Raw genomic sequence first — 43,968 nt, forward strand, 5'->3', positions numbered from 1 at the left:
CTTCACGTTGGCAAGCTCGACACCCGAGCCGTCAGCCTTCACCCGGATCTTGACGTTGTAGTCAACCACCCGCTTAACCGTCACAAGTATTTTCATGGCAATCTCTCCAGGCATCAGCAGACAGTGCAGAAGCGTTCGACCATGACGTCGAGCACCTCGCCGGGATCGCGCTTCCACCAATTGTTCGCCGAGAAAATCTCCACCTCACAAGGACCCGAATAGCCAGCCCCTTCCACCGCCTTGCGCAAAGCCTTGAGGTCCGCGACGCCGTCGCCCATCATCCCGCGGTCGAGAAGCACGTCGGTGGTGTCGGCAAGCCAATCACAGAGATGAAAGCCGAAGATGCGGTCGGCGCCGGCCCGCTGCAATTGTGCGGCAACGTCCGTGTCCCACCAAACATGATAGACGTCGACCGCGACGCCGACGTTCGGCGCGGCAATCGCGTCGCAGAGATCGATGGCGTCACGAAGCGTCGTCAGGCAGGAGCGGTTCCCGGCATAGACCGGATTGAGTGGCTCAAGCGCCAGCCTGATGCCGTGTGCTGCAGCGTAGGGGGCGGCCTCCGCGACACGGTCAGCGACGATCTTGAGACTTTCCTCGACACCCTTGGTGCCTGGCTCAACGCCGCCCACGACAATGGTCAAGACTTTGGCGCGCAGAGCTGCCGCCATGTCAATCGAGGCCTCGAAGTCATCCATGACCGCGCGCGCATCACTCGCCAGCGAGCCGACGAGAAAGGGCGTTCTGCAGAGACCTGCGACCGTCATGCCGGCAGCACGGACCCGCTCTCCGATCTGGAACGCTTGCGATCCTATTTCGCGGCGCCAGAAAACGACCGCGCCGAGACCGCGCTCGGCGCAGGCGTCAATGATCCGTTCCGCAGACCATCCCGCGCCGTAGCCTTCGAGATTGTGGCCGAGGCTTGCAGTGTTGAGAGCCAGCGCCCTGTGATCATTGGCAAAGTTCCTCATCTCAGGCTCCGTAAAATGCGAGCAGCCGCTTCATCCGGTTGACGGCCATTTCGGGCTCGCGCAGCAGGCCGCATGCATCTGCCAGCCGGAAAACTTCGGTAAAGTAAGGCAAGGGCCGCATCGCCTGCGCACCGTTCAGCATGACGAAGTGGTCCTGGAATCCGTTGAGCCAAGCGAGAAACACGACGCCTGTCTTGTAGTACTGCGTCGGCGCACGGAAGATCAGCCTCGCCAGTGGCACTGTCGGATCCAGGGTGGCTCGAAACGCGGACGTGTCGCCGTCGCCCAGGCTCTTCACCGCAAATGCCGCAGCGGGTGCGAGCGGATCGAATATGCCCAGCAGTGCATGCGAAAAGCCCTCGGCGTCACCTTCGATCAATTCGGGGTAATTGAAGTCATCGCCCGTATACATCTTCACACCGGCCGGCAGGAGCCGGCGCATGTCGATCTCCTTCTGCTTGTCGAGAAGCGAGATCTTTATGCCATCGACCTTTGAGGCGTTCTCGTTGATGACGGCAAGCGCAACCGGCATGGCCTTTGCGAAATCCTTCGATCCCCAGTAGCCAGCAAGCTGCGGGTCGAACATTTCGCCCAGCCAATGAAGGATGACGGGCTGGTCGCAGGCGCCTAGCACATCGGAATAGACTTTGACGTAGTCTTCGGGCGTCTTGGCCGCCTTCACCAATGCTCTCGATGCCATCAGGATGACGCGTCCACCGACCTTCTGGATGGCCTCGAGTTGGTCGAGATAGGCCCGCCTGACATCATCAAGCGTATAGGACGCTGCCTGATCCAGATGGTCTGTGCCGCAACCGTTTGCGACCAGGGCATCCGGTATTTCGACCTTCGTGCGGCGGATCAGTTCCAGTGCGCCGGGCCAGTCCAACCCCATCCCTCGCTGGGCGGTATCCATGGCTTCGGCGATCCCAAGGCCGAGCCCGGCGAGATATCGGCGAAACGCCATGGTCTTTTCCCAATCGATCGTCGCGCGTCCCGACGGGTCATTGGCGGTGAAGGGATCAGCGACCACGTGGGCGGCGGAATAGACCACCCGGGCAGGGTTATTGCCGAGCACGGCCTGAGCGATGGGACGACCTGTCAGCGAGTAATCGGTCAGCCTGCCATTCGTATCGGGAAGCGCTATCTTCATGATGAACCTCAGAAGCGGGGAACCAGCATCCCGGCGTCCGCCGAGATCACCTGTCCGGTTGTGTAGGGAAATTTGCCGGTCGCCAGTGACGCAATGATCGCCCCCATCTCTTCGGGTTTACCGAGGCGCGGAAACAGGGTCAGGCCCTGCTCGGCCCGCTCGCGATAGGTATCGATGACTGGTGCCGTCATGTCGGTGGCAATCAGTCCCGGCTGCACGTCGTAAACTGCGATGTTTTCGGGTCCTAGCCGCACGGCGAGCGTCTTGGAGATCATCGCTGCTGCTGATTTCGAGGCGCAGTACTCCGAGCGTTGAACGGCGACCGCGACCGCGTTCGACGATGTCACGTTGACGATCGAATGAAACATCCGAGACCGTTGACGAGACAACAGCCGGCGAGCAAAGGCCTGACTGAGGAAGAACATGGCCTTGGCATTGACGTCGATGCAGCGATCCCAGCTCTCCTGTGAAACATCAAGCAGGTCGCCGCGCTGCAATACCCCAACGCCCGCATTGTTGACGAGGGTCGTCAAAGGGCCGAGTTGCGCCTCGATATTTGCCAGGACATTCTCGTGGGCCGCAAAGTTTGTGACGTCGAGGGGAGTGGCCATCACTGGATTGCCATGCGCGGCAACGCGAGCAACCGCCGCGGCAAGTTCGCGATCATCGCCGCGACCGTTGACCGCCACTGCGAAACCTTCCTTCGCCAATGCCTCCGCAGCAGCCAGACCGATACCGCGCGACGAGCCGGTAACCAGCGCCACCGGGCGCATATCAGTCCCAGTCATGCGCGTGCTCCCTTTTTCAGAAGTTCGCGCGCAATGATCATGCGCTGGATCTGATTGGTACCCTCGTAGATCTGGGTGATCTTCGCATCGCGATAGAGGCGTTCGACTTCGAAGCCGCGAATATAGCCCGAACCGCCAAAGACCTGCACGGCGTCTGCCGTGCGCTGAACGGCCATGTCGCCGGCAAAGCATTTGGCAATCGAGCAAGCCTTGGTCGCGTCCGCGCCGGCATCAATCTTGGATGCGGCCGAATGAACCAAGAGCCGCGCCGCCTCGATGTCCTTTGCCATGTCTGCCAAAAGCCACTGTACGCCCTGGAAGTCGGCGATGGATTTGCCGAACTGTTTGCGGGTACCGGCGTAGTCGACGGCAGCCTCAAGGCCGGCTTGCCCAATGCCGACGGCTAAGGCTGCGATACCGACGCGCCCCTTGTCGAGAACGGACATCATCATGTGGAAACCACGACCTGCCTCGCCCAGAAGCGCATCCGCCGAAAGGCTCACATCCGTAAACGTCAGCGCGCCGACCTGGCTTGCCCGCTGACCCATCTTGTGCTCCTTCGGCCCTCTCTCGACACCCGCGGCGTGCAGATCGACGACAAATATCGACATGCCGCGATTGCCCGCTTCCTTGTCGGTTCTCGCGAGCACGAAGCCGACGTCTGCGACCGGAGCATTGTGTATCCAGATCTTGCCGCCGTTCAGACGCCAGCCGTTGCCGTCGCGCGTCGCCGTCGTGCGAATACCCGAAACATCAGTGCCGGCCTCCGGCTCGGTGATGCAGTAGGCAACCTTGGTCTGCATGCTCAAAACGGCTGGCAGCATCTTTTGCTGGGTCACTGTTCCGTGGCGCACCAATAGCGTGGAAATGAGCTCAATCAGGCCGCATTGATCGGCGACCGAGGCGTAGCCGCGGCTGAGTTCCTCCATCACCACGGCATAGGTCAAGGTGTCGAATCCCGGCCCGCCGAGCGCTTCGGGAACACCAATTCCGAACAGGCCGAGCTTGCCCATTTCATCATAGAGGTCGGCCGGGAATCGCTCCTCGCGATCGAGTTGCTCCGCCATCGGCCGGATCACTTCGTCGGCGAAGGCGCGGGCCATCTCGCGCACTTGGTCCTGCGTTTCGCTCAGATACATGTTCTCCATCCCGCTAGTAGTAACTATCTAGTTACATACTGCCGCGAACTCCTTTCCGTCAAGTCAGAAAATTTTTCGACGTTGCTTCAACCGGCTTGCGCCGGTCCTCCGGGCGTGGTTACAATTCACCATTCAGTTACTTAAGGAGGATCAGCATGCACCCCGGAAAAAAGCGCAAACTCGGTCGGATCGACATCAACGTGACCACCTTCGGTTTCGGAACGGCGCCACTTGGCAACATCTTTCGCCCCATCAACGAGCCGACCGCCGAGGCGATGTTCGACACGGCCTGGAACGCCGGCGTCCGGTTTTACGATACCGCGCCGATGTACGGTCATGGGCTTGCCGAACTGCGAACGGGTTACAGTTTGCGCTGGAAGAACAGGGACGACTTCGTCCTTTCCTCCAAGGTCGGCCGCCGGCTGAAGCCAGCTAAGCGGGAGACGATCGATTTCACGCCCTGGGTCGACGCCGCTCCCTTTGAGATGGATTTCGACTACAGTTACGACGGGACGATGCGGGCGTTCGAGGACAGCCTCCAGCGCATGGGCCTCGAAAGGATGGACGTCTGCTTCATCCATGACATCGACGTCTTCACACGAGGAAACGATCAGCCGGAGGTTTTCAAACAAGCCATGGACGGCGCATGGCGTGCCCTCGAGAAGTTGAGGGATGAGGGGACGATCAAGGCGATCGGCGTCGGCGTCAACGAATGGGAAGTCTGCCTTGAAGCCTTGAAACAGAGGGATTTCGACTGCTTCCTTCTGGCCGGCCGCTACACCCTTCTCGAGCAGGATTCGCTCGATGCCTTCCTGCCCCTGTGCGAGGAGCGAGGCGCCGCAGTGATTGTCGGCGGAGGGTTCAATTCAGGCATTCTGGCGACTGGGGCAAAAGAGGGAGCAAAGTATAACTATGCGCCCGCATCGACAGCGATCCTCGACAAGGTCAGCAGGATCGAAGCGGTCTGTAGGGACCACAACGTACCGCTGGCCGCAGCTGCGCTGCAGTTCGTGGCCGCGCATCCGGCCATTCCGTCGTTTATGGCTGGTACGCGGACGGTTGAGCAGTTGAACCAGAACCTGGCCTGGTTTGCGCACCCCATCCCCGCAGACTTCTGGGTCGATCTAAAGGTCAAGGGGCTTTTGCGCGAGGATGCACCGACGCCTGTAGCCGGCTAGTGCGATACGCCTGCCGAAGAGGCCGGCTCCGCCCAGCCTCTTCGGCAATTTGCGTCGGCCCCGTAGAGCCGCCAGGCTCACCTGATCAGGATGGCACGGAAATCGTTGACGTTCGTCCCGGTCGGGCCGGGTACGAACAGGTCCCCCAGACGGTCAAATGCCGTCCAGGCGTCATTGGCGGAAAGCGTGGCGACAGGATCGAGGCCGAGCGCGCGCAGCCGAGCCGCACTCTGTCCATCGGCGAATGCACCAGCATTGTCTTCGGAACCGTCAATACCATCGGTGTCGCCGGCGATGGCAGTGAAGGGGACGCCGTCAGCTGCGATCGCCAAGGCTAGAAGGAACTCGGTGTTGCGTCCGCCCTTCCCATTGCCGCGAAGGGTAACCGTGGTTTCGCCGCCGGACAGGATCAGCACCGGTCGGGTAAACGGCCTGTCGCGCAGGGCAACCTCGCGCGCGATTGCCGCGTGGACCCGGGCGACGTCCCGGGCCTCACCTTCGATCGCGTCCGACAGGATGACTGCTGGGATGCTTTCGGCCTGCGCATGGATTGCAGCGGCTTCGAGAGAGAGCCGTGCCGAGGCGATCACATGCACTTCATGTCCTGCGAAGACATGGTCGCGCCAAAACGGCGCGAGCCCCTGATCGTCTGCGAGCCAATCAGCCACCTTCGGTGGGATGCGGATGCGCCAGGCATCCACCATTACCCGCGCATGGGCGCGATCGGTGGCATCCGGTATCGTCGGCCCCGATGCAACCTGCGCCGGATCGTCCCCCGGCACGTCGGAGACCACGAGGCTGACGACTTTCGCAGGATGGCAGGCGGCTGCAAGACGGCCTCCCTTTATGCCCGACACCTGCTTGCGGATGGCATTCATCACCGAAATCGGTGCGCCGCTCGAAAGCAGGGCCCGGTTCAGCGCCACTTCGTCCTCAAGCGTCAAGCGACCTGGTGGGCACGGAAGAAGCGCCGACCCGCCACCGCACACAAGAGCTACGACAAGATCGTCTTGCGTCAATCCCTCGACCGCCTGAAAAAGCAGCCGCGACGCCTCGAGCCCGGCAAGATCGGGTACCGGATGCGCAGCCTCGACGACGCGGATCCGTTCGCACGGCACGCCATAGCCGTAGCGCGTGACCACCACCCCTTCGACGGGCGCATCCCACAAGCGCTCGAATGCGCGGGCGAGTTGAGCTACTCCCTTGCCGGCCCCGATAACGATCGTGCGTCCGCGCGGTCGTGAAGGAAGATGCGCGCGAAGGGCTGTTTCCGGATCGGCGGCACTAACGGCGACGCTGAATAGGTCGCGAAGCAGTATCCTGTCTTCGGGCGTCATAAAATCTCGTCCATCTCGTTTAAGTTTCCACGTCCGTTGTTTCGACACAACGCCCCGACATGCATCAAGGCGACACTGTGTCGGAGCGTTTTGGCGCTGCCGTCACGGGCGCGCCTTTTGCGCAAAGGACGCCGAACGCTTTTCTCGAAACGCCGCCAGGCCCTCCTGCAATTCCTCAGAGCCTGCGGCGATCTCACCGGCGAAGCTTTCAACGACCCGTTCGTTTTCCTCGCCTTCCGCGGCATTGATCAGCATCTTGGTCAGTTCAACCGCCCGACCCGAGCGACCGATCACCCGTGCCGCGGCCCTCTCGCCCGCAGCCAGCCCCTCGCCGGTCGCAACCACCTGATCGACCAAGCCCAGGTCAAGCGCCTGATCAGCTGTATAGACTTCGCCGAAGAGCGACATCCGTCGCACGATTTGGGCGCCGAAGCGGCGCGCCACACGCTGCGTGCCTGACCAGCCCGGGATGATGCCCAGACCCGGCTCCGGTTGACCGATGCGCACATGGGCTTCGGCAATCCTCAGATCAGCACAGGCCGCCAGCTCCAATCCGCCGCCCAGCGTGTGTCCATTCAGGACCGCGATCAAGGGCACGGAAAGGCGTGCGAGCGCGTCGAAGGCAGCATGGCCGTCGCGCACCCAATGACGCGCAAAAGCCTTCGGCGAGGCGCTGCTCCACGCATCGATATCGCCGCCTGCGCAGAATGATCGGGATCCCTCCCCCGTCAGGATCGCAACCCGCGCGGTGGAACGCTCTATCGCGCGACATATCGGCATCAGCGCATCGACCATATCGGCGTCGAGCGCGTTCAGCTTGTCAGGCCGCCGGATCGTCAGCCAGGCGATATCCCCGGAAATTGCGAGGTCGAGACGCGGGTCGGTCACAGCGCCATCCCCATCGTTGACGCGCGAAACAGTACGTCGTCCATGATCTTCAGCGTGTCGGAAACACGCAGTGGCGTTGTCGCCTGGGCGAGGACATCGCGCTGCAGGTCGATACCGGGCGCGATCTCGGTGATAACCAGCCCATCCGCCTCCAGCCGCATGACACAGCGTTCGGTGACATAAGTGATGTCCTGGCCCTGGGCACGGGCACGCCTGCCCGAAAAGCTGACCTGATCGACCTTGGGAACAATCTTGGCGACCCGTCCTTCCTTGTCGATGACCAGGCGCCCGTCTTCAAGCCGCATCTTGGCGCCGGCGTTGAAATTGCCGGAGAAGACGATCTTTTTCGCTCGTGCCGTGATGTCGACAAAGCCGCCTGCGCCGGCAGTCCGGTGCGGTGTCGCAGCCAGGCGGCTGACATTCACGGAACCCTCGGCGTCGATTTCGAGGAAGGAAAGCAGCGAGCAGTCAAAACCTCCGGCCTGGAAATAGCAGAACTGATGCGGTGATGCGACGAACGCCTCGGCATTGGCGGCACAGCCAAACTTGAAATCGAGCAGAGGAATGCCGCCGACGGCGCCTTGTTCGATGACCCATGTGATCTTGCCGTGATGTCCTTCCTCGATGAGAACACGCGGCACGTTGGCCGAGATACCGAACCCGATATTGACGGCCCAACCCGCTTGTAGTTCCTGCGCGACGCGCCGTGCGATCACCTTGCCCACGTCCAGAGCCGGGATACGGAATGTGTGCAGGGGCCGAAACAGTTCACCTGAAATGGCCGGGTCGTAAGGGGTCGCAGTCGTTTGCAATTGGTCGGGCGCTTCGACGATGACGTCGACGAGGATGCCGGGAACGCGAACGTCGTGTGGACGCAATGTCCCTGTCGCGGCAACCCTGCGGACCTGAGCAATCACCAGTCCGCCGGAATTTCGAGCCGCCAGCGCCATCTCCATCGCACCGAGCGTCGCGCCCTCCTGCTCGAATGTCAGATTTCCATTCTCATCGGCCGTCGTCGCGCGGATGATGGCGACATCGGGATGGATAGCCGGAAAATGCAGCCAGTCCTCGCCAGCAAATTCCACCCGGCTAACCATCGGAGCGCCACGGGCCGTCGCGTTCATCGCGCAGCCTTCCTGGTCCGGATCGACAAACGTATCCATTCCGACCTTGGTCAACACGCCCGGCCGCTTGGCAGCGCCCTCGCGCAGCATGTCGAACACAATGCCCGACGGCACGTTCCAGGCTGCAACTTCCTCCTTCAGGATCATCTGCCAGATCAGGGGTGGCTCGGCGTTGCTCGGTCCGGACGGGTAGGATCCTCCGATGATCCTGGAGAGCATGCCCGGTTTTGCGATGTGATCGACACCTTTTGTGCCAAAGAAGTCGCCGGCTGCGATCGGATGCACAGAGGTCAATCCGCGAGGATGGCCTTCCTGCTCAAAGCGCTCTCCCAGCGCCTTGAGGACCGCATCGGGGCAGCAAAGCCCCGAAGAGGAACTAACCGCAAGCACGGCACCGTCCCTAACCAACCCGGCGGCTTCCGCTGCAGTTTTCACCTTCGACATTGCTGCGCACTCCTTTTGTCGTTGCACTAAGTAACTAACCAGTTATACATTAAACACGACAATGAAGGGCAGGCAAGGGCAATTTGCGCCGTGGCCACAACGGCGCAAAGCCGCAAAACGCGAAGGAGGAGCAATGAACATCTATTTCGAAAAATGCCATCAACGGGGCTTTGGCACCTATCCGCTGAAGGCAGGCGAATTGAAAGCCGCAATCGAGACCGCGCTTGATGTCGGCTACAGGGCTTTCGACACCGCGCAAATGTACGGCAACGAGGCCGATACGGGGCAGGCGCTCCTCGAGGGAGGCGTTGCGCGCGACGAGCTGTGCATCACTTCCAAGGTCCATCCCGACAACTACACCGAGGCGCAGTTCCTCCCCTCGGTCGAAGCGAGCCTGAAGGCGCTCAAGATAGACCAGTTGGATGTTCTCCTCTTGCACTGGCCACCAATCGGCGGCGACGTCGCTCCGTCGTTGCGCCTCCTGCAAAAGGCTCATGTCGCCGGGATGGCGCGCAATATTGGCGTCTCCAACTATACCGCCCGGATGATGCGTGAAGCCAAAGCGATTTCGGAGGTCCCGCTCGTGACCAACCAGGTGGAGTTTCACCCGCTGCTTGATCAGAGGGCGCTTCTGGCTGCAGCGACCGAGACAGGGATCCCGCTTTCGTCCTACGCTTCGGTTGCCCGTGGCGAGGTGTTCAAGCATGCGATCTTTGGGGAGATTGGCGCGACCTATGGAAAATCCGCCGCGCAGATCGCGCTACGCTGGATCCTGCAGAAGGGCGTACCGCTCAACACGATGTCCACCAAGCCGGAGAATATCCGGGCGAACTTCGAGATCATGGACTTTACCTTGTCCTCGATCGATATGGATCGGATCGATTCCATGACGCATACCGGGTATCGCATCATCACCCCGGGCATGTTGCCCTGGGTTCCTGAATGGGACTAACGGAAAGGGCGGCCGCAAGGCCGCCCGTTCCGTTCGCATGAAGTTGCCTCAAGCGTTACCACGGATCAGGTCGGAGGCCTTTTCGCCGATCATGATCGATGCCGCGTTGGTGTTGGAACCGACCAAGCTCGGCATGACCGAACTGTCGCAAATGCGCAGACCATCGAGGCCGTGAACACGCAGCTTGGCATCCACCACTGACATCTCGTCTCGTCCCATCTTGCAGGTACAGGTCGGATGGTAGGATGTGCGCCCGTACTGACGTGCATAGGCCTCGAAATCAGCGGTGGTGCGCACGTTCTGGTCTGGAAAACGCACGGTCCTGATATATTTCTGCAGCGAGGGCTGTGCGAAGATTTCCCGACTGATCCGGATGCCTTCGACGGAGATCCGCAGGTCATCGGCATCACCCAGGAAATTGGGGTCTACGATCGGAAGCGCGCGCGGGTCGGCCGAACGCAAGGCGACTGAACCACGCGATTTCGGACGCACCGTGTAAGAGTTCAACGTGATGCCGGAGGCGCCCTTTCGAACACTCGGCACGCCGGCCTCCGCCCCCGCCCCAGCCAGAAAATGGAACTGAAGATCGGGACAGGGACTGGCCTTGTCGGCATACCAGAACGCACCGCCCTCAACGACATTCGAAGCAACCGGGCCGGACTTGAACAATGCATATTCCAGGCCGGCCCAAAGCATCCAATGCGGCCTGTTGTACTTGTCCAGACTGTCATGTCCCTTGAGTTCGGCAACGATATCGACGCCAAAGTGATCGTGCAGGTTCTCGCCGACACCAGGCATATCCTGGACCACGTCGATACCATGGCCGCGCAAGGCCGCTGCCGGGCCGACGCCGGAAAGCATCATCAATTTGGGTGTGCCGATGGCGCCGGAGGTCACGATGACCTCACTGTCGGCGCGAACGATCCTGGAGGCGCCACCCGTCGCGTATTCGACACCCACGGCGCGTCGCCCTTCAAAAACCACCCGAAGCACCAACGCGCCTGTGACCAGCGTCAGGTTCCGGCGCTTGAGTGCCGGGCGCAGATATCCCACAGCCGCCGAGCAGCGCCGACTGTTGCGGGTCGTAGTCTGGTAAACGCCCGTGCCCTCCTGAACGGGGCCGTTGAAATCCGGATTGTACGGAATTCCGAACTCCTGGCAGCTTTGAACGAAGGCACGCGTCAGAACTTGCGGATTGGCTATGTTCGAGACGCCGAGCGGCCCGTCGGTTCCATGCCATTGTCCCGAGAGGATCGTGTTGCCCTCGGACCGCAAGAAATACTTCTGGATGTCCTTGAAGCCCCAGCCCTCCGCCCCCTCTTCCACCCAGCGGTCGTAATCGCTCGGGTGACCGCGGGTGAATACCTCGGCGTTGATGGAGGATCCGCCGCCGAGTACCTTCGCCTGGGCGTAGGGGATCTCACGGTTGTTAGCATGTATCTGCGGCGCCGTGGTCAGACCCCAGGTCATCGGGCCTGCAGTCATCTTTGCAAAACCGACCGGCATGTGGATCAGCGGATGGCTGTCGCGCCCACCGGCCTCAATGAGGCAGACCCTTGTCGCTGGGTTTTCCGAAAGGCGCGCTGCAAGCACGCAGCCCGACGAGCCGCCTCCGACGATCACATAGTCAAATCCTTGCACCATCATGCGATCCAGTGTGAGCGTTTGCCGATCTCGACGTGAACGGATTTGACCTGGGTGTACTCCTCCACGCCATAGGTGCCCGCCTCGCGTCCCCATCCGGACTGCTTGAAGCCGCCCAGCGGCATCTCCGGCCCACCTGCCATGATCGTGTTGACCCAGAAACGACCGGCGCGAACGCGGCGGGTGACCGTCAATGCCTTGTCTATGTTCTTGGTCCACACGCTGGCAGCGAGGCCATAGACAGTGTCGTTGGCCAACTCGATCGCCTGTTCGATCGTGTCGAACGACATCGAGCAGAGGACGGGCCCGAAGATCTCGTCCCGGGCGATCGCCATGTCAGGGGAAACCCCGGTGAACAGCGTCGGTGCGATATATTGGCCCTTGCCGAGATCAATGGCCTGGCCGCCTGTAACGAGCTGTGCGCCTTCCGCCTTGCCCTTGGCGATATAATCCAGAATGGTCGTGTTCTGCTGGTCGGTGGTAATCGCTCCGACCTGGGTAGCCTCATCGAGAGGATCGCCGACGCGTATCCGCGCCATCTTTTCGGCGAGAAGCTTTTCGAATTCCGCGGCCACTGAGCGTTCGACGATGAGCCGCGAAGACGAGACGCAGCACTGCCCAGTGTTGAAGCTGATGCCGAATGCCGCCCCGTCCGCCGCATCTTCGAGATCCGAATCCGCAAAAACGATGATCGGGTTCTTGCCTCCCAGTTCCAGTCCGAGCTTCTTGAAGTTGCTGTCGGCGGCCGCGTGAACGCACGAGCGCCCGACTGCGGTGGAGCCGGTGAAGGACAGCATGTCCACATCAGGGTGTTCCGTCAGAGCCTGGCCGATGGTGCGGCCCGAACCGGTGATGACGTTGTAGACGCCATCAGGCAGTCCCGCCTCGGCGAGCACCTCGGCAAGGATGAGCGTGGTCGCGGACGTCACCTCCGAAGGCTTGACCACCATCGTGCAGCCTGAGGCAAGGATGAAGGGCACGCGTTCGCAAAGAATGAGGAATGGAAAGTTCCACGGGGTAATGAGACCCACGACACCGATCGGTTCGCGAAGAACCATGCCGAATAGTCCGTCGCCCAGCGAATTGTAGCTGTCGCCGTGCAAGAGCCGAGCGGCACCGGCGCCGACTTCAAAGCAGGCGATGCAATGATCAATCTCTCCGCGCGCCTGGGCGATCGGTTTGCCATTCTCCAATGTTTCAAAGTAGGCGATCTCATCCCGGCGTTGCCGCAGAATCTCGGCAACACGCAAAAGGACTGCCCCACGGGCGGCCCCCGAAAGGCCGGACCAACGGCGATCCTCGAAAGCCCGGCGAGCGGAGGCAACAGCTGCGTTCAAATCTTCCGGAGTGCATTTCGCGGTGCGCGTGGCTGGAACGCCATGGCCAGGCGACAGGCGCTCGAACTGGTCACGGCTCTCATGCCACCGTCCATCCACGAAGAAGCCAAATTCACGCGGGGCCTTTGGCGGGAGAAGGTAGTTTTTGACTTGGTCCATGGGATGCCTCCACTCTGAGATTCCGTATCCATCAGGCGATGGATTAGTAACTGAACAGTTATGCGCGATCTAGCAACGCCTGCGCGATCACGCCATCACAATTTGGGTCTTGAGGTGATGGGACCGATTGGCGAGCGTATCGAACGCCTCCTGGATTCGATCCAACGGATAGTCGGCGCCGGTGAAGTCCTTCGTCTCGAACCGACCGTGTGCAAGGAGCGTCAACGCGTCATGCATGTCCTCGCCCATGCCAGCGACCGATCCCTTCAAACCGCCCTCTTCAAGCACGGTCTTCAGGATATCGACCGGCACCGTCTCGCCAGGCGCTGTGATCCCGAAAAAGGCGACATGGCCACCACGACGAGACAGTTCAAACGCCTGGCCATAGAGCGCCTTGCTACCAACGCTTTCAATGACGATATCGGCGCCTCGTCCGTCGGTCATGGCCATCACCGTCGCCTTGAGAGTGGTGGGGTCCGACACGGCCGCGTCCGCTCCCGCCTCCAGTGCCATTCGGCAGCGGTCAGTCGACAGATCTGTAACAATGATTGGAGCGGCACCCACCAGGCGCATCATCTGAACGTGCAGATTGCCGATCGGGCCTGCTCCGAAAACGACGACCGATTGCCCAAATGTCACATTCGCCTTGCGCGCCGCACGCACAACGCATGCGACCGGCTCGGTCAAGGCGAGTACGGCATCAGGCACGGTGTCGGGAACCGGTATGACGAGGCGCGCCGGGATGGCCACATACTCGGCAAAGGCGCCATCGCGACCAATGCCGACCTGGACAACCTCGGCGCAGTTGAGGACCTCGTTGCGGCGGCACCAATAGCAGGTGCCGCAACCGATATTGATGTCCACGACCACGCGCATGTCACGCTGCAGATGGCGAACGCTCCCGCCGAAGTCGGCGACCGTGCCGCAGAACTCGTGGCCTGGAACAAGTGGTAGCCGGTCGGCGGCATAATGGCCGTTGAAGATATGGACGTCGGTCCCACATATGCCTGTCCGCGTCACACGGATAAGGGCATCATCGGGGCCGATCGACGGAACTTCGACCGCAATTATCTCGAAACGGCGCGGTTCGACCAGAACCGCGGCTTGCATCTTGCCCATCGCCGCCTCCTATTTCACCGTGCGCAACTTGGCGCGATCGATCGTGAGTGCGATCGCGACAATGAGAACGATGCCGAAAACCATCTGCTGCTGTGTTGCGTCTATCTCGAAATAGAGCATGGAGGCGCGGATGACGGCGACAATCAGCGTTCCGATGACCGTGTTGAGAACGCCTCCGACACCCCCGGTCAGGGGCGTACCACCGACCAAAACCGCAACGATTGCCGGCAGCAGGAACCCGTTCGCAATCGTCGGCGCGCCGCCTGAAAGCTTGACGGCAAAGAGCAGTCCGGCAATCGCCGCCAGTGCCCCTGATATTGCAAAGGCAAGGATCTTGTAGCGTGCCACGTTGAGCCCGGAGGCCGCAGCCGCCAGTTCGCCGGCGCCGACTGCTTTCAGCGCCCGGCCGAGCGTCGTGCGGCGTTCGATAAATAGGCAGATGCAAAGCAGCACGGCCGAGATCAAGAGTTCGTTCGGCACGCCCCATGTACGACCGATCATCCAGCCGAAGGTCTCGTTTCGCTGGGTCGCGTCCATGTTGAGCGCGCGCTGCCCGGAAAGCCATTGCGCGACCGAGAACGCCACGCCGCCGACTGCAAGAGTGGAGATGAACGACGGAACATAGAGCCGCGTCGTCACATACCCCGACAATGTGCCCAGCAGGAAGCCTGCGGCAACGCAGGCGACAGCGACCCAGGCGCCCATGGAGGCAAGGTAGACCGATGCAATGACGGTCACCATGTTCGCCATCGACTGGGCGGACAGATCTATCCCGCCGATATAAATGGCAAAGGTCAGTCCGAGTGCCATGATGAACAGCGGCACGATATCACCCGCCAGGCTCATGAGATTGGCTGGCTTCAGGAAGCCCGGGTGGGTAACGCCGACGAGGGCGACGAGCACCAGCAGCGTTATCCAGGGAAGATGCGGTTTGAGACGCTGAATGTCCATGTTTCCCTCAGATCATGTAATGCAGGAGATCGTATAGCGAGGGCTTTGCCCCCGGCACGCAATCGAAGTTCTTCTGAATGCGGCCATCCTTCACGACGACGATGGTGTGAGACAGCCCGATGGCCTCCTCCAGGGTATCGGCGACCAGGACGATGCCGACACCGGCACCGCTCATTTCGCGGATCATGTCGTAGACATCTTCCTTGGCTCCGATATCCAAGCCGCGGGTCGGGTGATCGAGCAGCATGATGTCCGATCCCGCCGATCGCCACTTGGCTAGAACGACCTTCTGCTGATTGCCGCCGGACAGGTTTCCGCAATCCGCGAATTCGGAATGTGCCTTGATCGAAAGCTTCTTGATCCAGTCGCGCGCAAGTGCGCGCTCTTCGGATATCCGCAGGACGCCGGCGCGAGAATGCTTGTTCATTTGCGAGAGTGTCATGTTCTCGTAGACGTTCATGCCGGCGACGATGCCCTCGACCTTGCGTTCGCGAGGGACGTAGCCGACACCTTGGTTCACTGCGTGGCGAGGCGAGAAAATCTTCACCTTGCCGCCCTTGATCTGGAGATTTCCCTGGGTTGGGGTGAGCATTCCGTAGATCATCCGCAAGATCGCCTCGCGCCCCGACCCTTCCGTTCCCACCAGGCACAAGACTTCCCCGGCATGCAGTTTTAGGGAGATGTCCTTCGTGCGTCCGGGCAGTCCGACCCCATCCATCTCGACCAGAACCTTGGATCGATCGAAGGGTTTCTGCAGCTGTTCGCGATAGTATTCCTTGTCGACGTTGCGGCCGACCATCTTGTGCTGGATCGCTTCGGTCTGGGCGGTACCGCGCTCCACGACATCGACGACATGACCGTCCTTCATCACGTAGATACGGTCTGAAAGCTCCATCACCTCGTCCATGCGATGGGAGACAAATATGAAGGACGCGCGCGTGACCAGTTCGCGTACCAGCTTGAAGAGCAGTTGCACTTCTTCCTTGGACAGAACCGAAGTCGGTTCATCGAGAAGAATGACCAGATCACCGTCAACGCGTTCTTCGAGGGTGAGAACCTTGGCAAGTTCCACAAGCTGTCGCTGCGCGAAGGAAAGCTTCGAGGTAATGGTCGCGGGATCGATATCGAGCTTGACCTTGGCGAGTTGCGCCTTGGCTGCCGTTGCCATTGCGTTCCAGTTGATGACGCCGAACCTTACAAACTGCTGTTCGTAACCAAGGAAAATGTTCTCCATCACCGTCAGGTTGGCAATCAGCGACTGCTCCTGAAAGACCATGCCAATACCCTTCTCCATGGCCTGGCGAGGATTGGCAAAGCGCACGGTCTGGCCATTGATCAGAATGTGCCCGCCATCGGGTTGGTAGGCCCCGTAGATCACCTTCATCAATGTGGATTTGCCCGCGCCGTTCTCGCCGACCAGCCCGACGATCTCGCCGCGCTTGATGTGAAAATCGATAGCCTTGAGTGCGTGAACACCGGGGAATTTCTTATCGACGGCTTTCAGTTCGTACATGGCCCTGCCTCACTTCACGAAGGAAACCATCTTGCGGTCGGTCGACAGCACGACAGCAAGAATGACGAGCAATCCGAGAACCCCGTCCTGGAGAAAATCGGGCAGACCGACGACGACCATTCCATTATTGATGACACCGACGATAAGGACGCCGACGAGCGCGTTCCACACACCCCCGATCCCGCCCCAGAGCGCAACGCCACCCACTACGACCGAGGTGATCGAGATGAACATGAAGTTCGAGCCGGTCACGGACTCGGCCTGACCGATGCGCGCCACGACCAGGATCGCTGCCAGTGCGTAAAAGACGCCGGCAAGCGCGAAACCGGTGACACGCACGCGGTTGACGTTGAGACCGGATGCATGTGCCAGTTCCTCGCCACCACCGACGGCATAAAAGTTGCGGCCGAGCGTGGTGTGCGCTTGTATGAACCAGGCAACGAGCAGGAAGAAGCCGGCGATGTAGACCATGATCGGGAAACCGAACCAGCGCACGGTCAAAAGTCCCCGAAACGTTGCGTCGCTCACCTTGACGATATCGCCGCCCGTCAGGAGGATTGCAGCCCCGGTCCCAACGAAGCCCATCGCAAGGCTGGCCATGAAGGAGGGTATTCGCAGCTTGACGTGAACCAGCCCATTGACGAGCCCGATCAGCCCGCCGACCATAAGGATAAGCGGAATGGCCAGCCAACCGGCGCTCATCAGCGTGCCGCCGAACTTCGCAAAGGCGAACGCGAATACGACCGCCGTGAGCGAGATCGCTCCTTCCATGGAAAGGTCGATCGATCCCATGATGATGATGAATGTCACGCCGACGGCGACCATCAGCGCCGGCGCCGCCGCGATGGCGATGCGGGCAAAATTGCGGACCGAGAAGAAGGTCGGATTGAGGGCGGTGAAAAAGATCACCAGCGCGATCAGCACCAGCAACGGCGCCCATTTGATCAAGGTTTCGCGCGATATGCGACGTGTCACGTTAGGCACCCCTTCGCCCGGACTGTGATGAATGAAATGGAGGCGAATGCGACGACGCCTCCATCAGACGGATAGCTCAGTACTGGATCTGGCCGTTGGACGGGCCCCAGAAATCCTTCCAGTCGTAAGCCGGCACGGAATCGAGATACTTTGCCTTGAATTCCTCTGCATCCTTGGCGGTAACGAGGATCGTCGGACCGTAGAATTCACGATGCTCTTTCGACTCTTCGGACGGTTTGAAGCTGCCGATTGCTGCGTGATAGGCGAGCGCCGCGGTGACGCCGCCGCCCCAATGCGGATTGGTAAAGACGGTCGCCAGGAGTTGACCCTCCAGCACCATCTGCACGGCCTCGAGATTGCCGTCGTAAGCGACGATCGGCATGCCTTCGATGCCTTCGGCCCGGAGGGCCTCGATCACTCCATAGGCGATGTTGTCATTGGCGCAATGTACGCCCTTGATCTTGTCACCGTGACGGGTCAGGAACGACGCCATGAGTTCCGCGCCCTTCTGCGTGTCCCAGTCGGCCGGCTGCGCGTCGAGCAGTTCGATCTTCGGATAATCCTTGAGTGCGTTCTTGAGGCCATTGAGGCGCTCAACCGCAGGGTTGTTGGCAGCAATGCCACCGAGATGAACAACTCCGCCCTCGCCACCCATGGCCTCAAACAGGATCCGCGCGGTTTCTTCCGCCGGTTTCTCGTCCGACCAGGTCATGTGGGAGACGTAGTTATCACCGAAGTCCCAGGGATGCAGATCGTCTGTCTTGTTCCAGATTGTCGAGATGTAACCTCCGGCGGCAGACACCGCCTCCACCACTGGCCTTGCATTCGGGCTGTCATTGGCATCGCAGGCAATCGCGCAGTTGCCGTTGTTCTTGGCGAGGAAGGCCTTGATGTCGGCGAGTGACTTTTCCGACGAGCCTTCATTGATCAGGCTGACAAGCGCACCTTTCGGCTTGCCGATCGTTTCGACAAAAGCCTCAGCGCCCGAGATCACCGAATTCCAGTAGGCGGAGGCGCGATCGCGATAGCTCCATGCGATGGCCGGATCGACCAGCGCCGCATGTGCGCCACTGCGCCCGAGAATGGCCGGAACCGTCATGGCCCCAACGCCGGCGGCGGCGGCCAGGATGAAGTGGCGACGGCTGAGCGTCTCGCGCTCGATAAAGTCCTTGATAAAGGTCGACATGGCGTTCCTCCCAAATCCACGTTTGAACGTTCCCCGCATTCGGCGGGTTTTTCAGAGGGCAACAAAGGCGATCCACACCTTCGGGGCCGAGCCTCCTCAGCTCTCCCACGCCCACTTAACGCACTAACTAGTTACTTCTTTGATGGAGCCGGAGTCAAGAGCCTTTCGCGATTGCGGCCTTGATGATTTTCGACTGACCGCTTTGACGGATACGCACGCTGGCGTGTATGACTGGCCAACATGAGCCGCGAGCGCGCTGGAGGAATGGCCTTGAGCATGATCAACGAACCGACCGAAAAGCCGGGCCGCAAACCGCGCATCCGCGATGCGGAGGCGACCAAGGCACGCATTCTGGATGCCGCCAAAAAAGAATTCGCAAAGAATGGCTTAGGCGGCGCGAGAGTCGATGTAATCGCCGAGAAGGCCAAGGCCAACAAGCGGATGATCTACCACTATTTCGAAAGCAAGGAGGGCCTGTTTCAGACTGTCCTGGAAGATGCCTATATCGACATACGCACGGCGGAACAGAAGCTTAACCTCGATGACTTGCAGCCAAAGGCAGCTCTCGAAAAGCTCGTTCGTTTCACCTGGGAATACTATCTGAAAAACCCCGAATTCATCACTCTGGTCAACAGCGAGAACCTGCATCGCGCCAAGCACCTGAAAAAATCCGTAGTGATCAAGACGGCCAGCCGCAAGTTCGTCAACATGGTGGAAGTGTTGCTGGAACGAGGCGCCTCTGAAGGTGTCTTTCGCCACGGCATCGATCCAGTGCAACTGAACATTACCATTGCGGCAATCGGCTACTATTACCTCACCAACCGCTTCACCGGCTCGATCGTGTTCGAACGTGACTTGATGGCGAGGGAGGCGGTCGACGAACGCCTCCGCTTCAATATCGAGACCATCATGCGGCTGGTTTGCGCCTAAGCTCGCTAGAGCTCGAAAGACAGCCCCTCGAGGTCGAGTGCATGGCGGGCGCATTCGATATCTTCGACGTCTCGCGCACCAGACACACCAATCCCGCCGACAACCCGGTCGCCGTGGATGATTGGCAGACCTCCGCCCCAGACCAAAAGCCGAGACCGATTGGCTAGGCCCAGCCGCAGCGAAGGACTATTGTCCATTCTCTCAAAGAACGCTTCCGTCGTACGTCTCATCGTCGCCGCGGTGAAGGCTTTGTCCATCGCGAAGTCTAAGATTGGCGGCGCCACCTCATCCATTCGCGCCGCCGCAAGTGTCGCGCCTTGCGGATCGACCACGCAAACTGCCACCCGCCAGGCGTTCCTGGATGCGTACGCAACCACATGACCGACAAGGCGCAGCCCAGCATTTGCAGCAAGCGCCGTGGCGGTGACGATCAGCCCACTTTCCTGGTGAGAGCGCTCCATTATTCTCCCCCCTCAAGACGGGTCCAATCGAGAACGATGAAGGGCTCTTCAATGCGCTTGGCCGCGATATCCGAATAGAGCGATGAAGGATTGTTTGGCACGACCTGCCGTATCAGGCCGTCGAGTGGAATGCGGCCCTCAGCGAGCCAGTCGAGCGCAAGCGAGAAACCGCTGAAAACTGAATGGGGTGCATTGTTGTACCCTGCGAGAAGCTCCTCCCATTGAAATCCTTGCGCGTGCATTGGGATTTCCCACTCCCAACCAGAGCGCAGGCTGGCAAGATTGAAGAAGACGGCGTTCATGAGATCGTGGGCAGATGCATCCGTCCATTTGCGCCAGGGAACGCCAACCATGACCACCTCCCCAAGCCTGCGCACAAGGCGGCATCCATCAAGGATCGCATTTTCATGCCCCGAGCAATCCACGACAAGCGCGACCCGACCGGCGAAGGCATCGTCCCCAAGAGGCATCCGCTCTCTGCAATCGGAAAGACCGCTTCGTGCCAACTGCGCTCGCCTCCGCTCGTCAGGGTCGACGACGGTCACACGGTAGCCGCTGATATTGAAAAGGTGTGCGGCGAGAAGGCCGACCGGGCCGGCTCCTGTGATGACGACGCGGTCGCCGGGGCGAGCCATGGTTGTCATCAACGTGGTCATCGACACGCCCATCAGACGTGCAAGCGTTGCAGTTCCGGGGTCTAGATCAGCCGGCAGCGGCAGGGTGTGTCTGGCGAGATGCGTTTGCGTGGCGCGATGAGCACCCATCGCAAACCTCAGTTCGCCGGGCCGAAGGCCGACGACATCCCCGGCGACCTCATCAACCCTGAAGACTGCGGCATAACCGGGACGAATGGGAAAAGCATCGCCACTGGCCCAGCCCAGTTCAGTGCCTTGGCTGACGAGGGTGTAGAGCGTGCGCCCGCGAACTTCGCCCGCCTTCAACGGCAAGTCCTCGTAGGACGCCAGCTCAAAGGCCTGCTTTGCGACAATCATGATTTCATCGGGCATGAAGGTCCTTTCCGGCCGAGGAAGATGACCGCATCCAAGACAACGGAAAATTGCCTGTGTGAATTAGTGCTTAGAAGGTGATCCGCTCGCCAAACCGAACGGAGCGGAGGGACCATGCGTCAGCGACCGGTTACCGGCGACCATTGCACCGGACCTCCCGCCTGTTCATAGCCAAGCGGACCCGGCATGCTGACAACCTCGAGGAACTGACCCCACGGGGCCTTCAGATAGAGCCAGGTCAGCCCTTCCATGGCGCCGCTGTCGACATATGTCGGCCCTTCGAGCACCTCGACACCTGCCTCACGCAAGCGCATTGCCGCAACCTCGCAATCATCAACCTCGAACGCCATGTGAAAACCGCCCGGCTGACTGTTGCGTTTAAGGGGCGCATCGCCGTCAACCTCTCCGGAATACTGAAACAGTTCAAGGTTGGTCCCGTTGCCGACCCGTAGCACCATGATGTTTTCGATCCGCCTGCCCGCAGGAACACCGAGGCGCCTTTGCATGAAGGTGTCGTCCACATCGATAGGCCCTGTTTGTAGGCATCTAGCGGCACCGAATACGGCTTCAAAAAAGCCCGCAGCCTCCTCAAGATCAGGCACAGTAAAGCCGATATGCTGCATCCCAAAAACCTTCATCGATTCCCCCTCCGAGCGGTCCATTCACACGCCGGCTAAAAGCCGACCGAATTTAGTATGTAACTATTTAGTTATTTAATTGCAACCAGTTTCCCTCCCGTCGGGACCCGCGCTTTACGCAAAATGGAAAACAGCTAAACCTGAACCCGGACCGCCGCAGTGGCCGAGCGGTACCGGCATTCCCACCAGACATTGCCGGGCGGGCCTGTCATGCATGGCGATCAAAGGCGACAGAACTGCTCGTTACCCACATCACAAAGGCGTGCGAGTCCCTCTTGAGCAATCTTCCGAAAGTGAGGGGCCGCAAATAACTGGTGGGCCACGGCTGATTGAGGTGGACCAGTTGGCTTCCATCACTCGCCTTGAGTGGGTTCGAACCGCCGGCAACTCGAGAAAATAATGAGCGTACCAGGCGCCGGCAGGAGCGCTGCCAGAGCCCGTTCGCGCGCGGCTTAACCGGTTAAAAGCCTCGTCTCGGAGGATCCGCAGCGCGACGGCGAACGGCCGGGATCCGGGAAGCCTAGGCCCGACAAGCCGCTCCGTTTTGATTGAGGACCGCAGACAACGAGGTTTTCGGGACCTCGCCATCACCTGCCCTGCCTGACGAGCGACCGGGCGATATCGATGATGTCGCGCGAAGCGAAAGCGGCTCCTTGGCACCTTCCGGCCCGGAGCGACAATGAGGTTTGGTGGACGATATCACTCCGGGAATGGTGCTCAATCTCAAAACGTGAGAGCATATCTGTAGTAGCGACAAAGTGCGCGGCGCAGCCAAAGTCTAGCTTTGCGAGCCGCGAAGGGGCGGTGGCGTGGAGCATTCTGGCTGGGGCGTAGTATGAAATCATTTATCCTGGCCGCAGGGCTTTCCTTGTTCCTCCTCGCCGCCTGTTCTCACACCGTGCAAACATTCAAGCAAGCACCGTCATATTCGCCCGCGCAGCCGACAAGCACGCGGCTGACACAAGCTGTCCAAAGGCTTGGTGATCCTAGGGACGGTCGCTCCGGGGTTAGGCTGATCGGCAACGGAGAAGAAGCGCTGGCGGCGCGCTTGGCGCTTGCAGCGGCCGCCGAACAGACGATCGATGCGCAGTATTACCTTCTGCACAATGATCCTACCGGAAAAATCTTTGCGTGGAGCTTGCTGCAAGCCGCGGATCGGGGTGTGCGGGTGCGGCTATTGCTCGATGACATGGACACTAAGGGCTATGACGCCGTGACAGCGGCTCTGGACTCGCATAAAAACATCGAAATCCGGCTCTTTAACCCGTTCTGGCGGGATCAGAGCCTTGTCGCGGCCGTCCTCACCGACTTCAAGCGGATCAACCGCCGGATGCACAACAAGTCGATGACCGCCGATAATGCCATGTCGATCGTCGGTGGCCGCAATATCGGCGATGAGTATTTCCTGGCCAAGAGGGAATTGAACTATTCGGATCTCGATGTGCTGGTGGCTGGACCCGTTGTCGATGAAGTCTCGACAAACTTTGATGAGTACTGGAACAGCAAGTTTGCAGTGCCGGCGCGCGCCGTCGTTGGCGAACCAGAGGGGTTCAGTCTCGACGAAGCGCGCGATCGCCTTGACGAGATCGTCGGGGATGCTCGAGAGACGGAATATGCCAGCGTGGTGCGTGCGGCTGCGAAGCAGCATCTAACGCCATCGACGCTGAAGCTCGCGTGGGTTCCCGCCAAAATGTACTCGGACCCCCCTTCAAAAACGGCCGGTGAAGACAACGAAGAAGAGATTCTTGCCTCTCAACTGTCAAAGTATTTCGCCGATGCGACATCAAAGATTGAGATCATCTCTGCGTATTTCGTGCCCGGCAAACGCGGCACAGAGTGGTTGCGGGAACTTGAGGCGCGGGGCGTCGAGGTGTTGGTTGTAACCAATTCGCTGGCATCAAACGACGTGAAACCAGTCTATGCGCATTATGCAAAGGACCGGCGGGCTCTTCTGGAAGGAGGAGTCCACCTCTACGAACTTCGGCCTGACGCAGATCAAGAAGCGCGGCGCGGCGTCAATTGGGGTGAATCGCGATCGGGTCTGCATGCCAAGGCGTTTACCATCGACGATCGTTACCTGTTCGTCGGCTCGTTCAACTGGGACCCGCGGTCGGTGAATATCAATACGGAGATGGGCATTCTGATCGACTCGCCTGAATTTACCAGGATGACGTCGAATGCCCTAAGAGGCGTTTTAAGAGAAGAAACCTTTGCCGTAAGGCTGAACAAGGACAAGCGGATCTCGTGGACGCAGACCGAGCCGGACGGGACGCAGCGGATCTATTATCATGAGCCTACGGGTTCGCCCTGGGATCAATTCGTGGCGGGATTTTATGCGATTCTCCCTATCGGCTCGCAGCTCTGAGGTTTTCGCGACGCGGGCGCGCCGGTATTAGGCCTAGCGTTGGCAGGGGGAAAACCGCCCTAAGAAAATCTGGGGCTCCTATTCCGCTTTGGCCGGAGAGCCGCCGACCATCGAGTCTCTGCTCTTGAGAGGAATCAATGATCAGTAGCGCATATGTTTTGTATGGACAGATGCCGGTATCGAAGACGTCGAAATAGTTGACGACCATTGATGGCCAATCGTGGCACACAGGAGCTTGAGATGACCCATATCCTTCCTCCGGTCCATCCGGGCGAAATCCTCCGCGAGGAGTACCTACTTCCGCTGAACATGAGCGCCGGTTCACTGGCGAAAAAGCTCAATGTCCCTCGCACTCGCATCGAGCGTATAGCGGCGGAGCAAACACCGATAACGACGGATACCGCTCTGCGCCTCGCCAAGTATTTCCGCACAACGCCGGAATTTTGGATGAACATGCAGACCAGCTTCAACCTCAAGACGGTGGAAACTGCGCTTCACGGCGAACTGGAGTTGATCCCGGAAATCGATAGAGCAGCATAGCCGGACCCTGCCCCTGGCACGGCACATTCCAGTCGATACATGGCCTTTATCAACCAAAGACAGCGACTGCTGATTTGATGATGATCCCACCATCTGGACTTCTGCGCATTTGCCGGCCGATAGCGGCGCGAAAGACTTGCAGCAATTGCAGCGCCCGCGGTACCCGCGACACAGGGTTTTCATGCGTTCCCTGCCACTTCGGCTTTTCCGCACTGCCTGGCCCGTAACAATGCGCTGTGACCAGCGGAAGCCGATCTCGTGGAAATACAGGTCGGCATGCTGCCAGCTGATATGATGAATGACGCCGGTAATTGTGCGACGGACACGCTTAGGTCTGCAAACGGCAGCATTGCGCCCCACGTCGGTTGTCCAGGCTATTGAAACGAGATCCTAAAGGCCGACGGTCTGCTTTTCCGCTCGTTCCTTCCGGAATCGCAGATCACCAGTCGCCTACTGGCCGCAAACCAGTCATTCACGGATTGCAAATCTGTGTCCGCTTGGAGCGTTGTAGAGACAAACAAGCTTCTCCACTGGCGGTTCAATTAGCTCACTGTCGCGAGCTCACGCGCAAGTTCCAAGAACGCCCTGACCCCGGCTGACAGATTTCGGCGCCCAGGGTAGTAAAGGCAAAGCCCCGGATATGGTGGCGTCCAGTCTTCCAGTACACGGACGACGCGCCCCGCCTCAATGTCCGGGAAAATGTCTTGCTCGAAGATGTAACCTATACCGGCGCTTTCCAGGACAGCGGTTCTTGTGAGGCTAGCCTCGTCCAGCGATATCGGGCCGCGTGCATCGATTTGCACCTGCTCCCCGTCCTTCTCGAAACGCCACCGAAACAGGGAGCCATCGGGCAGGCGAACGCGAATGCATCGATGGCTGAGAAGATCAGGAGGGACCACCGGCTTCCCATGCCTCTCGAAGTATTCAGGAGACCCAACCACAGCATGTCGCTGGGGCCGGCCGAGCGAAACGGCAATCATGTCGCTGGGAACGAGGCCCGCAACCCTGACTCCCAGATCAAACCCGTCCTTGACGATATCGACCATCTTTCCTTCAGTTACAATATCGACATTCATGTCGGGATAGCGGCGCAGGAACTCAAGCACGAGCGGTGAGATGATTGCGCGCGCCGCGAACGGCGCCGCGTTGATCCGTATTGTTCCGGAAGGTGTCTCACGTTGCGCACGCACTGAATCCAAAGCGGCATAGAGATCCTGGAGCGACGGCGCCACCTGCTGCACAAAGAGCCTGCCGGCATCCGTCAGCGACACGCTGCGTGTGGTGCGGTTGAACAATCGCACCCCAAGCTCCGCCTCAAGCCTGCCTATTGTGTGGCTCAACGCTGTCGTAGACATGCCGAGATCGATGGCCGCTGCGCGGAATGTGCCGCGCCGGGCAATAGCAATGACCGCTTCAAGTTCCTTCAGGTTGGCTTGTTCCATTGTCCCGATCTGTTCATTGCCGCATGCCGGCTTATCCCACTTATCTACGCAATGGTCGAGCGCTACTATCGGATCAGCCAATGAGGAGAAACACAATGGATATGCCTGATATCGTGAACATGTACTTTGACGCTGACAGCGGCAGCAATGCGGATGCGCTGTCGGACACGTTTGCGATCGAAGCCGTTGTGGAAGATGAGGGATCGCGCCATCAAGGCGTCGTCGCAATCCGTGAATGGTGGGTGGCTGCGAAGAAGGCGACGCAGTACGTTTCTGAACCTTTGGAATCCACCCTTGACGGCAACAAAGTGCTCGTCCGAGCCAAAGTTAGCGGCCAGTTTCCCGGCAGTCCGGTGACGCTCTCATATGCCTTCACCACCAAGGACGGCAAGATCGCTAGGCTGGAGATCCCGTGATGACAGACTTTCTCAACCTGAGAGGCAAACGAGCCCTCATTACTGCTGGAACCAAGGGGGCCGGGGCTGCGACCGTCAGCCTGTTTCGGGAACTCGGCGCGCAGGTGTTGACGACCGCGCGGGCGCGTCCTGAGAACCTGCCGGAAGAATTGTTTGTCGAGGCCGATCTCACGACTGAAGAGGGGTGCGCGGCCGTCGCGGACGTTGCGCGTCAACGTCTCGGCAACATCGATATCATCGTTCATATGCTGGGTGGCTCGTCAGCAGCCGGCGGTGGCTTTGGGGCGCTAACTGATGCCGAGTGGCACAAAGAAATGTCTCTCAATCTTTTTCCCGCTGTTCGACTCGATCGCGAACTGGTTCCGGACATGGTCGCACGGGGAACCGGTGTGGTTGTGCATGTCACGTCCATCCAAAGAGTGCTGCCTCTCCCGGAAGCGACCACGGCTTATGCCGCAGCCAAGGCGGCACTCTCGACTTATAGCAAGGCCATGTCCAAGGAGGTATCGCCCAAGGGCGTCCGCGTCGTGCGAGTGTCTCCGGGTTGGATCGAAACGGAAGCGTCCGTTCACTTGGCCCAGCGCTTGGCGGACAAGGCGGGTACGGATCTTGAGGGTGGCAAGAAGATCATCATGGATAGTTTGGGCGGCATACCTCTCGGGCGCCCTGCCAAGCCGACGGAAGTGGCAAACCTGATTGCTTTCCTGGCATCGGATCGCGCTGAATCGATCACAGGTACCGAATACACCATCGATGGAGGAACTGTGCCAACAGCTTAGGATCGAGACGCCTTCACAGATCAAGCGGGCGCGTCCCATCCGCCGATCTGTGAATAGATGGCGTCGCGGAGATGCCGGACATCGCGATTCAAGGATGCCAACTCCTGGGCGCCTGTGTAGAGGTTGCGAGCAATGTGTCGCTGAGGCTTGACCGGTTAAGAACCTCGTCTCGGAGGATCAGCATCGACGGCCAACGGCCGGGATCCTGCAAGCCTAGCCCGAAACTTCAGCCTTCTCGATCGCCGGTATGCGGGACGGAGCGGCACCCATGCGCATGGCGAGCTGGCGCGTAGTCATGCCGAGGGCCTCGCGGATGGCCTTCATCCAACCACGTGGCGGCGAAATGAGCTCTAGGTCTCGCACCGGCGCCAGACGTCGTTCCAACTGTTTTCGAGCGAGGGCCGCTTGTTTTTTGTTCATCTATTTATGTCCATTTTCGAACAAAATAGCATATAAAAATGAGCAAAGATATCCGTATTGAGCATTTAAAAGTATTCAGCTTGAGTTAGAGCGATCACAAATATATGCGCAATANGTAGTCATGCCGAGGGCCTCGCGGATGGCCTTCATCCAACCACGTGGCGGCGAAATGAGCTCTAGGTCTCGCACCGGCGCCAGACGTCGTTCCAACTGTTTTCGAGCGAGGGCCGCTTGTTTTTTGTTCATCTATTTATGTCCATTTTCGAAGAAAATAGCATATAAAAATGAGCAAAGATATCCGAATTGAGCATTTAAAAGTATTCAGCGCGAGTTAGAGCGATCACAAATATATGCGCAATAGCTCAGCAGCTAGGATAGCCGCGAGTTTCGAGCGATGGACAATCGGCCAAGCTGTCGTTGGAGAAGCACCGCCGCTAAAGAGGTGATCGATGAGACCTTGCGCCGAGCCCTGAAACCGGCATGCCACTTTTAAGTGTTCGCGACCTCGTCGCGAATTGAGGAGAGGCAGCATGGTAGTCGACAGCTTGCCGGGTTTTAACGGATGTCCGTATGCTTCCTTGGGCATGCCCCTCCATCGGGGCAGGCCCGCGCGACTAAGTGCATGCCCTATAGCGAAGCCGCCTAGGCAAGCTGGTAAACCAGCTGGGCTGCAGCAAGATCGGCAAGCCCGGAGCCCACACTCTTGAAACAGGTGATCTGGTCCGGGTTCGTGCGTGCGAACTCGTTGTTGCGACAAAGATCTGTCAATGTCCCCAGGAGGGCGTTATGTCCAATCACGCCGGCGGCAAGGGGCTTGATAAGTTCTCCTGCTTCCTCAACCGCGACCGTGGTATCGATGTAGATAGACGAGCGACGCATCACTTCATCATCTGCCTCTCGCATATCTGGGGTAAAGGCCCCGACGAGATCGACGTGAGTGCCAGGTTTTAGCCACTCGCCTCGAATGACGGGCGCAGTTGCAAGCGTTGCGGCGCTGACGATGTCAGCGGCTTCGATCGCGGTTTTAATGTCCGCCGTCGATTCAGTGGGAAGGCCACGGTCTCGCAGGGAGGAGTCGAGACGATCGGCTTGTTCGTGATGGATGTCCCAGATGACGATGCGCCGAACCGGTCGTACAGCTACATAGGCGTCCGCGATTAGGCTTCCCACGCGCCCAGCGCCTAGAATGACAAGCGATGAGGCGTCCTCTCGCGAGAGATATTTGGCCGCAAGCGCCGATGTTGCCACAGTGCGCCGGCTCGTCAGCGTGTTTCCGTCCATGAGGGCCAATTGCTCGCCCGTAACGGCGTCGTAGAGCATGTATGTCGATACGACAGCAGGCAGCCTACGCTTCATGTTACCCGGCATGATGGTCACCAGCTTCACGCCAAGAAAGTGATCTTCGACAAATTGGTCGCAGAGTGCGGGACCGATCTCTCGGCCTGGCCGAATGCCAAGCACTTCACCTCCTGGCTATGCCTCTCGCCAAGCAACAAAATCTCCGGCGGCAAGGTGTTGTCCTCACGAACCCGACGATCTGGCAGCCGGGCCGCGGCGCTACTGCGGCTTGCCGCGGTTGCGGTCGGGCGCACTGAGACCGCGCTGGGCGCATTCTATCGGCGTTGGTCCGCACGTGTTGGCAAGGCCAAGGCGGTCACCGCAACCGCCCGCAAAATCGCCGTCTTGTTCTACAACACGCTGCGGCACGGGATGGAATACAGTGATCCGGGAGCCTCCTATTACGAGGAGAGTTACCGTCGACGCGCCCTCAACAATCTCGAACGAAGGGCAAGGTCGCTTGGCTACACACTACAGCCCGCGTCAACGCCCGCCTGAGTGTTTCTTAGGAATGCCGGACAAGTCCACCGGCAGTTGCAAATCTTTTCACCCCGGAAAACGATAGCGAATCAGTTGTATTTGCGACGGGGACATATAATGCGATTCTTCCTTGGCTTTCTCGCGTTCGGTGCGCTCATTGCCGCCTCCATCCTCGTCTTGCCCAGCTTCGTTTCGAGCGAATGGATGCGCGCCGAACTCAGCCGAAAGCTCTCGACTGCAACAGGCAGCTCAATTGCCTTGAACGGCCCCGTCAGGCTGTCCGTATTCCCACATATGGCGGTGGTTGCCGAAACTGTCGTGCTCTCGAGCGAAGAAGCGGGCGTCACAGCCGAAATCGGAGCGGTTGCGGGCTCAGTGACACTCTCCTCCCTCTGGTCGGATCGCTTGCACATCAAGGAGATCAGGCTGGTTCAGCCGATCCTCACATTGCACGAGAAGACAGGCAAAGCATCGCCCACAGAAGGCGGCAAGCTGGGCCGAGCCAAACCAGGCGATCCGCTTGCCGCGCTTGTCACTTTCCTGGAGCGAAGTGCAATCGACTCGGTCTCGGTTGTCAGTGGCACTTTGAGACAGCAAAGCACTGCCGGTGCGAAGCAGGTCATAACCGATATCGACCTTTCACTCGCAGTACCCGACGTCGACGATCAACTTTCCCTTTCGGCGAGCGCCCGTATCGAGGAACGGCGCTACCAGATGACGCTCGCGATCTCCTCCGTGCGCCCGTTGCTTGAACGACAGCCAGCTGACCTGAGCCTTTCCTTCGAGGCGGATCCCGCCCCCGCCCCCGGGCTCTCCGCATTCGAGGCCACCGGACAAGTCGCCCTCAACACCAATGGCAGCTACCAGATCCGCGGCGGCAAATTGCTTGTTGGAGACGAGGCTCTTGGCCTCGACGCACTCTTCATACCCGGCAATCGCCCGCGGTTTCTCGCTGACATCGACGCTGACCGGTTGGACCTGAGCGCATTTCTTGAGGCTACTACCTCGGCTTCGTCGCAACCCAACGCGAAATCGGAGAAGTCGGGCGCTTCGACGGGTTTGCAGCTTCTGACCGGGTTCGATGCCGATATCGGCGTGAACATCAGGGATCTTGTCCTTGGTGACATCTCGGCATCAGACGTTGCCTTGGCGGCAACGCTTAAGGACGGGCTGGTTACGGCAAGGATAGAACATCTCGGCATCGATGCCGGCAGCGTTGCGGCAAATATCTCTGTCGATATTCGCGAGGTTGAGCCGACCTTCAAGGGCCGCATATCCAGCAGCGGGCTCGATGTCGCCAAAGTGGCAAATCTGATCGGGCAATCCGTTCCTTTGACCGGGTCTGTCACGATCGATACCCGGTTCGCGTTTCGCGGCCTCTCGGGGGATGCCCTGAGAAAAACAATCAACATGACCGGCAGCCTAGGCCTGCACAGCGCCACCTTCATCGCGCCGGGCGTCGCCGATCCCTCGTTGAGCGAAGTCAAGATTAAGAAGCTGGCGCTCAGGATCGATGACTTTGCAAAACCGGGGCGTCTGTCGGGCAGCCTGGCCTGGCGCGGGAAACCTGCCGAAGTCGACTTGCAGCTACCGTTAGGCAGTCTCTTGGCCGGGGACCTCAACTCGGGGGGTATACCCCTGAAGCTTGACATGCGTATGCCGGGAGCGGCTCTTTCGCTTGATGGCAAAGCGGCCATTCCGAACGGCTATGCCGGCAAGCTGATTTTTTCGACAGCGGACGTTCGCGGGTTCCTTGGCTGGCTTGGACAGAGCGGCCCGCACAACATCGACCTATTTGCGTTCAACGGTGATGTCAGCGCGAGCCCGGCGAGCGTTCAGTTCGAAAGTGCCACTTTGTCGGTCAATGGTGTCGAGGGGACCGGGAGTGGATCTGTCCAATTCACGACACCATTGAAGATATCCAGTGCCCTCAAGTTCGCACAGCTAGATTTTGCGCGTCTCGCCGGCGCGCGCTCGAGTGCACCTCAATCGAAGGCGCAGGGAGCTGACCCTGCGCCCGATGCTCCGTTGGATTTCTCCTCGCTTCGATTGATCGATGCATCCATTAATGTCAACGCCGATAAACTTGGATACGGCAACGTATTTGCAGGGCCGGTGGCAACCACTCTTACCGTTGCCGATGGAGTCGCAAGTCTCAGCCTTCCTGAAAGCCCGTTCTATGGCGGCCATATTACCGCAAGCCTGAGGGCCGACGGCTCCGGGTCAGAACCGTCGATTGCTTTAAACGCCTCAATCACGGGCGCTTCGGCGGCGCCGCTTCTGACCGACATGGCAGGCTTCAAACATCTTGAAGGCGCGCTGCAGGCCAAGCTCGACTTAACGGGAGCTGGCAGCACGACTGGCACACTCAAACAATCGCTTCAAGGCAGCGCGGATGTCCGGTTTTCCGATGGCGCCATCCGCGGCATCGATATCGCCGACGCCTATAACAACCTCGTTGGCCTGATGTCGTCGGGCTTCAAGCAGAATGAAAGCCAAGCGACAGGGTTCACTGAACTCAGTGCCTCGTTTGCCGTTGATAGCGGCGTTGCGCGAACCGAGGACATCAAGCTAATCGGCCCGCTCGTGCGCATGAACGGGACCGGGGAGGCAAATCTTGCGGACGGACAGATGAAGTTTCGGCTCGATCCGCGGGTGGTCGCATCGCTGGATGGACAGGGCGCCGAGATCTCAACTGACGGAATCGGAGTTCCGGTCCTGATCGAGGGGCCCTTTGCCCGTCCTCGCATATATCCCGATCTGTCGGGACTTTTGAAGAACCCCACCGCTGCCTTGGCGACACTGAAGAAGTTCGGATTGCCGACCGACACGCTGCGGATCGATGACCTGCTCTCCGACAAAGCGACTGGAGGATCCTTGCGCGACATCGTCGGCGGCGCCATCGACAATTCCCTCAAAGGCAAGCAAAACCAACCTTCCATCGAGGAGATCATTGACGGCAATGTGGCGCAGAGCGGCGAGGCGCCGCCGGACGTCCAAGCTGACGAAGACCCCGCTACTCTCGAACCCGCGGCCAGGCAACCGGTCCCCGGAGCGGAGCAGCCCGATCAGGACGCGGGGACGTTTGGAAATCTGTTCAACCGGCTTCTCCAATAGAGACAGGGGATTGTTGCAGTTCCCGGGCGTGGAGACGTAACCATCCTCCGCAGCCCCGTGCCTGGTCAAGCCGTTCCCGTGCGCCTGGTAATTTTAAAGCGCCCTTCGGCGCATGTCAGCACTGGGATGTGATCGACTTGTGGATGTCGATAGGGATCGGTGCAGCACGACGTTTCCGTGCCTGCAAACATCGTAACTTCGGACTATGCCTTCGCGGAGGTCGCACTCAATTCTTGCGCGAAAGATTGATGTTGAACGGATTGCGTGCTCGTCCGCGATCGCCCGTCATTGCTCTAGTAGGAGACATGAGTCAGTCCCTGCCGCTGCTTGTGCTGGCGGACGGCGAAACATCGAAGCATCAAACTGATGTTTTTCAAGGAAGAGCGTTCATTTCCGAAAAAGACAAAATCCTTGCCGCCCTGTCCGAAAGGCACGGCTTCCCAGATCCACATCCATAAGCTGGACTCCAGGGTTGATGTCCAAGGGTGAACCGCGATGTTCCCCTGCCGCGTCGAGCTCGATCGGGATACTTGCGGCCGATGCGGACCAGGAACGCCGGCGGCCGATTTCCGCAACCTGATGCGCGGAGCCAGGGACTTCGACGATCTCGTCTCCTAACGCGCCATTCGCGATATCATCGTCGGTCGTCGCAACGCGGCACAACAGTGGCGCAAGCAAATGCGTCCAAAAAATCACCCCCATACCAAATCTTGAGCTGATTGCGGCCAAAAGCTTGCAGCGTCCAGATGTTGCCTTTTTGGCAACCGTCACGGCGAATATCTATGCTTCTTCGCCGGAAGAAACTCTGAAACATTGGTGTTGCAAGCAACTCCTTAGAGGCAAGCAAGATGGCCTATGTCATTACAGAGCCCTGCATCGACGTGAAGGACGGCGACTGTACCGCGGCCTGCCCCGTGGACTGCATCTACGAAGGTGGCCGTACCTTCTACATTCACCCCGAAGAATGCATAAATTGTGGGCTCTGTCTGTCGATCTGTCCTGTCGACGCCATTGTCTGGGATCACGAGATCCCGGAGAGCCAGCGCCACTTCATCGCAGTCAACAAGGAGTTCTTCGACTCCGACGTGACCGGATTGGGATCGCCGGGCGGGTGGAGCAAGGAGTGCTCGACGGCGCTGGACCACCCGTTCGTTGCCGGCTTCGAGAGGGTAGCAACGTCACCATGACAACACTTCAGCAACAGGAACGAGACATGTCTGTGACAGAATTCCGTGGCGTCGTTGCCGCCGTGCCGACGCCGTTCGACGATGAAGGCCGGATCGATACCGAAGCCTTTGTCGAACATGCCAGCTGGTGCCTGAACAATGGCTGTGATGGCCTGAATGTGCTCGGCACGACAGGCGAAGCGAATTCGCTGTCTTTCGAACAGCGCAGCGCTGTCATGGTCGCTGTAGCCGAGGCGCTGGATACCAAAAGGCTGATGGTCGGAACCGGAACGCCTGATCTCGAGACGACGATCGCCCTGACGAGCCTTGCCGGCCGCCTCGGCTATGCGGCAGTGCTGGTCTTGCCGCCTTACTACTACAAGCCCGCCCCCGACGACGGGCTCTTCGCCTGGTTTGCCCGGCTCATTCGCGGCACCGCCAAAAACCCGATTCCGATGTATCTGTACAACTTTCCGCAGATGACCGGCATCACCTACAGTCCGGCCTTCGCCGCAAGGCTCGCCGAAGCATTTCCGGATCGCATCAAGGGGGCCAAGGACAGTTCGGGCGATCTCGACTATGCGCGCCAGTTGTCGAGGATCCCGAACTTCGCCGTCTTCCCGAGCAATGAGGCCACACTCGCCGATGCGGGCGCCGACAACTACGCCGGCACGATTTCTGCGACGATCAATATCGCCCCGGCCCTGTCGGCCAAGCTCTGGAAGAGCCAGGACGATACCCCCTTGCAGGATCGCGTGCTTCGGTTACGGCAGTTGATTGCCGCCAACCCGCTTATCCCGGCCGTCAAATACCTGGTCGCCAAGAGGTCAGGAAATCCAGTCTGGTACAATGCCGCCCCGCCGCAGCCTACCCTTAGCGACGCGCATCGGGAGACGCTTGACCTGATCGCCGCGCGTGCTTACCAGCCGGAATAATAGGCGCGCGTCGCCGCGGCGAGCTTGATCACCCGCGCGCGCTCGCCGGCCAACCGAGGTAGATCAGCGCGCGCCTGCTTCAGGAGTTCGGCCCGAACGCCTTCGTAGTCGACACGGGTCAGTCTTCCATCGCGCATGATCTCCCGTCCGCCGACGTAAAGGCCCTTTGCATGGGCCGCCGTCATCCGGACGAGCAGAATCTCAGCCTCATCCAGATCGCCCGTCAGGCTGTCGGCAATTAATGCGGCGTAATCCACGAGCACGAGGTCTTCGTTCACCGGCGCATTCAGGACTTTGGCGCCGACATGGATCGCTGCATCGAAGACCCGCCCGGCCGTGAAGGTCCGCGTCATGTCGCGGCCGCCATGCAACAGATGGGCCAGGCGCAGTTCCCGCCACAGATCCTGATCATCATCGAACCCTGTCCCATCCAGGCCGAAAGCGAAAGCGGGTCCATTCGCCGGCATGGCGGCGACGGGTGCCACGCCTGAACGCAGGCGTAAATTGGCCGACGGGTTGGAAACGAGCTGCACCCCACGCGCGGCCAGCAGCTCGAGTTCGTCCTGGCGCAACTGAACGCCATGGGCAACCGCGAGGCGCGGCGAGAGGAAACCGATATCGTCCAGATATCGCACGACACCCTGAGGGAAGCGCCGGTCCAGCCAGCACCGCTGCCGCGGACTTTCGAGGAGATGCATGTGAATGCGCCGGCCCGTTGCTGCAGATGCCTCGGCGATGCCTTCGAGCAGCGCATTGGAGCACCACTGCGGCCCGATCGGGCCGTACTGAACATCGATCAACGGGCTGGTGTTGCCGGCAGCGACAGCGTCGACTGCCGAAATCTGGACCATGGGCGGTGCGTATTTCGGGATCGAGGCGCTGATTTCCTTCCAGTCTGCCGGATCGAGGAACGGGCGCAATCGCCCCGGCCCGCCATCATAGGCCCACGGGTCGAAATCAAGCAGTGGGCAGGAGAGCGCGAGCCTGATGCCTAGCTCATCCGCGGCTCGCATCACGGCGCCAGCCTCGTCCACCAGCCGGTCGATGTTCAGAGAGTTGTGGCAATGCATCGTCGCACCGACGCCCGTTTGCGCCAGCCGAGAAAATGCTACGAGCGCTTCGAGGTAGGGGTCAGTCCGCGGCCTGAGCCGGAGGCCCGGGATCCACGTCTCCAGGGCATCGTCGATGTTGCCGAAATCGAGCGTGCGAATGCCATAGCCGTGGTCATGCGCGTTGACGGGCGGTGGCATGAGGAGAGCATTGGCCGGGATCGTTGCCGGGGAAATGCCGTCAGGCAAGTGACGCAGGAGGTCCGGCTCGCGTCGTGCGACTTCATGACCAGGGCGCAAGAGAAGTCGTCCCGGGATTGGTCCTGCGCTCACGTGCGGATAGCCTCCATGATCTGGTCGCTGAACCTCAACAGTTCCGCGCCGACGAACTCGATGACGGCCTCGGCCGCGTGTGTGCGCTGCCGGCGCCGCTGCACGAGAATTCCAACGTGCAGGTTCTGAAGGCGCGAGCCGGAAAGCGGTATGGCGACGACATCGCCCGAATTGATCTCCGCCAGGAAACCGATCGGCGTGAAGAAGGCCACGCCCTGACCGGAGATGATGAACGGCTTGAGCATCATCTGGCTGTTCGAGAGCACAAAGGGCCGTCCGGTCCGCTCAAAGACGGAGAGCTCGATTTCGATGAGCGAACGGATCGGTTGCGTGTCGAGTTGCAGGAGAAGGTCGTACTGGGCGCACTCGGCGAGCGAAACCTGCCGCTGCTTGGCCAGCGGATGCCCACGCCCGACGAAAGCCATCAGCGGCATCGGCACACGAAAGAGCATCTCGGTGTCGTCGGGCCGGGCCAGATCGAAGGTCAGGCCCATGTCGACGTCGCCTTCGGCGACCAGGCTGCTGATGTTGCCGTGACCGGCTGTGTGGATATGGAAGCTGACCCCGGGGTGAACGCTGTGGAACGCGTTGACCATATCCGGCAGGAACTGGATGGCCAGACTGTCGAGACAGGACATCTGGACGCGGCCGGTCTTTTTTCCCTGCAAGGCGCCGAGGTCACTGCGCAGAAGGTCGAAATTCTCCAGCGTAGCGCGGGCGTGGCGCAGCACGTTCTCCCCGGCGACAGTCAGCCTCAGCCCATTCGAGAGCCGCTCGAACAGCGCAATCCCAAGCTCGTCCTCCAGCTTCTTGATTTGCCGACTGACCGCCGAGGAAGCCACATGAAGCTCCTCGGAAGCCTTGCGAATGGATCCGGACCGCGCGACCGAGACGAAGTATTTCAGGATGCTGGCGTGCATTCAATTGGAACCTTCCCTCCCCTGGGGCCCGCCTTATAGCACGCTCACCGTCCCCTCCAAACGGGCGCGCGCTTCTCCTGGAAGGCGGTGACACCTTCCAGGGCGTCCTCACTCTTGAGCGCCTTTACGAGCGCGGGCGTCCGCAAGCCCTGGGCCTCGGCCGGCGAAAGATGACCGGTCCGATTGACGGTCTGTTTGATCGCGCGGAGCGAAAGCGGCGCACAGGCGACGATTTCATCGGTCCAGCGCGCAACAGCCGCATCGAGCTCCTGCGGTTCGGCCACCTCGTTGACGATGCCGAAACCTTGCATCTCTACGGCAGAGAACTGACGACCGGTCAAAAGCACGCCCATTGCGAGATTGTGCGGGATCCGGCGCTGCAGCAGGACCATGCCGCCATCGAGCGGCAGGCGCCCGACACGAGCCTCCGGCAGACCGAAGGCCGACGTCGTCGAGGCGATGACGATATCGCAGCCGAGAACCATTTCAAACCCGCCGCCGAGCGCATAGCCGTTGACCCTGGCGATGACGGGAACATCCAGCGAGCGGCGAAAAGCCAGCCCTCCAAAACCGTTCGGTCGGCTTTCGGTCCAGTATTCGAGGCCCGTCGTTTCGGCCCCCTTCAGGTCGGCCCCGGCGCAGAATGCCCGTTCGCCGGCACCCGTCAGCACGACACAGCTTATGTCGTCGCGAGATTCGACCTCTTGCCAGATCGCCTCCAGTTCGCGTTCGGTCGCCGCGTCCACCGCATTCATTCGCTCCGGACGGCAGAGCGTGACGGTGGCAACGCGGCCCTCTACGACAAACTCGACGCTCATGCCGCATCTCCCTGACGCACAGCAATCGCCGAGAGGATCTCGTCGTTGTGCTCACCGAGCTTCGGCGGGGCGATGCGCACCGTCACAGTCGCCGCCGACATGTCGATCGGCGAACCGATCAGCCGGACCGGACCGGCTTTGGTTTCGCCGGCATCCAGGATCATGCCATTGATCGTCGTCTGCTCGTCGTTAAGGGCTTCGGGAAGCGAGCGCACCGGCGCGCAGAGGATGTCCACCTGCTCCAGGCGGGCAAGCCAATGCGCGCTGCTGTTCCTCGCAAACGTCTCGCGAAACACCTGCTGCAATTGCGGGCGGCGCTTCATCTGCTCATCGAAGTCCGCAAATTGCGGCTGCAGGGACAGGTCCTCGATCTCCAGAGCGGTGCAGATATCCCGCAACGGATTTGGCTTGAACGCACCAACCATGACGATGGCGCCGTCCGTGGTTTCGAAAACGCCGGTCAGCGGGAAAGCGCCCCAGTTCAGGTCCTTCTCCCGCATCATATGCGTGGTGCCTTCCTGCATCTGCATGGCGAGCATGGAGCTGTAGAGGCTGACCGAGACCTGCTGGCCCTCACCGGTCTTGTCACGGTGCAGCAGCGCCAGCAGGATGGCTTGCACGAGGTGCATGCCGGCGGAATAATCGGCAAGCGGTGTCGCATAGATCGACAGCGGGTGGCTCGCATCCGACTTGCGCCGCATGACGCCCGAAAGCGCCTGCGCGAGAATATCCTGCCCGCCCTTGTGCCGATAGGGTCCCTCCAGGCCGAAGCCGGTGCCGACGGCATAGATGAGCCGCGGATTGGTCTTCTTGAGCTCCTCATAGCCAAAGCCCATGCGTTCCATGACATCCGGCCGAAAATTGTTGACGACCACGTCGGCCGTTTCGATCAGTGCGCGCACGGCGGCACGCGCCTCGTCCTGCTTGAGGTCGAGGGCCAGGCTCTTCTTATTGCGGTTGAGCGACGAGAAGACCGGATTGTTGAGGCCGTCCGGATCCGACCCCAGCGACCAGCGAGAGAGATCGCCGATCTTGGCCTTTTCGACCTTGATGACCTCTGCGCCATAGTCGGCCAGCATTTGCGTGCAGCAAGGACCAAGCATGACCTGGGTGAAATCGACGACGCGGATACCGTCGAGGGGAAGCGATGTCATTCTGCGGCCTCCAGATAGGTTGCATTTTCGGATGGAACGTCGCCTGGATCGGCGCCCTGGGCTCGGAGCTGCTTCTGGATCGCCCTGACATCGGCGTCTCGCACCTTCACGCCCGCGTTGAGAGCGACGGTTGCAGCAACACCTGCCGCCTCGCCCATCGCCATGCACGGCGGGATCTCGCGGCTCGACTTCTGCGCCTGGATCGTCGCGGAATAGTGCCTGCCTGCGACGATCAGCTGGTCGACTTCCTTGGGCAGCATCGCCCGGTAAGGCGTGTAGTAGTCACGACCGCGGCAGACCGTGTCAGAGAAGTGGCGGCGGGTCATCACATCGTCCTTGGTGACGACATACTCACCCTGAAGCAGGCGCGACTGGCGCACGCCCGTCTGCGGCGCAAAATCGAGGACATAGGCATTTTCGAAGCCCGGCAGGTTCGCCCGGGCGAAATCGAGCAGGCGGGCGATGCGGCTGCGGCCCTCAAGTTCGGCATAGGTCAGGTCTTCGACGCGCAGACCGGAAAGCTTCGGCATATGTGGGCAGTTCAGCCAGATGACGCCGGGCAGCGGCGTCTTCAGCCACCAGAACGACCAGCAACCGCCGATCAGGCGCTTGGCTTCGTGATCGAGCAGCTTGAACCGTTCCGGTTCCTCGGACTCGAAACGCTCGGCTGCCTCGGTGTCGATACCGCCCCAGCGGGAAACCGTCGTCAGGATGAAGTTGCCGTCGGTATGCTGGGCGCCGGCGTCGGCGGCAACATCGAGGTCGCCCGACGCATCGATGACCACATCGCCCATGATGGCCTCGCGCCCTGCCTTGGTTTGGCAGACTACGCCCTTGATCGTGTTGTTCTCGACGATCGCCGACGAAAACCAGCTGTGTGTCCTGAGCTTCACGCCGGATTCGCGCAGGATGTCGTAGGCGACGCGCTTGAAGGCGTCCGGATCGAATGCGGCCGCGTAGCAGATCGGATGCGGCGCAGACGGCGTGTGGAAATCGAACAACCCCCAGCGCGCCCACCGACGCCACGCTTCCGGCGTATCGCGGAGATCGAGCTGGCGGTCGCCATCCGTCGGCGTGACGCAGAGGCCCAGCGTCTTCATCCGTTCGATCATCTCCATGCAGATGCCGCGCACGGTGATTTCGACGTTGTTGACCATGTCGTCGAGCACCAGGACCATACCGCCCGAGGCAAGGCCGCCCACATAGGGATAGCGCTCGAGCAGAGTGACGCTGGCTCCGGTGCGCGCCGCCGACACGGCCGCGGAGATGCCTGCCGGGCCGCCGCCGACGACGACCACGTCCGAGCGATCGACGATCTTGGCGTTACGCAAAGGCTCCCTGATTGTTTCCATTGTCGTTCCTCCATAGGGAAAGTGTCCGGCGAGATGTGAAAGAGTTCACAGCCAGTGACTTCGTTGGGTGGCCGGACCTGGATAGGTCCGGCTGCGGGTGTCTTGGGGTTAGTGGTCCGTCGTCGGCTTCCAGCGGACGATCTTCGATTCCGCGAACGAAACGGCGAAGAAGAGAACCACGGCGAGCGAGGCGGCGATCACGACGGTCGCATAGAGCAGCGGCGATCGGAAATTATAGGTCGCCTCGATGATCAGGGCGCCAAGGCCGTAGCTGGATCCGATCCATTCCGCGACGATAGCGCCCATGACGCTGCTGGTTGCCGCGATCTTCAGTGCGGCGAAAAGGAAAGGCAGCGAGCTGGGAAGGCGGACCTTCCAGAAAATCTCGGAGTTGCTGGCGGACAGGACGCGCATGAGATCGATCATTGCGGGGCTCGCCGACTTCAGTCCTTGGACCATGTTGACGAGCGTCGGGAAGAAGCAGATCAGGCCGGCGATGATGATCTTCGGCGCGATGCCGTTGCCCACGAGCAGCACCAGGATCGGCGCAAGCGCGATGATCGGGATCGACTTGATGATCACGGCGATCGGATAGAACGCCCGCTCGGCAAGCGGGCTGTAGACGAACCAGACCGCCAAGAGGACGGCAATGACGTTGCCGAACACGAAACCGAGAAACGCTTCCATGAGCGTCGGCCAGAAGTTCGTCCACAGGATGCCGCCATTTTCGCCGAAGGCCTTGATCACGTCGACCGGACCGGGCGCCATGAACGTTGGCACCGAGAAGCCCCAGACGACGAGTTGCCAAAGGAGGATGCAGCCGAGGATCGCGAGTGTTGCCGGCAGGTGTCTCAGGGTAGCGGCGGCGGCGGCATCTAGCATCCTGAACCTGTTGCCGTCCGTCAAAGCGCGGCCTTCCGCTTGCGAAGGAAGGGCATTTGCCATCAACATTCTCCCAAAAGTGTGCGCAGGTGGGCGGTAACCTGGATGAACTCGACCGTGTCACGCATCGCGAGGGATCGCGGATATGGCAGGTCGACCTTCCTGAACTCCTTGACGCGGCCGGGATGGGCCGCGAGCATCAGCACGTATTGACCGAGAAAGACGGCCTCCGGGATCGAATGCGTGACGAACAGAATGGTGGTCCCTGTTTCCTGCCAGAGGCGCAGCAATTCCTCGTTCAGTTTGTCGCGCGTGATCTCGTCGAGCGCGCCGAAGGGCTCATCCATCAACAGGATACGCGGGCGGGTTACGAGTGCGCGGGCAATTGCCACGCGTTGGCGCTGGCCACCGGACAATTCGTGCGGCAGCGCCTTTTCGCGCCCCTTCAATCCGACGAGAGCCAGCAAGGCCTCCGGGTCGGCGTAGGTCACTCCCGCCTCTCGTTTTCCCACCTGCAGCGGGAGGCGCACGTTGTCGATGACATTGCGCCACGGCAGCAACGTCGCCTCCTGGAAGACGAAGGCGAAATCGCGGCCCTCACGCGCCTTGCGCGGCGTCTTGTCGTGTACGGACACCGAGCCATCGCTGATGTGCACCAGGTCTGCGACCGTCCGCAGCAACGTCGACTTGCCGCAGCCCGAAGGGCCGAGCATGGTCACGAGCGAGCCGGCCGGTATCTCGACCGAAACGTCGGACAGGGCCGTGAAGCTGGAATCATCCGCACCGAAGCGAATGTGAAGGTTCTTCACCGATACCGCCGAGGCACCGGTGTTGTCGATCGGTGCCTGCTTGGGTCTGTTGAGCGTTTCCAACATCGCCTTATCCTACGCTCTTGCGGATGTCGGCCGTGGCATCGAGGATTGCCATCGTGTAGACGTCCTCCGCCTTCGGCACGGCCCCTTGGAACTGGCCGAGGTCCGCATAGGTCTTGATCTGCTCCTCCCAGTTCGTGCGGTCCATGCCACCCCAACCCACCGCGGCGGTGGCGTCGTTGAACACGAACTTCATCAACGGCCCGATGGCCTCAAGCTCGCTTGCCTTGTCAAGGTTCGGATAGGATTCGAGCAGGATATCGACGGCCTCTTCCTTGTTGTCGCGCGCATAACCCCACCCGCGCGCCGAGCCTGCGACGAATGCCGAAAGATGGTCGGCGTGATTTTCCAGCTGATCGTCGGTCGTGTAGTAGACATTGGCATAGAGCCGGATGCCGCCGTCCCAGAGGGTCAGGTCGACGCGGTCGTCCCCCAGAACCTTCAGGGCGTTGACGTTGGTAAGCCAGCCGCAGACCGCATCGGCCTGACCGGTCACCAGCTGGTTCATGTCCGACCCCATGTTGACGATCTTGACCTGATCTTCCGAGATCCCGTTCTTGGCGAGAAGCGCGCGCAGAAGGATGACCGACGTGGGGATGGCAGCGATCGTCTTGCCGATCATGTCCTCGGGCTTGGCAATGGGATTTGCCTTTCGAGAGAAATACGCGAAGGGATGCTTCTGGTAGCCGGCCGCGAATGCCTTGATCGGCGCGCCAGCCGACCGGGCCAGCATGACCGACGGACTGGAGGAGACCTGCCCGATCGTCGACTGACCAACGGCGACGCCGGCGACACCATCGACATTCGGTCCGCCGGGTACGATTTCGAGCTCGATTCCCTTTTCGGAATAGTAGCCCTTCTTGCGAGCGACGAGCTCTCCGAGAAGTCCGTTGGAGGGTAGCCAACCGAGCTGCATGCGGATTGTGGCAGTATCTGCCGCGTGGCCTGCCGAGACATTGATCAGACTGTGCGCGGCGGCAATCGCGCCCACAGCGGCCGCATTCGAAAGGAACCCTCGGCGGTTCATCATGAAATGAGACATATCGTTCCCCTTGCTTGTTATGGGAGCGATGATGATCGAATTTGCCATCTCATAAAGCATAATTTTTAGCGCTAAGCATTGCCAATACGGCAACACCCACCAGGTTTGCCGTTTCGGCAATGGCGGGGTCGAAAGATTGCTCTTTGTTGGAGCCCGCCGCCATTGGATAAGCAAACGCATCTCCAAGGTTCATCAGAGGATAGACATGACATACAGAAACCTGATCGATGGTGAATGGATCCACGGCAGCGATGCGGTCCGCAATATCAACCCGTCCGACACCAACGACGTGATCGGGGAATATGCCCGCGCCTCGGCCGAGGATGCGAAGGCGGCGATTGCCGCGGCCAAGGCCGCCTTTCCGGCCTGGTCACGCTCCGGCATCCTCGAGCGCCATGCAATCCTTCGAAAGACCGCCGACGAGATCCTGGCGCGCAAGGACGAGCTCGGACGGCTGTTGTCGCGCGAGGAGGGCAAGACGCTGGCAGAAGGCATCGGCGAGACCGTGCGTGCCGGCCAGATCTTCGACTTCTTCGCCGGTGAGGCGCTGCGGTTGGCCGGCGAAATCATCCCCTCGGTGCGCCCTGATATCGGCGTCGAGATCACCCGCGAGCCGGTCGGCGTCGTCGGCATCATCACGCCGTGGAATTTCCCGAT

41 protein-coding genes and 3 pseudogenes are annotated in these 43,968 nt (G+C 60.2%); 13 read left to right on the plus strand and 31 right to left on the minus strand.

The annotated features are described in order from the left end of the window. Positions 1–113: 113 nt before the first annotated feature. Genes ASD03_RS26845 through ASD03_RS26860 form a run of 4 tightly spaced genes read right to left on the minus strand, consistent with a single transcriptional unit; the run spans position 114 to position 4,048 of the window. Positions 114–971 (minus strand): sugar phosphate isomerase/epimerase family protein, encoded by an 858-nt coding sequence (locus ASD03_RS26845; protein WP_057217514.1) that lies wholly within the window; start codon positions 969–971, stop codon positions 114–116. 1 nt (position 972) lies between these two features. Beyond that, positions 973–2,121: a dihydrodipicolinate synthase family protein gene (locus ASD03_RS26850; protein ID WP_057217517.1), complete on the minus strand. Its 1,149-nt coding sequence runs from the start codon at positions 2,119–2,121 to the stop codon at positions 973–975. Positions 2,122–2,129: 8 nt separating this feature from the next. Next, positions 2,130–2,909, minus strand: coding sequence for a 3-ketoacyl-ACP reductase (locus tag ASD03_RS26855; RefSeq protein ID WP_199197104.1), 780 nt, complete (start codon positions 2,907–2,909; stop codon positions 2,130–2,132). Continuing rightward, complete coding sequence (locus ASD03_RS26860) at positions 2,906–4,048, minus strand: acyl-CoA dehydrogenase family protein (protein ID WP_057217522.1); 1,143 nt, start codon at positions 4,046–4,048, stop codon at positions 2,906–2,908. The genes ASD03_RS26855 and ASD03_RS26860 overlap by 4 nt, the downstream gene beginning before the upstream one ends. A 155-nt stretch (positions 4,049–4,203) precedes the next feature. Between ASD03_RS26860 and ASD03_RS26865 the strand changes: the two genes are divergently transcribed. Next, positions 4,204–5,226, plus strand: coding sequence for an aldo/keto reductase (locus ASD03_RS26865; protein ID WP_057217524.1), 1,023 nt, complete (start codon positions 4,204–4,206; stop codon positions 5,224–5,226). Between the two features lie 77 nt (positions 5,227–5,303). Here ASD03_RS26865 and ASD03_RS26870 read toward each other — a convergent pair whose 3' ends face one another. The 3 genes from ASD03_RS26870 to ASD03_RS26880 all read right to left on the minus strand — a co-directional run bounded on the left by ASD03_RS26870 (position 5,304) and on the right by ASD03_RS26880 (position 9,019). Continuing rightward, positions 5,304–6,563 carry a glycerate kinase gene (locus ASD03_RS26870; protein ID WP_057217526.1) on the minus strand — a complete coding sequence of 420 codons (1,260 nt, stop codon included), beginning with the start codon at positions 6,561–6,563 and terminating at the stop codon, positions 5,304–5,306. Positions 6,564–6,665: 102 nt separating this feature from the next. Then, on the minus strand, positions 6,666–7,451 hold the full coding sequence (locus ASD03_RS26875; RefSeq protein WP_057217528.1) for an enoyl-CoA hydratase/isomerase family protein: 786 nt from the start codon (positions 7,449–7,451) through the stop codon (positions 6,666–6,668). Beyond that, positions 7,448–9,019, minus strand: coding sequence for an acyl CoA:acetate/3-ketoacid CoA transferase (locus ASD03_RS26880; protein WP_057217530.1), 1,572 nt, complete (start codon positions 9,017–9,019; stop codon positions 7,448–7,450). Before ASD03_RS26880 ends, ASD03_RS26875 begins: the two co-directional genes overlap by 4 nt. Before the next feature lie 133 nt (positions 9,020–9,152). Between ASD03_RS26880 and ASD03_RS26885 the strand changes: the two genes are divergently transcribed. Beyond that, complete coding sequence (locus ASD03_RS26885; protein ID WP_057217533.1) at positions 9,153–9,971, plus strand: aldo/keto reductase; 819 nt, start codon at positions 9,153–9,155, stop codon at positions 9,969–9,971. A 48-nt stretch (positions 9,972–10,019) separates the two neighbouring features. On the opposite strand, the gene ASD03_RS26890 is transcribed toward ASD03_RS26885, so the two are convergent. The 7 genes from ASD03_RS26890 to ASD03_RS26920 all read right to left on the minus strand — a co-directional run bounded on the left by ASD03_RS26890 (position 10,020) and on the right by ASD03_RS26920 (position 18,855). Then, positions 10,020–11,615 carry a GMC family oxidoreductase N-terminal domain-containing protein gene (locus tag ASD03_RS26890; RefSeq protein WP_057217584.1) on the minus strand — a complete coding sequence of 532 codons (1,596 nt, stop codon included), beginning with the start codon at positions 11,613–11,615 and terminating at the stop codon, positions 10,020–10,022. Then, positions 11,615–13,111 (minus strand): aldehyde dehydrogenase family protein, encoded by a 1,497-nt coding sequence (locus ASD03_RS26895; protein ID WP_057217535.1) that lies wholly within the window; start codon positions 13,109–13,111, stop codon positions 11,615–11,617. The genes ASD03_RS26890 and ASD03_RS26895 overlap by 1 nt, the downstream gene beginning before the upstream one ends. Positions 13,112–13,198: 87 nt before the next feature. Beyond that, complete coding sequence (locus ASD03_RS26900) at positions 13,199–14,230, minus strand: alcohol dehydrogenase catalytic domain-containing protein (protein WP_057217537.1); 1,032 nt, start codon at positions 14,228–14,230, stop codon at positions 13,199–13,201. Between the two features lie 9 nt (positions 14,231–14,239). After that, positions 14,240–15,181 carry an ABC transporter permease gene (locus tag ASD03_RS26905; RefSeq protein ID WP_057217540.1) on the minus strand — a complete coding sequence of 314 codons (942 nt, stop codon included), beginning with the start codon at positions 15,179–15,181 and terminating at the stop codon, positions 14,240–14,242. Positions 15,182–15,188: 7 nt separating this feature from the next. Further along, a complete protein-coding gene (locus ASD03_RS26910) occupies positions 15,189–16,694 on the minus strand; it encodes a sugar ABC transporter ATP-binding protein (protein ID WP_057217542.1) in 1,506 nt (501 codons plus the stop codon). A gap of 9 nt (positions 16,695–16,703) precedes the next feature. Then, positions 16,704–17,669, minus strand: a complete 966-nt coding sequence (locus ASD03_RS26915; protein WP_057217544.1) for an ABC transporter permease — start codon at positions 17,667–17,669, stop codon at positions 16,704–16,706. A gap of 76 nt (positions 17,670–17,745) precedes the next feature. Next, positions 17,746–18,855: a sugar ABC transporter substrate-binding protein gene (locus tag ASD03_RS26920; protein ID WP_057217546.1), complete on the minus strand. Its 1,110-nt coding sequence runs from the start codon at positions 18,853–18,855 to the stop codon at positions 17,746–17,748. Between the two features lie 276 nt (positions 18,856–19,131). On the opposite strand from ASD03_RS26920, the gene ASD03_RS26925 reads away from it, so the two are divergent. Beyond that, complete coding sequence (locus ASD03_RS26925; RefSeq protein ID WP_057217586.1) at positions 19,132–19,785, plus strand: TetR family transcriptional regulator; 654 nt, start codon at positions 19,132–19,134, stop codon at positions 19,783–19,785. Positions 19,786–19,790: 5 nt separating this feature from the next. Here ASD03_RS26925 and ASD03_RS26930 read toward each other — a convergent pair whose 3' ends face one another. The 3 genes from ASD03_RS26930 to ASD03_RS26940 form a co-directional block, all read right to left on the minus strand. Continuing rightward, positions 19,791–20,246 carry a heme-binding protein gene (locus ASD03_RS26930; RefSeq protein ID WP_057217548.1) on the minus strand — a complete coding sequence of 152 codons (456 nt, stop codon included), beginning with the start codon at positions 20,244–20,246 and terminating at the stop codon, positions 19,791–19,793. Continuing rightward, complete coding sequence (locus ASD03_RS26935) at positions 20,246–21,253, minus strand: zinc-binding dehydrogenase (protein ID WP_057217550.1); 1,008 nt, start codon at positions 21,251–21,253, stop codon at positions 20,246–20,248. Before ASD03_RS26935 ends, ASD03_RS26930 begins: the two co-directional genes overlap by 1 nt. Positions 21,254–21,372: 119 nt before the next feature. Then, the gene (locus tag ASD03_RS26940) at positions 21,373–21,891 is read right to left on the minus strand and encodes a VOC family protein (RefSeq protein WP_057217552.1); all 519 of its coding nucleotides are present in this window, start codon (positions 21,889–21,891) and stop codon (positions 21,373–21,375) included. 835 nt (positions 21,892–22,726) lie between these two features. Here ASD03_RS26940 and ASD03_RS26950 point away from each other — a divergent pair. Further along, positions 22,727–24,256 (plus strand): phospholipase D family protein, encoded by a 1,530-nt coding sequence (locus tag ASD03_RS26950; RefSeq protein ID WP_057217556.1) that lies wholly within the window; start codon positions 22,727–22,729, stop codon positions 24,254–24,256. 240 nt (positions 24,257–24,496) lie between these two features. Further along, positions 24,497–24,796 carry a HigA family addiction module antitoxin gene (locus tag ASD03_RS26955; protein WP_057217589.1) on the plus strand — a complete coding sequence of 100 codons (300 nt, stop codon included), beginning with the start codon at positions 24,497–24,499 and terminating at the stop codon, positions 24,794–24,796. 49 nt (positions 24,797–24,845) lie between these two features. Here ASD03_RS26955 and ASD03_RS38220 read toward each other — a convergent pair. Continuing rightward, positions 24,846–25,123 (minus strand): annotated as a pseudogene (locus ASD03_RS38220) (IS1595 family transposase); the annotation flags it as partial. A 215-nt stretch (positions 25,124–25,338) separates the two neighbouring features. Next, a complete protein-coding gene (locus ASD03_RS26960; protein WP_057217558.1) occupies positions 25,339–26,238 on the minus strand; it encodes a LysR family transcriptional regulator in 900 nt (299 codons plus the stop codon). 95 nt (positions 26,239–26,333) lie between these two features. Here ASD03_RS26960 and ASD03_RS26965 point away from each other — a divergent pair, with 95 nt between their 5' ends. Together ASD03_RS26965 and ASD03_RS26970 are read left to right on the plus strand one after the other, a co-directional pair. Continuing rightward, complete coding sequence (locus ASD03_RS26965; RefSeq protein WP_057217560.1) at positions 26,334–26,654, plus strand: nuclear transport factor 2 family protein; 321 nt, start codon at positions 26,334–26,336, stop codon at positions 26,652–26,654. Then, positions 26,654–27,433 carry an SDR family oxidoreductase gene (locus tag ASD03_RS26970; RefSeq protein ID WP_057207837.1) on the plus strand — a complete coding sequence of 260 codons (780 nt, stop codon included), beginning with the start codon at positions 26,654–26,656 and terminating at the stop codon, positions 27,431–27,433. Before ASD03_RS26965 ends, ASD03_RS26970 begins: the two co-directional genes overlap by 1 nt. A 213-nt stretch (positions 27,434–27,646) precedes the next feature. On the opposite strand, the gene ASD03_RS26975 is transcribed toward ASD03_RS26970, so the two are convergent. Both ASD03_RS26975 and ASD03_RS26980 read right to left on the minus strand, forming a co-directional pair. Next, entirely contained in the window at positions 27,647–27,853 is a 207-nt protein-coding gene (locus tag ASD03_RS26975) for a hypothetical protein (protein ID WP_057217563.1), read from the minus strand. Positions 27,854–28,495: 642 nt separating this feature from the next. Then, positions 28,496–29,314, minus strand: a complete 819-nt coding sequence (locus ASD03_RS26980) for an ornithine cyclodeaminase family protein (protein ID WP_082555563.1) — start codon at positions 29,312–29,314, stop codon at positions 28,496–28,498. Between ASD03_RS26980 and ASD03_RS26985 the strand changes: the two are divergent. From ASD03_RS26985 to ASD03_RS38225, 3 genes and pseudogenes are all read left to right on the plus strand, one after another. Continuing rightward, positions 29,261–29,689: pseudogene (locus tag ASD03_RS26985) on the plus strand (transposase); the annotation flags it as partial. The gene ASD03_RS26980 and the pseudogene ASD03_RS26985 sit on opposite strands and share 54 nt — an antisense overlap. Before the next feature lie 99 nt (positions 29,690–29,788). Next, the gene (locus ASD03_RS26990) at positions 29,789–32,788 is read left to right on the plus strand and encodes an AsmA family protein (protein WP_113568948.1); all 3,000 of its coding nucleotides are present in this window, start codon (positions 29,789–29,791) and stop codon (positions 32,786–32,788) included. 232 nt (positions 32,789–33,020) lie between these two features. After that, positions 33,021–33,246: pseudogene (locus ASD03_RS38225) on the plus strand (DUF3088 family protein); the annotation flags it as partial. Here ASD03_RS38225 and ASD03_RS39765 read toward each other — a convergent pair. Further along, complete coding sequence (locus ASD03_RS39765; protein ID WP_162250540.1) at positions 33,176–33,559, minus strand: hypothetical protein; 384 nt, start codon at positions 33,557–33,559, stop codon at positions 33,176–33,178. The pseudogene ASD03_RS38225 and the gene ASD03_RS39765 sit on opposite strands and share 71 nt — an antisense overlap. A gap of 77 nt (positions 33,560–33,636) precedes the next feature. Here ASD03_RS39765 and fdxA point away from each other — a divergent pair, with 77 nt between their 5' ends. Both fdxA and ASD03_RS27000 read left to right on the plus strand, forming a co-directional pair. Further along, positions 33,637–33,975, plus strand: a complete 339-nt coding sequence (gene fdxA, locus ASD03_RS26995) for a ferredoxin (RefSeq protein ID WP_057217566.1) — start codon at positions 33,637–33,639, stop codon at positions 33,973–33,975. 26 nt (positions 33,976–34,001) lie between these two features. Then, on the plus strand, positions 34,002–34,889 hold the full coding sequence (locus ASD03_RS27000; protein WP_057217568.1) for a dihydrodipicolinate synthase family protein: 888 nt from the start codon (positions 34,002–34,004) through the stop codon (positions 34,887–34,889). Here ASD03_RS27000 and ASD03_RS27005 read toward each other — a convergent pair. The 9 genes from ASD03_RS27005 to ASD03_RS39375 all read right to left on the minus strand — a co-directional run bounded on the left by ASD03_RS27005 (position 34,874) and on the right by ASD03_RS39375 (position 43,504). Beyond that, the gene (locus ASD03_RS27005; RefSeq protein WP_348523282.1) at positions 34,874–36,196 is read right to left on the minus strand and encodes an amidohydrolase family protein; all 1,323 of its coding nucleotides are present in this window, start codon (positions 36,194–36,196) and stop codon (positions 34,874–34,876) included. The two genes, ASD03_RS27000 and ASD03_RS27005, sit on opposite strands and share 16 nt — an antisense overlap. A gap of 71 nt (positions 36,197–36,267) precedes the next feature. Beyond that, positions 36,268–37,191 (minus strand): LysR family transcriptional regulator, encoded by a 924-nt coding sequence (locus ASD03_RS27010; RefSeq protein ID WP_057217570.1) that lies wholly within the window; start codon positions 37,189–37,191, stop codon positions 36,268–36,270. Between the two features lie 44 nt (positions 37,192–37,235). Then, the gene (locus tag ASD03_RS27015) at positions 37,236–38,009 is read right to left on the minus strand and encodes an enoyl-CoA hydratase-related protein (RefSeq protein WP_057217573.1); all 774 of its coding nucleotides are present in this window, start codon (positions 38,007–38,009) and stop codon (positions 37,236–37,238) included. After that, positions 38,006–39,163: a CoA transferase gene (locus tag ASD03_RS27020; protein WP_057217575.1), complete on the minus strand. Its 1,158-nt coding sequence runs from the start codon at positions 39,161–39,163 to the stop codon at positions 38,006–38,008. The genes ASD03_RS27015 and ASD03_RS27020 overlap by 4 nt, the downstream gene beginning before the upstream one ends. Beyond that, a complete protein-coding gene (locus tag ASD03_RS27025; RefSeq protein WP_057217577.1) occupies positions 39,160–40,515 on the minus strand; it encodes an FAD-dependent oxidoreductase in 1,356 nt (451 codons plus the stop codon). The genes ASD03_RS27020 and ASD03_RS27025 overlap by 4 nt, the downstream gene beginning before the upstream one ends. A gap of 108 nt (positions 40,516–40,623) precedes the next feature. Then, positions 40,624–41,397, minus strand: a complete 774-nt coding sequence (locus tag ASD03_RS27030) for an ABC transporter permease (protein ID WP_244494241.1) — start codon at positions 41,395–41,397, stop codon at positions 40,624–40,626. A gap of 62 nt (positions 41,398–41,459) precedes the next feature. After that, complete coding sequence (locus tag ASD03_RS27035) at positions 41,460–42,272, minus strand: ABC transporter ATP-binding protein (protein WP_057217582.1); 813 nt, start codon at positions 42,270–42,272, stop codon at positions 41,460–41,462. 4 nt (positions 42,273–42,276) lie between these two features. Then, positions 42,277–43,311: an ABC transporter substrate-binding protein gene (locus ASD03_RS27040; RefSeq protein ID WP_057217596.1), complete on the minus strand. Its 1,035-nt coding sequence runs from the start codon at positions 43,309–43,311 to the stop codon at positions 42,277–42,279. A gap of 49 nt (positions 43,312–43,360) precedes the next feature. Next, positions 43,361–43,504, minus strand: coding sequence for a hypothetical protein (locus ASD03_RS39375; RefSeq protein WP_156408080.1), 144 nt, complete (start codon positions 43,502–43,504; stop codon positions 43,361–43,363). A gap of 12 nt (positions 43,505–43,516) precedes the next feature. On the opposite strand from ASD03_RS39375, the gene ASD03_RS27045 reads away from it, so the two are divergent. Further along, a partial coding sequence (locus ASD03_RS27045; protein ID WP_156408081.1) for an aldehyde dehydrogenase family protein occupies positions 43,517–43,968 on the plus strand: 452 nt, incomplete at its 3' end.

The organism is Ensifer sp. Root127 (assembly GCF_001425225.1).
Lineage (GTDB): Bacteria > Pseudomonadota > Alphaproteobacteria > Rhizobiales > Rhizobiaceae > Ensifer > Ensifer canadensis.

Excerpts from the sequence above, each read along its gene's own strand:
- ASD03_RS26940 (WP_057217552.1), bottom strand. The coding sequence starts at position 21,891 with ATGAAGGTTTTTGGGATGCAGCATATCGGCTTTACTGTGCCTGATCTT.
- ASD03_RS27035 (WP_057217582.1), bottom strand. The coding sequence starts at position 42,272 with ATGTTGGAAACGCTCAACAGACCCAAGCAGGCACCGATCGACAACACC.
- ASD03_RS26910 (WP_057217542.1), bottom strand. The coding sequence starts at position 16,694 with ATGTACGAACTGAAAGCCGTCGATAAGAAATTCCCCGGTGTTCACGCA.
- ASD03_RS26855 (WP_199197104.1), bottom strand. The coding sequence starts at position 2,909 with ATGACTGGGACTGATATGCGCCCGGTGGCGCTGGTTACCGGCTCGTCG.
- ASD03_RS26960 (WP_057217558.1), bottom strand. The coding sequence starts at position 26,238 with ATGGAACAAGCCAACCTGAAGGAACTTGAAGCGGTCATTGCTATTGCC.
- ASD03_RS26950 (WP_057217556.1), top strand. The coding sequence starts at position 22,727 with ATGAAATCATTTATCCTGGCCGCAGGGCTTTCCTTGTTCCTCCTCGCC.
- ASD03_RS26935 (WP_057217550.1), bottom strand. The coding sequence starts at position 21,253 with ATGCCCGATGAAATCATGATTGTCGCAAAGCAGGCCTTTGAGCTGGCG.
- ASD03_RS27015 (WP_057217573.1), bottom strand. The coding sequence starts at position 38,009 with ATGAGCGTCGAGTTTGTCGTAGAGGGCCGCGTTGCCACCGTCACGCTC.
- ASD03_RS26965 (WP_057217560.1), top strand. The coding sequence starts at position 26,334 with ATGGATATGCCTGATATCGTGAACATGTACTTTGACGCTGACAGCGGC.
- ASD03_RS26905 (WP_057217540.1), bottom strand. The coding sequence starts at position 15,181 with ATGGACATTCAGCGTCTCAAACCGCATCTTCCCTGGATAACGCTGCTG.
- ASD03_RS27025 (WP_057217577.1), bottom strand. The coding sequence starts at position 40,515 with ATGGAAACAATCAGGGAGCCTTTGCGTAACGCCAAGATCGTCGATCGC.
- ASD03_RS26930 (WP_057217548.1), bottom strand. The coding sequence starts at position 20,246 with ATGGAGCGCTCTCACCAGGAAAGTGGGCTGATCGTCACCGCCACGGCG.
- ASD03_RS26900 (WP_057217537.1), bottom strand. The coding sequence starts at position 14,230 with ATGGGCAAGATGCAAGCCGCGGTTCTGGTCGAACCGCGCCGTTTCGAG.
- fdxA (WP_057217566.1), top strand. The coding sequence starts at position 33,637 with ATGGCCTATGTCATTACAGAGCCCTGCATCGACGTGAAGGACGGCGAC.
- ASD03_RS26850 (WP_057217517.1), bottom strand. The coding sequence starts at position 2,121 with ATGAAGATAGCGCTTCCCGATACGAATGGCAGGCTGACCGATTACTCG.
- ASD03_RS26925 (WP_057217586.1), top strand. The coding sequence starts at position 19,132 with ATGATCAACGAACCGACCGAAAAGCCGGGCCGCAAACCGCGCATCCGC.
- ASD03_RS27040 (WP_057217596.1), bottom strand. The coding sequence starts at position 43,311 with ATGTCTCATTTCATGATGAACCGCCGAGGGTTCCTTTCGAATGCGGCC.
- ASD03_RS26955 (WP_057217589.1), top strand. The coding sequence starts at position 24,497 with ATGACCCATATCCTTCCTCCGGTCCATCCGGGCGAAATCCTCCGCGAG.
- ASD03_RS26885 (WP_057217533.1), top strand. The coding sequence starts at position 9,153 with ATGAACATCTATTTCGAAAAATGCCATCAACGGGGCTTTGGCACCTAT.
- ASD03_RS26975 (WP_057217563.1), bottom strand. The coding sequence starts at position 27,853 with ATGAACAAAAAACAAGCGGCCCTCGCTCGAAAACAGTTGGAACGACGT.
- ASD03_RS26860 (WP_057217522.1), bottom strand. The coding sequence starts at position 4,048 with ATGTATCTGAGCGAAACGCAGGACCAAGTGCGCGAGATGGCCCGCGCC.
- ASD03_RS27010 (WP_057217570.1), bottom strand. The coding sequence starts at position 37,191 with ATGCACGCCAGCATCCTGAAATACTTCGTCTCGGTCGCGCGGTCCGGA.
- ASD03_RS26990 (WP_113568948.1), top strand. The coding sequence starts at position 29,789 with ATGCGATTCTTCCTTGGCTTTCTCGCGTTCGGTGCGCTCATTGCCGCC.
- ASD03_RS26870 (WP_057217526.1), bottom strand. The coding sequence starts at position 6,563 with ATGACGCCCGAAGACAGGATACTGCTTCGCGACCTATTCAGCGTCGCC.
- ASD03_RS27020 (WP_057217575.1), bottom strand. The coding sequence starts at position 39,163 with ATGACATCGCTTCCCCTCGACGGTATCCGCGTCGTCGATTTCACCCAG.
- ASD03_RS26970 (WP_057207837.1), top strand. The coding sequence starts at position 26,654 with ATGACAGACTTTCTCAACCTGAGAGGCAAACGAGCCCTCATTACTGCT.
- ASD03_RS26920 (WP_057217546.1), bottom strand. The coding sequence starts at position 18,855 with ATGTCGACCTTTATCAAGGACTTTATCGAGCGCGAGACGCTCAGCCGT.
- ASD03_RS26845 (WP_057217514.1), bottom strand. The coding sequence starts at position 971 with ATGAGGAACTTTGCCAATGATCACAGGGCGCTGGCTCTCAACACTGCA.
- ASD03_RS26880 (WP_057217530.1), bottom strand. The coding sequence starts at position 9,019 with ATGTCGAAGGTGAAAACTGCAGCGGAAGCCGCCGGGTTGGTTAGGGAC.
- ASD03_RS26865 (WP_057217524.1), top strand. The coding sequence starts at position 4,204 with ATGCACCCCGGAAAAAAGCGCAAACTCGGTCGGATCGACATCAACGTG.
- ASD03_RS27030 (WP_244494241.1), bottom strand. The coding sequence starts at position 41,397 with ATGCTAGATGCCGCCGCCGCCGCTACCCTGAGACACCTGCCGGCAACA.
- ASD03_RS26895 (WP_057217535.1), bottom strand. The coding sequence starts at position 13,111 with ATGGACCAAGTCAAAAACTACCTTCTCCCGCCAAAGGCCCCGCGTGAA.
- ASD03_RS27000 (WP_057217568.1), top strand. The coding sequence starts at position 34,002 with ATGTCTGTGACAGAATTCCGTGGCGTCGTTGCCGCCGTGCCGACGCCG.
- ASD03_RS39375 (WP_156408080.1), bottom strand. The coding sequence starts at position 43,504 with ATGAACCTTGGAGATGCGTTTGCTTATCCAATGGCGGCGGGCTCCAAC.
- ASD03_RS26890 (WP_057217584.1), bottom strand. The coding sequence starts at position 11,615 with ATGGTGCAAGGATTTGACTATGTGATCGTCGGAGGCGGCTCGTCGGGC.